At 69.2% G+C, this 52,168-nt stretch carries 48 protein-coding genes, 1 pseudogene and 2 riboswitches; of the genes and pseudogenes, 23 read left to right on the plus strand and 26 right to left on the minus strand.

Features of this window, described 5'->3' with window-relative positions; all coding sequences use genetic code 11:
- The first annotated feature begins 216 nt into the window (after positions 1-216).
- From mpaB to D8Y23_RS08765, 11 genes are all read left to right on the plus strand, one after another.
- Positions 217-1,323, plus strand: coding sequence for a daptide biosynthesis RiPP recognition protein (mpaB, locus tag D8Y23_RS08730; protein ID WP_128217768.1), 1,107 nt, complete (start codon positions 217-219; stop codon positions 1,321-1,323).
- Positions 1,320-2,570 (plus strand): daptide-type RiPP biosynthesis aminotransferase, encoded by a 1,251-nt coding sequence (gene mpaD / locus D8Y23_RS08735; RefSeq protein WP_128217769.1) that lies wholly within the window; start codon positions 1,320-1,322, stop codon positions 2,568-2,570. Before mpaB ends, mpaD begins: the two co-directional genes overlap by 4 nt.
- A complete protein-coding gene (locus tag D8Y23_RS08740; protein ID WP_128217770.1) occupies positions 2,567-3,778 on the plus strand; it encodes an iron-containing alcohol dehydrogenase in 1,212 nt (403 codons plus the stop codon). Before mpaD ends, D8Y23_RS08740 begins: the two co-directional genes overlap by 4 nt.
- Positions 3,775-3,912 carry an MpaA1 family daptide-type RiPP gene (mpaA1, locus tag D8Y23_RS16785; protein ID WP_164878183.1) on the plus strand — a complete coding sequence of 46 codons (138 nt, stop codon included), beginning with the start codon at positions 3,775-3,777 and terminating at the stop codon, positions 3,910-3,912. The genes D8Y23_RS08740 and mpaA1 overlap by 4 nt, the downstream gene beginning before the upstream one ends.
- A 39-nt stretch (positions 3,913-3,951) precedes the next feature.
- A complete protein-coding gene (gene mpaA2 / locus D8Y23_RS17210; RefSeq protein WP_260027083.1) occupies positions 3,952-4,074 on the plus strand; it encodes an MpaA2 family daptide-type RiPP in 123 nt (40 codons plus the stop codon).
- Positions 4,075-4,128: 54 nt separating this feature from the next.
- On the plus strand, positions 4,129-4,251 hold the full coding sequence (gene mpaA3 / locus D8Y23_RS17215) for an MpaA3 family daptide-type RiPP (RefSeq protein WP_275087504.1): 123 nt from the start codon (positions 4,129-4,131) through the stop codon (positions 4,249-4,251).
- A gap of 106 nt (positions 4,252-4,357) precedes the next feature.
- Complete coding sequence (gene mpaM, locus D8Y23_RS08745) at positions 4,358-5,161, plus strand: daptide-type RiPP biosynthesis methyltransferase (protein ID WP_128217771.1); 804 nt, start codon at positions 4,358-4,360, stop codon at positions 5,159-5,161.
- Positions 5,151-6,833, plus strand: a complete 1,683-nt coding sequence (gene mpaP / locus D8Y23_RS08750; protein ID WP_128217772.1) for a daptide biosynthesis intramembrane metalloprotease — start codon at positions 5,151-5,153, stop codon at positions 6,831-6,833. Before mpaM ends, mpaP begins: the two co-directional genes overlap by 11 nt.
- Positions 6,830-7,546, plus strand: a complete 717-nt coding sequence (locus D8Y23_RS08755; protein WP_128217773.1) for an ABC transporter ATP-binding protein — start codon at positions 6,830-6,832, stop codon at positions 7,544-7,546. Before mpaP ends, D8Y23_RS08755 begins: the two co-directional genes overlap by 4 nt.
- Positions 7,543-8,271: an ABC transporter permease gene (locus tag D8Y23_RS08760; protein WP_128217774.1), complete on the plus strand. Its 729-nt coding sequence runs from the start codon at positions 7,543-7,545 to the stop codon at positions 8,269-8,271. The genes D8Y23_RS08755 and D8Y23_RS08760 overlap by 4 nt, the downstream gene beginning before the upstream one ends.
- Entirely contained in the window at positions 8,268-9,029 is a 762-nt protein-coding gene (locus D8Y23_RS08765; protein ID WP_128217775.1) for a hypothetical protein, read from the plus strand. Before D8Y23_RS08760 ends, D8Y23_RS08765 begins: the two co-directional genes overlap by 4 nt.
- 43 nt (positions 9,030-9,072) lie before the next feature.
- Here the strand turns inward: D8Y23_RS08765 and D8Y23_RS08770 are convergent, their stop codons facing one another.
- Entirely contained in the window at positions 9,073-9,525 is a 453-nt protein-coding gene (locus D8Y23_RS08770; protein WP_128217776.1) for a GNAT family N-acetyltransferase, read from the minus strand.
- 239 nt (positions 9,526-9,764) lie between these two features.
- Here D8Y23_RS08770 and D8Y23_RS08775 point away from each other — a divergent pair, with 239 nt between their 5' ends.
- On the plus strand, positions 9,765-11,984 hold the full coding sequence (locus D8Y23_RS08775; protein ID WP_128217777.1) for an NADP-dependent isocitrate dehydrogenase: 2,220 nt from the start codon (positions 9,765-9,767) through the stop codon (positions 11,982-11,984).
- Between the two features lie 371 nt (positions 11,985-12,355).
- Here the strand turns inward: D8Y23_RS08775 and D8Y23_RS08780 are convergent, their stop codons facing one another.
- The 3 genes from D8Y23_RS08780 to D8Y23_RS08790 form a co-directional block, all read right to left on the minus strand.
- Positions 12,356-13,756 (minus strand): L,D-transpeptidase family protein, encoded by a 1,401-nt coding sequence (locus D8Y23_RS08780; RefSeq protein WP_128217778.1) that lies wholly within the window; start codon positions 13,754-13,756, stop codon positions 12,356-12,358.
- Positions 13,757-13,856: 100 nt separating this feature from the next.
- A complete protein-coding gene (locus D8Y23_RS08785; protein WP_128217779.1) occupies positions 13,857-15,221 on the minus strand; it encodes an FAD-binding oxidoreductase in 1,365 nt (454 codons plus the stop codon).
- The gene (locus D8Y23_RS08790) at positions 15,218-15,604 is read right to left on the minus strand and encodes a YrdB family protein (RefSeq protein WP_205796965.1); all 387 of its coding nucleotides are present in this window, start codon (positions 15,602-15,604) and stop codon (positions 15,218-15,220) included. The genes D8Y23_RS08785 and D8Y23_RS08790 overlap by 4 nt, the downstream gene beginning before the upstream one ends.
- Before the next feature lie 93 nt (positions 15,605-15,697).
- Positions 15,698-15,783: riboswitch (ZMP/ZTP riboswitch) on the plus strand.
- 57 nt (positions 15,784-15,840) lie between these two features.
- Here D8Y23_RS08790 and glyA point away from each other — a divergent pair.
- The 3 genes from glyA to D8Y23_RS08805 all read left to right on the plus strand — a co-directional run bounded on the left by glyA (position 15,841) and on the right by D8Y23_RS08805 (position 18,796).
- Entirely contained in the window at positions 15,841-17,115 is a 1,275-nt protein-coding gene (glyA, locus tag D8Y23_RS08795; RefSeq protein ID WP_128217780.1) for a serine hydroxymethyltransferase, read from the plus strand.
- Between the two features lie 202 nt (positions 17,116-17,317).
- The gene (locus D8Y23_RS08800) at positions 17,318-18,202 is read left to right on the plus strand and encodes a bifunctional methylenetetrahydrofolate dehydrogenase/methenyltetrahydrofolate cyclohydrolase (protein ID WP_128217781.1); all 885 of its coding nucleotides are present in this window, start codon (positions 17,318-17,320) and stop codon (positions 18,200-18,202) included.
- Positions 18,203-18,301: 99 nt separating this feature from the next.
- A complete protein-coding gene (locus tag D8Y23_RS08805; protein ID WP_128217782.1) occupies positions 18,302-18,796 on the plus strand; it encodes a cytochrome C5 in 495 nt (164 codons plus the stop codon).
- Between the two features lie 53 nt (positions 18,797-18,849).
- On the opposite strand, the gene D8Y23_RS08810 is transcribed toward D8Y23_RS08805, so the two are convergent.
- The gene (locus tag D8Y23_RS08810) at positions 18,850-20,496 is read right to left on the minus strand and encodes a thiamine pyrophosphate-binding protein (protein WP_128217783.1); all 1,647 of its coding nucleotides are present in this window, start codon (positions 20,494-20,496) and stop codon (positions 18,850-18,852) included.
- 326 nt (positions 20,497-20,822) lie between these two features.
- Here D8Y23_RS08810 and D8Y23_RS08815 point away from each other — a divergent pair, with 326 nt between their 5' ends.
- Positions 20,823-22,295 (plus strand): NAD-dependent succinate-semialdehyde dehydrogenase, encoded by a 1,473-nt coding sequence (locus D8Y23_RS08815; protein ID WP_128217784.1) that lies wholly within the window; start codon positions 20,823-20,825, stop codon positions 22,293-22,295.
- A 64-nt stretch (positions 22,296-22,359) separates the two neighbouring features.
- Here D8Y23_RS08815 and D8Y23_RS08820 read toward each other — a convergent pair whose 3' ends face one another.
- On the minus strand, positions 22,360-23,808 hold the full coding sequence (locus tag D8Y23_RS08820) for an XRE family transcriptional regulator (protein ID WP_128217785.1): 1,449 nt from the start codon (positions 23,806-23,808) through the stop codon (positions 22,360-22,362).
- A 117-nt stretch (positions 23,809-23,925) separates the two neighbouring features.
- Here D8Y23_RS08820 and D8Y23_RS08825 point away from each other — a divergent pair, with 117 nt between their 5' ends.
- On the plus strand, positions 23,926-25,803 hold the full coding sequence (locus tag D8Y23_RS08825) for a phosphoenolpyruvate carboxykinase (GTP) (protein ID WP_128217786.1): 1,878 nt from the start codon (positions 23,926-23,928) through the stop codon (positions 25,801-25,803).
- A gap of 248 nt (positions 25,804-26,051) precedes the next feature.
- Here the strand turns inward: D8Y23_RS08825 and D8Y23_RS08830 are convergent, their stop codons facing one another.
- The 7 genes from D8Y23_RS08830 to ribD all read right to left on the minus strand — a co-directional run bounded on the left by D8Y23_RS08830 (position 26,052) and on the right by ribD (position 33,569).
- The gene (locus tag D8Y23_RS08830; protein WP_128217787.1) at positions 26,052-27,932 is read right to left on the minus strand and encodes an ABC transporter ATP-binding protein; all 1,881 of its coding nucleotides are present in this window, start codon (positions 27,930-27,932) and stop codon (positions 26,052-26,054) included.
- 144 nt (positions 27,933-28,076) lie between these two features.
- Positions 28,077-29,528 carry an MFS transporter gene (locus tag D8Y23_RS08835; RefSeq protein ID WP_128217788.1) on the minus strand — a complete coding sequence of 484 codons (1,452 nt, stop codon included), beginning with the start codon at positions 29,526-29,528 and terminating at the stop codon, positions 28,077-28,079.
- Positions 29,529-29,706: 178 nt separating this feature from the next.
- A complete protein-coding gene (locus D8Y23_RS08840; protein ID WP_128217789.1) occupies positions 29,707-30,060 on the minus strand; it encodes a Fe-S protein in 354 nt (117 codons plus the stop codon).
- A gap of 83 nt (positions 30,061-30,143) precedes the next feature.
- A complete protein-coding gene (gene ribH, locus D8Y23_RS08845) occupies positions 30,144-30,617 on the minus strand; it encodes a 6,7-dimethyl-8-ribityllumazine synthase (RefSeq protein WP_128217790.1) in 474 nt (157 codons plus the stop codon).
- The gene (ribA, locus tag D8Y23_RS08850; protein ID WP_128217791.1) at positions 30,617-31,885 is read right to left on the minus strand and encodes a GTP cyclohydrolase II; all 1,269 of its coding nucleotides are present in this window, start codon (positions 31,883-31,885) and stop codon (positions 30,617-30,619) included. Before ribA ends, ribH begins: the two co-directional genes overlap by 1 nt.
- Complete coding sequence (locus D8Y23_RS08855; protein WP_128217792.1) at positions 31,882-32,538, minus strand: riboflavin synthase; 657 nt, start codon at positions 32,536-32,538, stop codon at positions 31,882-31,884. Before D8Y23_RS08855 ends, ribA begins: the two co-directional genes overlap by 4 nt.
- Positions 32,538-33,569: a bifunctional diaminohydroxyphosphoribosylaminopyrimidine deaminase/5-amino-6-(5-phosphoribosylamino)uracil reductase RibD gene (ribD, locus tag D8Y23_RS08860; protein WP_128217793.1), complete on the minus strand. Its 1,032-nt coding sequence runs from the start codon at positions 33,567-33,569 to the stop codon at positions 32,538-32,540. Before ribD ends, D8Y23_RS08855 begins: the two co-directional genes overlap by 1 nt.
- A 61-nt stretch (positions 33,570-33,630) precedes the next feature.
- Positions 33,631-33,779, minus strand: a riboswitch (FMN riboswitch).
- Between the two features lie 297 nt (positions 33,780-34,076).
- Between ribD and D8Y23_RS17305 the strand changes: the two are divergent.
- From D8Y23_RS17305 to D8Y23_RS08875, 4 genes and pseudogenes are all read left to right on the plus strand, one after another.
- Positions 34,077-34,577, plus strand: a pseudogene (locus tag D8Y23_RS17305) (recombinase family protein); the annotation flags it as partial.
- Between the two features lie 63 nt (positions 34,578-34,640).
- On the plus strand, positions 34,641-35,639 hold the full coding sequence (locus D8Y23_RS17095) for a recombinase family protein (protein ID WP_240663843.1): 999 nt from the start codon (positions 34,641-34,643) through the stop codon (positions 35,637-35,639).
- Between the two features lie 122 nt (positions 35,640-35,761).
- Positions 35,762-36,004 carry a hypothetical protein gene (locus D8Y23_RS08870; RefSeq protein WP_128217795.1) on the plus strand — a complete coding sequence of 81 codons (243 nt, stop codon included), beginning with the start codon at positions 35,762-35,764 and terminating at the stop codon, positions 36,002-36,004.
- 184 nt (positions 36,005-36,188) lie between these two features.
- Complete coding sequence (locus D8Y23_RS08875; protein ID WP_128217796.1) at positions 36,189-37,685, plus strand: hypothetical protein; 1,497 nt, start codon at positions 36,189-36,191, stop codon at positions 37,683-37,685.
- Between the two features lie 120 nt (positions 37,686-37,805).
- On the opposite strand, the gene D8Y23_RS08880 is transcribed toward D8Y23_RS08875, so the two are convergent.
- Entirely contained in the window at positions 37,806-38,474 is a 669-nt protein-coding gene (locus D8Y23_RS08880) for a recombinase family protein (RefSeq protein WP_128217797.1), read from the minus strand.
- Between the two features lie 26 nt (positions 38,475-38,500).
- Between D8Y23_RS08880 and D8Y23_RS08885 the strand changes: the two genes are divergently transcribed.
- On the plus strand, positions 38,501-38,986 hold the full coding sequence (locus D8Y23_RS08885; protein WP_128217798.1) for a hypothetical protein: 486 nt from the start codon (positions 38,501-38,503) through the stop codon (positions 38,984-38,986).
- Between the two features lie 4 nt (positions 38,987-38,990).
- Here the strand turns inward: D8Y23_RS08885 and D8Y23_RS08890 are convergent, their stop codons facing one another.
- The 9 genes from D8Y23_RS08890 to D8Y23_RS08930 all read right to left on the minus strand — a co-directional run bounded on the left by D8Y23_RS08890 (position 38,991) and on the right by D8Y23_RS08930 (position 47,633).
- Entirely contained in the window at positions 38,991-39,293 is a 303-nt protein-coding gene (locus tag D8Y23_RS08890) for a hypothetical protein (RefSeq protein ID WP_128217799.1), read from the minus strand.
- Positions 39,294-39,747: 454 nt separating this feature from the next.
- Positions 39,748-41,175, minus strand: coding sequence for a DNA primase family protein (locus D8Y23_RS08895; RefSeq protein ID WP_164878184.1), 1,428 nt, complete (start codon positions 41,173-41,175; stop codon positions 39,748-39,750).
- Positions 41,172-42,110: a bifunctional DNA primase/polymerase gene (locus tag D8Y23_RS08900; RefSeq protein WP_128217801.1), complete on the minus strand. Its 939-nt coding sequence runs from the start codon at positions 42,108-42,110 to the stop codon at positions 41,172-41,174. The genes D8Y23_RS08895 and D8Y23_RS08900 overlap by 4 nt, the downstream gene beginning before the upstream one ends.
- A gap of 220 nt (positions 42,111-42,330) precedes the next feature.
- Positions 42,331-42,642 (minus strand): helix-turn-helix domain-containing protein, encoded by a 312-nt coding sequence (locus D8Y23_RS08905; protein ID WP_128217802.1) that lies wholly within the window; start codon positions 42,640-42,642, stop codon positions 42,331-42,333.
- Between the two features lie 636 nt (positions 42,643-43,278).
- Positions 43,279-43,920, minus strand: a complete 642-nt coding sequence (locus D8Y23_RS08910) for a hypothetical protein (RefSeq protein WP_164878185.1) — start codon at positions 43,918-43,920, stop codon at positions 43,279-43,281.
- Positions 43,921-44,030: 110 nt separating this feature from the next.
- The gene (locus tag D8Y23_RS08915; protein WP_128217804.1) at positions 44,031-44,507 is read right to left on the minus strand and encodes a hypothetical protein; all 477 of its coding nucleotides are present in this window, start codon (positions 44,505-44,507) and stop codon (positions 44,031-44,033) included.
- A gap of 217 nt (positions 44,508-44,724) precedes the next feature.
- Positions 44,725-45,885, minus strand: a complete 1,161-nt coding sequence (locus D8Y23_RS08920) for a hypothetical protein (RefSeq protein WP_128217805.1) — start codon at positions 45,883-45,885, stop codon at positions 44,725-44,727.
- A 190-nt stretch (positions 45,886-46,075) separates the two neighbouring features.
- The gene (locus D8Y23_RS08925; RefSeq protein WP_128217806.1) at positions 46,076-46,864 is read right to left on the minus strand and encodes an Fpg/Nei family DNA glycosylase; all 789 of its coding nucleotides are present in this window, start codon (positions 46,862-46,864) and stop codon (positions 46,076-46,078) included.
- A 205-nt stretch (positions 46,865-47,069) separates the two neighbouring features.
- Positions 47,070-47,633 (minus strand): GNAT family N-acetyltransferase, encoded by a 564-nt coding sequence (locus D8Y23_RS08930; RefSeq protein WP_128217807.1) that lies wholly within the window; start codon positions 47,631-47,633, stop codon positions 47,070-47,072.
- A gap of 184 nt (positions 47,634-47,817) precedes the next feature.
- Here D8Y23_RS08930 and D8Y23_RS08935 point away from each other — a divergent pair, with 184 nt between their 5' ends.
- Complete coding sequence (locus D8Y23_RS08935; RefSeq protein ID WP_240663844.1) at positions 47,818-48,633, plus strand: DUF559 domain-containing protein; 816 nt, start codon at positions 47,818-47,820, stop codon at positions 48,631-48,633.
- 265 nt (positions 48,634-48,898) lie between these two features.
- Here D8Y23_RS08935 and trpS read toward each other — a convergent pair whose 3' ends face one another.
- Genes trpS through D8Y23_RS08950 form a run of 3 tightly spaced genes read right to left on the minus strand, consistent with a single transcriptional unit; the run spans position 48,899 to position 52,060 of the window.
- Entirely contained in the window at positions 48,899-49,903 is a 1,005-nt protein-coding gene (gene trpS, locus D8Y23_RS08940; RefSeq protein ID WP_128217809.1) for a tryptophan--tRNA ligase, read from the minus strand.
- Positions 49,904-49,958: 55 nt separating this feature from the next.
- Entirely contained in the window at positions 49,959-50,807 is an 849-nt protein-coding gene (locus D8Y23_RS08945; RefSeq protein ID WP_128217810.1) for an exodeoxyribonuclease III, read from the minus strand.
- Positions 50,808-50,860: 53 nt separating this feature from the next.
- Entirely contained in the window at positions 50,861-52,060 is a 1,200-nt protein-coding gene (locus D8Y23_RS08950) for a YihY/virulence factor BrkB family protein (protein ID WP_128217811.1), read from the minus strand.
- Positions 52,061-52,168: the final 108 nt, after the last annotated feature.

Raw genomic sequence — 52,168 nt, forward strand, 5'->3', positions numbered from 1 at the left:
GATGCCACGGCCTCGGGGTCGTGGCATCCCTCCTCTTCTGCTGCCGAAAGTGCCACGGACCGCACGCGGTGGTGATCGCTCGACGGGGACCGGGTGATTCGGGCTCGCGACTCTCGCGACGCCACGTGCGCATGTATACCTTTGCTCTCATCGCTCCGCTTCAGCGGGGGGATTCCGCGCTCCGGAAGTGCGCGGAGCAGTGGCGAGGGGGCATCGGTGACCGAAGGGGCAGTCGACGCGCGCGATGCGCGGACCGTGGTGGAGTGGCTCACGGGGCGACATGTCTCGTTCCGCCGGGCGCTGTTCGGTGCCCGCGGAGCCTCGCTCGACCCGGCCGCGGCGGCGCTGGGAGCCGACGACGTCCTGTTCGCACCGGTGGGCGTCCCGGTCGAGACCGTCGCCCGCGTCATCCGCTACGACGGTGCGTTCGACGACGTCGGCGACGTGCTGCACGTCGCCGGTCACGCCGTCGAGCTGCAGCACTACGCCGCGGCCGCCTACGTCGAACTCCTCGGCCCGACGGCGATGCGGTTCCTCGACGCGGATGGGTGGCGCGGCTTCCTCGCCGACGCCGATCTCGCGCGCGAGTCGGGAGTATTCACCGCTCCGTTGACGGACACCCGCCTCCGGCTCGCCGACGCCGACGTGCTGCGCGCTCCGTTCGACGTGGCCCCGCCCCGGGCACTGCACCTTCACGCCGACGGGCGGGTCACGGCGGGTGCGCAAGGTGCGGCGGTCGGCGGGGCCGCCGACGTCGGGGCCGTGTTCGCGACACCGCGTCCGCGCTGGACGGCGCTGGCCGGCATCGTCGATCCCGACGAGCTGGCACGAGGGCTGGTCACGCGTCCGTGGCTCGGACGCTTCCTCGGGGCAGCCTCGCTCGCGGCCTCGCTCGGGGATGACGCGGGGGAGATCGACGGGTTCGGCTGGACCGCCCCGAGCGCTCCCGAGGGCGATGCGGCGGTACGGGTCGACGACCCGTTCCTCGTGCGGACGACCGGCGGCGTGCTCCTCATCGACCTCGGCACCCGACGGCGACAGCGGCTGGCCGACGCGACCGTGACCGTCGTGTCGACTCTGCAGTCCTCGAGCGATTCGTCTCGTGCCGCGGCGCGCTTGGCACGGGCCCAGCGTCTGTCGCTCGCCGACGCGCGTCGACTGTGCGCGGAGGCGACCGACGTGCTCGGAGTCCGAACGGGCCTTCCCGCGAGTGCGAAGGCGGATGCCGGGAACGTCATCGCCGCGGATGCCCGGACGACGGAGGCCGCGCGGCCGGGTGGCGGGAAGAGGGACGCCGCCGCCGTCGTCGGGGGAGGCGAGTGAGCCCGGTCTGGCCGGCGCTCGCGCCCGTCGACACCCCGTACGGTGCCGACCGGATCGCGGTGTCGGCGCACGGGCACCGCGTGCGGTTCGCCGACGGTTCGGAGCGGCTCTGCGCGACGAGCGGACTCTGGAACGTCCCGCTCGGATACGGCCACCCGGGCGTCGCCGGGGCCGTGGCGGCGGCGCTGCGCGACGCGTCCTACCTCACGCTCTTCCGGGGCGTGCATCGCCCCGCGCAGGAGGCGGCCGCAGCCTTGCTCGACCTGGCCGGTGTCGACTCCTACCGTCGCGTCATCTTCTCGACGTCCGGCGGCGCCGCCACCGACGCCGTGATGAAACTCTCCCGGCAATACGCCGTCGAACGGGGCGAGCCCGCGCGCTCGATCGTCGTCGGCCTCCGTGGCAGCTACCACGGCACGATGTACGGCAGTCACGCCCTGAGCGGCGACGCCCTCGCGCAGGGGTCCTACGCCCTCGACCGTCGCGCGGTGCGACACGTCGACGCCGACGACCCGGCGGAGCTCGTCGCGCTCCTCCGGCGCGAAGGTTCCCGGGTGGCGGCGGTGGTCGTCGAACCCGTGCTCGGAAGTGGGGCGCACCCGGTCTCGTCCGTGTTCGTCGAGGCGCTTCTCGACCTCCGTGACGAGCACGGATTCCTGGTCGTGGCCGACGAGGTGGCCACGGGCTTCGGTCGTACGGGGCCGCTGTTCGCATCGGGGGAGTGGTCGCGCAGCCCCGACGTGCTGGTGCTGTCCAAGGCTCTGACGAACGGCGCACTCGGCGCGGCGGCGATCCTCGTGGGAACCCGCGTCGCGGCGCTCTTCGCCGACCGCGGCACGACCTTCGTGCATGGCGAGACGCAGGCGGGCACCCCGGCGGTGGCCGCGGCGATCCTCGAGGTCGTCGACGCCTTCGAGCGGCACGACGCGCTCGCCGGCGCCGCCCGCGTGGGCACGGGGACGCGCGCGCTCGCCGAGAGACTGGTCCACGACGGACGCGCCGTCGAGGTGCGCGGGCGCGGCGCGTTCCTCGCCGTCGCCCTCACCGATCCGTCGACGGGAGCACGATTGCCCGCTGAGCGCGTCCCCGCGGCCGTCGCCGCGATCGCCGCCGCCGGAGCGATCGTGCATCCGGGGGTGGATGGCATCCAGCTGATCCCCGCCTACGGCTACGGCGACACCGAGATGGTCGAGCTCGACATGGCGATCCGCGCCGGCCTCGCCCGGATGGCGGAGGACGCCTCGTGAGTGCCGTGGTGCGCCGACGGCGCTCGAGCATCGTGGCCGGAACGTCCATCACCCGCGCCGCGTGCGCCCGCCTGACGGCTGGCCGCCGGACGGCGGTCGTGGTCGACGACCGGTTCGCGCCCCTCGCCGAGGGGCTGGGGCATCCGGCCGACGTCGTCCCGATCGATCCCGGATCGATGGATGCCGCGGCCGTCGAGGCCCTCGCGGATCGGCTGCGCGCAGCGCGGACGCGGGTGATCGTGGCGCTGGGCGGGGGAACGGTGCTCGATGCGGTCACCGTCGCCGCGATCGGCGTCGCATCGCCCGCATCGTTGTCGTGGGCGCTCGAGCGTGCACGAAGCGTTCCGGTCGTGACCCTGCCCGCGCCGGTCGCCGCGGCGCCGGAGGTGATCGCGGTCCCGACCACGGTGGGCACGTCCGCGGAAGCGAACGCCGTCGCGGTCGTCCGGACCCCGCACGGGTACCGGCTGTTCGTCGGGGACGCCGTGCGCCCCCGTCACGCCGTCCTCGACGCGGTCCACTACGCGACTCTGGATGCCACCGACGTGCGGTCGGGGTGTCTCGAAGCGCTGCTCCGCCTCGCGGGTGCGAGCACCGCCCCGCGCGCTCACCCCCGCGCGCACGCCCACGCCGTCGCACTCGCCCAGGCCCTTCTCGCCCTCGGCGACGGCGACCTGGATCACGCGGCGCGGCTGCGCATCGCCCGCTGCAGCGCCGCCACGCAGCGCAGCGCCGCACTGCGCGGACGTGCGCCCTTCAGTCCCCGCCACTGGTACCTCGCGAACGAGGTCTCCTTCGTCGCCCGAACGACGAAGATGCGGGCGACGGCTTCGGTCGTCTCCCGTGTGTGGCAGCGCATCGAGGACGGCGATTCCCGCTGGGGCTCGTTCCCGCCGTTGGAGGCGTTCTGGCGCGAGGCGGTCCGCGACGCGCGGCTCCCGCACGCTCCGGCGGCCGGGATCGACGCCCTCGTCGCGCGGTGGGGGCTCCCGCTCGCTCCGCGACCCGACGCGGAGGCCCGGGCGGCCATGGCCGCCCGGGCAGAGCGGTGGTGGGGCGGGCGGGGGCCAGCGCTGGCGGGACTGACGTCGGCGGACATTCGCGGCGTCCTCGCTCAGGCGCGATGGGATTCCGATGCCCGCACCGGAGCGCCGGACCCCCCGCCCCGGGAACACCCGAGACCACGGAGGGGAGGTGACAACACATGACGTCTCTCTCGATCACCCCGCAGCTGCGATTCGAAGAGCTCGACGCCCTCGACACCCCGAGCTGGGAGAGCTTCTACAAGGGCGTGCTCGCCGGACTCGCCGTCGTCGGCATGGGTGTCGCGATCGCGACCTGATCCCCGCGCCTCGAGATCACCGGAGGAGGTGACACACGCATGACTTCCACGCTGGAGTTCGTCGAGCTCGACTCGATGGACGCGCCCGACGACGGATGGGACTGGTTCCGCGGCTTCAGCTACGGGGTGGCCCTCGGATTCCTCGCCCTGTCCGCCACCTGAGCGGATCGCCGGGGTCCCGGCATCCGTCCCCGCCCGTGCCCGAGGAGGTGATTCATGTCCAACGATCTGGCTCTGCGTTTCGACGAGCTCGACGAGCTCGACGCGCCGATGGAGTGGTGGGAGCACGCCAGCTACATCATCGCCATCGCCGCCGCGACGGTCGCCATCGCGACCTGACCGCTGTCGAGGGGGAGGCGTCGCACGCACGCGTCCCCCTCGACACCCATCCGCCCCGCCCGCCCCCGCTCCGCCCCGCCCCCGCCCCCGCCCCGAGAGAGGACGCATGACCGCCCCGCTCACCGACTCCGTGCGCCGTCGCCTGGCCGATGCCGGGTGCGTGGCCGCGCCCTGCGACGTCTACGTCGGCGACGGCGCCCGCTTCTACGACGACCTGGTCGGCCCGGACCGTTCGGAAATACGCGAGGTGCTCGAGGTCGCGCGTCGCCGCGGTCCCGCGGTGCTGGATCTGGCCGCCGGGAGTGGACGCCTCACCCTCCCGCTGCTGCGCGCCGGCAAGGAAGTGACGGCGCTCGACCTCTCGCCCGACATGCTCGCGCGGCTGCGGGCGGCGCTGCCGATCGCTGTATCCTGCGAGCTCGTCATCGGCGACATGTGCGACCTCGATCTCGGCCGATCGTTCGATCTCATCGTGCTGGGCGCGACGTCGATCACGCTCCTCGAGCGGCCCGACCGCCGGCGGCTGTTCACCGCGGTGCGTCGGCACCTCGGCGCCGGCGGGTCCTTCCTCCTGTCGATCGCCGGGACCGCCGCGTCCGTCTCGCTCCGCGCCTCGACCGACCGCGAGATCACGGTCGGTCCGACCGTGTACCTGCAGTCCCAGCAGGTCGAGGCGGCGCACCGGATCGTGAACTGGATGCCACTGCCGTTGCCGCCCGCGCCCGGTCCCGCGCGCGTGCTGACCACGCGCCTGCAGCTCGTCGACGAGGCCACGGTGGCGGACGAGCTGCGAGACGCCGGATTCCTCCCGCCCGACGTCCTCCCCGTCCGGTCGAGCGGGGTCGCCCCGGGCGAGGGCATGGTCCTGCTGCACGCGCGACCCGACACGGAGGCCCGCGATGACGCGTGACCTCCTCACCCCCGTCGACCCCGCGGTGCCCCGCCTCGCCGACACCGTGGGCTTCGAACGGAGCGCCGACGGGGCGTCCTGGCTCGTCAGCGTCGACGGCGTCCCCGTCTCGCGCGCCTCGGACGCGGTCGCGGCGGCACTGCGCGCGATGGACGGCGTCGCGACCCTCGACGACCTGCGACGCCGCTTCGCGCCGGACCAGACGCCCGAGGCGTTCGGCGCGCTGGTCGATAGGTTCCGCCGCGCCGGGCTCCTGCGCGGCGCCGAGCGTCGGACCGCGGGGCGCCTGACGTACCGACCGCCCCTGACGGTGCAGTTCGCGACGCTCCGCGCCCCGGTCCTGTTCGCGCGCCTGCACCGGGTGCTGCGGCCCGTCCTGCGCCGTGCACTCCTCTGGCCCCTGGCGGTCCTCGTGCTCGCCGGTGTCGTCGCCCTCGTTGCGCAAGCGCCGATGGCGGCGGAGGCGTTGACATCGCCGCTGCCCCTGGACGACCTCCTCCTCATCGCCGTCGTGCTCGTGTGCGCGACGGTGGCGCACGAAGCCGCCCACGGCGTCACGCTCACCCACGGGGGCGCGCGGCCGCGGCGTGCCGGGTTCATGCTGCTCTACCTGGGTCCGGCGTTCTTCGTCGACGTGACCGATGCCTGGCGGCTGCCTTCGCGCACGGCCCGCGTCGCGGTCGCTCTGGCCGGGCCCGCGGTGCACGCCGTCCTCGCCGGTGCCGCGGCGCTCGCCGCGCTCGTCGTGACGGACGCCGATCTCCGCCGCACGCTCCTCGTCCTGGCGTGCGCGTGCGCCACGGTCGTCGCGGTGAACCTCGTGCCCTTCGTGCGCTTCGACGGCTACATCGCCCTCATGAGCGCGCTCGACGAACCGAACCTTCGTGCACGGACGATGGCGGACGCCGCGGAGGGCCTCCGCGGCCTTCTCTTCGGCGGCGAGCGGTCGGCGCGGGCGCTCGACCGGTGGTGGAGCGTGCCGTTCGGCATCCTGAGCGTCGTCGTGCCGACCGTGATCGTCTGGCTCGCCGTCGAACGCGCCATCCGCGCGCTGGTCGGAACGGGACCCGTCGGCGCGTTCCTCGTGCTCGCGCTTCAGGCCGTTGTGGTGATCGCGGTCGGCGCGGGAGTGGCGCGGTGGGTGGCGCGCTGCTGGCGCCTGGGGCGCGGACGTCTTCGTTTCCTCGCGCTGAGCGGAGCACTGCTCGGGGCGTCGGTGGCGCTGGCCGCCCTGGTCCCGGTCGACGACGTCCGCACGATGGGCTACGCGACGACGGACGACGGCGTGACCCTCGTCGTGCCCGCGGGCGCGACCGGCGAGGGCGCGGTCGCGATCGCGGGAGGTCGTTCCGTCGACCTCTCCTCCAGCGGGATTCTCGCCGATGCGCACCTCGTCGCGGGCCGCACTCGCGCCACGTCGTTGCGGGAGGCCACCGTGCCGCTGACGGCGTTCTCGCCGGTGGCGCTCGACGACGTCGCGATCGACGCGCTCGTCGTCGGACGAGTCGACGTCCCCGCCGCAACCACGCTGCCGTCCGCGGGGAGAGCCGGCATCCACCTCGGCACCAGATCGCTCCTGGAGGCGGTCTGGGCGACGCACGTCGCGGTACCCGCCTCGCTGCTCGTGGCATCCCTCCTCCCTCCGCCCCCCGACTCGAAAGAAGACCGATGACCGACCACGCCCTCGAGGTGCGTCACCTCACCAAGACCTACGGCTCCCGCACGGTGGTCGACGACGTCTCGTTCGTGGTCCAGCGCGGCCGTGTCGTGGGTCTCCTCGGACCCAACGGGGCGGGCAAGTCCACGACGCTGAAGACGATCGTCGGACTCGCCGCGCCGACCGACGGCGAGGCGCTGATCGACGGGATGCCGTTCGCGCGGCTCTCGCATCCGTCCGCGCACATCGGCGTGCAGATGGACGGTTTCGGCTTCGAGCTCGGCATCAGCGCGCGCCGACATCTCGAGATCGTCCGCCTCGCCGTCGGTGCCCCGCGGGCGCGGATCGACGAGGTCCTCCACGAGGTCGGTCTCGTCGCCGACGCACGGCGGCGGGTCAAGACCTTTTCGACGGGAATGGTGCAGCGGCTCGGACTCGCGACCGCGCTCATCGGCTCGCCCCGCACGCTCGTGCTCGACGAACCCGCGAACGGCCTCGACCCCGATGGCATCCGGTGGCTCCGCCGCTACCTTCGCGCGTTCGCGGATGCCGGTGGCTCCGTGCTCGTCTCGAGCCACCAGCTCGCAGAACTCGAGCACACCGCCGACGACCTCGTCATCCTGAACCGGCGCGTGCTCTACGCCGGGCCGCTCGGCGGGTTGGTGCGCGGCGACGGCGTCTCGCTCGAGGACCGGTACTTCGAACTCGTCGAGGGGAGCCGCGCGTGATCGGCGTGATCCGTGCCGAGGTTCTCCGCGCGCACAGCGGCGCCAACACGCTCGCCGTGCTGCTGCTCGCGGCATTCATCCCCGTGATCGTCCTCACGAGCGACGACACCCTCGGACGGATGACATCCCTTGATGCCGACACCGCGGCGGCGCTGACGTTCGCGCCGTTGGCGTGGTCGTTCGTCGCCGCCGCGTTCGCGGGGTCGTTCGGGGTCACCCGCGAGTTCTACTACGTCTCGGCGGGACGAACGGTCGTGCACAGCGGCTTCCGCCGTGTCTTCGTCGGCAAGCAGATCGCCGCGGTGCTCGTCGGACTCGCCCTCACGGTCGGCGTCGCCGCCGCGTGGTGCGTGGTCGCGGCGATCGTGCTCGGGGTGAACGGGCTGACGCTCGCCGCGACCGCCGACGTCGTCCGGGTCGTGCTCGGGGCTCTCCCCGGAGCGGTGCTCGGTGCCGTCATGGGGGCGTCGATCGGGTGGATCGTCGGCAACTACTACGCCACTGCCGCCATCGTGCTCGCCGGGCCCATCGCCCTCGAGCTCGCGCTGCTCGGAACCGCGCCCGACGTCGCGCGCTTCCTCCCCGGCCTCTCCCTCGCAGCCCTGGCATCGCCGCAGAACCACCCCGGGCTGCTCGAGCCCGGCCCCGCGGTCGCGGTCGCGGTCGCCTGGACGCTTCTCCTCGTGGCGGGCGGCTGGGTCGTCGGTCGGCGACGGTTCGCGTGAGCGCCGTGGTTCCGCTCCTCACCGGCATCCGGCGCGCGCTCGCCGCACAGGCCGTCAGTGCCGTCGGCGACGTTCCCCTCGCGGGGGTGTGCGCCGGAGCGCTCCTGCTGTCGGCGTCCATCGCGGCCAACGTCCCCGCCGACATCGCGGCCGCGCCCGACGACGTGAAGGCGCTCGTCGCGGCGCCTCTTGCGACGGTGCTCGCCGTGTACGCTGCCGTCCTCGCCGCGATCTACGGTTCGTTCCGTTACACCGTCGACCGCCGGGCCGGCGTGGTGGCGCAGCGGTCGACCGCGCAGCCGCGGCCCTGGGCCCTCGTCGCGCGGCTGCCCTTCACCGCTCTCGGCGGGGTGCTCGTGGCCGCGGCGTCGGTCATCGGCGGGCGTCTCGCCCTCGCCCCGACCCTCGGCGGCGTCGGACTGGATGCCGTCACGGTCGCGGCTGCGCTCGCCGTCGGTGCCGTGGCCGCGCTGTGGGGCCTCGGCGTGGGCCTGCTCGTCCAGGCGCACTTGCCGTCGCTCTTCGTGGCCCCGCTGTCGTTGAGTGGAGCGCTTCTCGCGGCGCCACTCTGGCCCGACGTCGTCGGCTGGCTTCCGCTCCCGGCGCTGCTCAGTGCCGCGGGGCTCGACCTGGGAGCGCTCGGCCTCGACGGTGGCGTCGGCCCCGCGGCCGGCATCGCTCCGGCGGTCGCGGGGGCGTGGGTCGTCGCCATCCTGGCCGCGGGTGGGTGGTCGTTCCTCCACCGCGACCTGGGCTGACCGGCATCCAGCCCCCCCGACCGCGGCGGGCGGACGCCGGGCGTCAGACGCGAACGCGGGCGACGGTCTCGCCGTACTCCGTCTCGCCGACGGGTTCGAAGCCCGCGCGGAGGAAGAACGCCTCGGGCCCACCGACACCGGGTTCGTAGATGACGTCGACGTGGTTCATGCCCCGGCGACGTGCTTCCTCCAAGAGCTCACCGAGTGCGAAACGGCCGACGCCGCGGCCCTGGTCGTCGGCGTCGACGTTGATGCGCCACAGCACCGAGCGGAAGTGCTCCTCGTGCGCTTCGGGGTCGAAGTTCGCGCTCACGAAGCCCACGACCTCGTCACCGTCCAGCACGACCCGCTGCCACGACGTCTGCGGATCCATCACCGTGGCGGCGATGCCGTAACTCACCGGGGCGAGGAACTGCTCCTGCCCGGGCTTCAGCGACAGGTTGTTCACCGCCACGATCGTGGAGGCGGAGAGTTCGACGAGACGAAGGTCGGCCATGCGCCCAGGCTATCCGCCCCGCCGATCCGCGCAACATTTCGGATGCCATCGCCCCGGCATCCACCCGCTCCCGTCCCGAGAAACGCAATGCACGGCGAGAAACGCGGTGCCGCGCCGTTTCCCGGCGCGAATCGCTTTTCTCGGGCAGGAGAGCCCCCAACTATCTCGACATCAAGAGACTTTGTGGCCGTGCGATAGGCTGAAGCGCAACCCTGGCCGCCTCTACGGAGAGATTCAACGTGCCCGATTCCACCATCATCTACACGTACACCGACGAGGCGCCGGCGCTTGCTACGGCGTCGTTCCTGCCCATCGTGCAGGCCGTCACGACGCAGGCGGGCATCGATGTCGAGACCCGCGACATCTCGCTCGCCGGCCGCATCCTCGCCGCCTTCCCGCAGCGCCTCACCCCCGAGCAGCACGTCGGCGACGCACTCGCCGAACTGGGCGGTCTCGCCACGCTCCCCGAGGCGAACATCATCAAGCTGCCCAACATCTCCGCATCCATTCCCCAGCTCAAGGCCGCGATCGCCGAGCTGCAGTCGCAGGGATACGACATCCCCGACTACCCCGATGACGCGACGAGCGTCGAAGACAAGGACGTGCGGGCGCGGTACGACCGCATCAAGGGCTCGGCCGTCAACCCGGTGCTCCGCGAGGGCAACAGCGACCGCCGTGCCCCGCTCGCGGTGAAGAACTACGCGAAGAAGCACCCGCACCGTAACAAGCCGTTCGTCGAGGGCTCGAAGACCCGCGTCGCGACGATGGGTCACGACGACTTCAAGAGCAACGAGAAGTCGTGGGTCGCCGCGCACGACGACGTGCTCACCATCCGTCACACGGCGGAAGACGGCACGGTGACCGTCCTGAAAGACAACCTCAAGGTCCTCCCGCGCGAGATCGTGGATGCCACGTTCCTCTCGGCCGCGGCCCTCGACACGTTCCTCGCAGAGACCGTCGCCCAGGCCCAGGCCGACGACGTGCTCTTCTCTGTGCACCTCAAGGCCACGATGATGAAGGTCAGCGACCCGATCATCTTCGGTCACGTCGTGAAGGCGTACTTCGCCGACGTGTTCGCGCAGTACGGCGAGAAGATCGCGGCGGCGGGCCTGAACCCGAACAACGGGCTCGGCGGCATCCTGTCGGGTCTCGGTTCGGTCGACGGCGGCGCCGAGATCGCCGCGGCGTTCGAAAAGGCCGTCGACGACGCCGCGCGCCTGTCGTACGTCAACTCCGACAAGGGCATCACGAACCTCCACGTCCCCTCCGACGTCATCGTGGATGCCTCGATGCCCGCGCTCATCCGCAACGGCGGCAAGCTCTGGGGCGCCGACGGGGGAGAGGCCGACACGCTCGCCGTCATCCCCGACTCGTCGTACGCCGGTGTGTACCAGGCCGTGATCGACGACGTGATTGCCAACGGTCCGCTCAACCCGGCCACGATCGGCACCGTCCCGAACGTGGGCCTCATGGCGCAGGCCGCCGAGGAGTACGGCAGCCACGACAAGACGTTCGAGATCGACGCGGCCGGTCGCGTCGAGGTCGTCGACGGCGACGGCAACGTCGTCATCGAGCACGACGTGCAGCCCGGCGATATCTGGCGCGCGACCCAAACGAAGTACGTCGCGGTCGTCGACTGGGTGAACCTCGCCGTTCGCCGCGCCCGCGCCACGAACGTCCCGGCCGTCTTCTGGCTCGACGTGAACCGCGCCCACGACGCCCAGATCATCGCGAAGGTCTACCAGGCGCTCGCGACGATCGACACCCAGGGCCTCGAGCTCCTGATCCTGCCGCCCGCCGAAGCCACGCGATACACGCTCGCGCGTCTGCGTCACGGCCTCGACACGATCTCGGTCACCGGCAACGTGCTGCGCGACTACCTCACCGACCTCTTCCCCATCCTCGAGGTCGGCACGAGCGCCAAGATGCTCTCGATCGTGCCGCTGCTCGCGGGCGGTGGTCTGTTCGAGACCGGCGCCGGCGGATCGGCTCCGAAGCACGTCCAGCAGCTCGTCGAAGAGAACTACCTGCGCTGGGACTCGCTGGGGGAGTTCTTCGCCCTCGCCGCCTCGCTCGAGCACTACGCCGGCTTCACCGGCAACGCCCGCGCGCAGGTGCTCGCCGACACGCTGGACGCCGCGACCGGCTCGTTCCTCGAGAACGACAAGTCGCCGGGACGTGCACTCGGCACGATCGACAACCGCGGCAGCCACTTCTACCTCGCCCTGTACTGGGCACAGGAGCTGGCGACGCAGACGGCGGATGCCGACCTCGCCGCGGTCTTCGCGCCGGTGGCCGAGGCCCTCGCCTCGAACGAGGACGCGATCGTCGAGGAGCTCCTCGCCGTGCAGGGTCAGCCCGCGGAGATCGGCGGCTACTACCGCCCCGACACCGCGCTGGTCGAGAAGGTCATGCGCCCCTCGGCGACGCTGAACGGGATCATCGACGCCCTGCGCTGATCGACTGACAGAAGAGGGGTGGATGCCAGTGGCATCCACCCCTCTTCTGTTCCTGCCGGGCGGAGGTCGGCAGATTCCGCTCGCCCTGTCGCCGCTCCCTCTCGGCACAACTCCGGCAGATGTCGCGGCCGCGCACGGCCGGCTGCCGCTGCGGTACACAACGCAGGAGTTCTGCGGGGCGGTTGCCGCCGTTCCGGCGGTCGGGGTCTCCGGCGGGCCGATTCTCCTTCGTTGTGTCCTCGGGCGGCTCCTGCCCGGCACAACTCCGGCAGATGTCGCGGCCACGCCCGCGCGGCGGCCACAGCACCCCGACGGCCAAAGAACGACGAAGGGGCCGGATGCCATGGCATCCGACCCCTGTCGACGGTGGCTCAGTAGTGGACCGACACCTCGGTGCCGCGGTAGGCCCAGTCATACAGCAGCTTGGCGTTGGCGATCGTCAGGTTGATGCACCCGTGGCTCATCGGCGTCCCGAAGTTGCTGTGCCAGTACGTGCCGTGGAACCCCTCGTCGCCGTTGAAGTAGGCGACCCAGGGCACGTCCTTGGTGCACCAGTCGTAGCCGGGGACACAGCCCATGTCCTGCATCGCGGTCTTCCAGCCGATGCGGAAGTTGCCGGTGTGGGTCTCCCAGCCGCTCTTGCCCGAGGACATCGACCAGTGCTGGTACACCTGACCGTTCTGGTACAGCGTGACGGTCTGGTTGCTCAGGTTGACGTCGATGTTGCGCTCGGTCTTCGTCGTCTCGAACGGTGCCTCGGTGACCGCCAGCGCGTAGCGGCCGTTGCCCTCGGCCAGCTGCGCGGCGAAGGCGGCGGCGATCCCCGAGGTGTCGCCGAGCGTGCGGCCGGTCTGGCCCTCGGTGATGGTGTGGATGACCGCGCCACCGGTGTCGACGATCACGTCGGCGTTGACCGCCCCGCGATCGACCGCGCCGGCGAGACCATCGACCGCCGTCTGGATGCCGGCCTGGTCGGCCGTGATCGCGAAGGCGCCCTCACCGTCGGACGTGACCGTCAGCCATGACGCGGCGGTCGCGCGGTCGACCGCGACGGTGCGCTCGTCACCGATGTAGAAGCCCGCGGAATCGAGGATGCCGTTCAGGGTGGCGACGGCGGCGTCGGCCTCTTCGGTGCTTACCAACGCGTCGACCGGGACGACACCGGCCTGCGCGGTCGTCTGCGCGGTGCCCGCGTCGAACGCGGATTGGAGAGCGGCGGTGACGGTGGAAACGTCGAGGCCCTCGCCCGGTTCGGCCGGGGTCGCAACGTAGGACTGCGCACCGCTGTCGAACGCGACGGTGGCGTCGACCGGGGCGCGGTAGCTGCCGGGAGCGCGCTCGCGGAGCACAGCGGCGGCCGCAGCGGGGTCGACCTGGATCTCGACCCCGGTGCCGGTGGGGAACCACGACGCCGGCTTCCACATGGGGTTGTCGGCGAAGGCCTTCTCGGCGATCGCGGTGGCGTCGACGCTGGCGCCGAGGTCGGCACCCGTGACGGTCACGTCGCCGGCCGGGCTCTCGACGGTCACCTCCGTGCTCGCGAGGCGAGCCGAGATGGCCTGCGCGGCCGCTCCGGCGGTGAGACCGCCGATCTGCACGCCGGCCACCGAGGCACCGGGGGCGATGAGCACCAGCGAGGCAGCGATGAGGGCGACGGCCGTCGCCCCGGCGGGGATTCCGATCCACAGGCCGGAGCGGTTCTTCCGCTTGGCGGGCTCGCTCGGAGCCCACGCGTACGTCGTTGCGTCGGTGCCGTTCGCGCCGTCGGTCATAGGTGATCCCCCCGATAAGTCAGTCTTTCCATGCTAAGGGGGCACCCTGCGACGCGCCCGTGAGGTTTGTCACGTTCTCATCACGCCGACGCCGGGGTGCTCAGTTCGCGAAGACCTTGCCCGGATTCAGGATGCCGAGCGGGTCGAACGCGCGCGCGATGTCGCGTTGCAGGCGCCACTGGTCGTCGCCGAGCTCGTCCGCGAGCCAGCGGCGTTTGAGCACCCCGACGCCGTGTTCCCCGGTCAGGGTCCCGCCCAGGTCGAGGGCGGCGCGGAACAGATCCTCGGCCGCGGACCAGACGACGGCCGGCACGTCGGGCCCGTCGAACACGAAGTTCGGGTGCAGGTTTCCGTCGCCGGCGTGGGCGACCGTGGGGATCACGAGGCCGTACTCGCGCTCTATCCGCGCGATGGCGTCGAACATCGCGGGGAGAGCGCTGCGCGGCACCGATATGTCCTCGATGAGCGTGGTGCCCAGGGTCTCCATGGCGGGATGGAGCGCGCGGCGGATCGCGAGCAGCGCCTCGCCCTCGACGTCGTCGGCCGCGACGGCGACTCGGCCGCCAACTCCGCGCAGCACCTCGGCGATCCCGCGCGCCTCGTCGGCTGCCGTCGGGCCGTCCGTCTGGATCGTCAGCTGGGCGGCGCCCGCGGGCGGCGGGGCGAGCGACAGCAGGCGATGCACGGCCGCGAGGCTCGTGGCATCCATCAGTTCCATGATCGCGGGCTGGATGCCGGACACCGTGACCGCGGCCGATGCCACCGCCGCCGATCGCACGTCGTCGAAGAGCGCGGTCAGCGTCACGCGTTCGCCCGCAATCAAGCGGCGGAGTTTCAGCGTCGCGCCGACGACGACGCCGAGGATGCCTTCGGAGCCGATGACGAGCGAGGTCAGATCGAGGCCCGTGACGCCCTTGACGCTGCGGTGCCCGAGGTGCAGCAGCCGTCCGTCGGCGAGGACGAGGTCGACGCCGAGGACCGCGTCGCGTACGACGCCGTACTTGGCGCACAGCAGGCCTCCCGCGCCGGTGGCGATGTTGCCGCCCACGGTCGAGATGGCGCGACTCGCGGGGTCCGGCGCCCACCACACCCCGTGCGGTTCGAGCAGGGCGTTCAGATCGGCGTTCAGGATGCCGGGCTCCACCACCGTGAGCAGATCGTCGGGGCGGATCTCAAGGACGCGATCCATGGCGCGCAGAGACAGCGAGATCTCGCCGCCGCCCGTGTTGGCGCCGCCCGCGAGTCCGGTGCCGGCGCCGCGCGGAACCACCGGGGTGCGGGTGGCCGTCGCGGTCCGCATCACGGCCCGGACGTCGGCGACGGAGGCCGCATGGACGACGGCGAGGGGAGTGCCGGACGCGGCGTGCCCGGACTTGTCCGCCCGAGCCGCGGCGAGGGCGGCGGGGGAGACGTCGACGCGATCGCCGAGTTCTGCTCTCAGCAGCGCGACGACGTCGGCGCTCACGCCAGGCGCCGGCGGCCGTTCAGGGCGCCGAAGGTGACGGCGACGATGGCGAAGATCAGTCCGATCCAGGCCTGCCCCATGCTCCACCAGGCGATCGTGGCCGCGGCGTAGACGAACAGCTCGACGATCGCGCGGATGAACGGATGGACCGCGAGGACGGCGCGCGGCGAGACGAACAACGCCCACACGAGGATCGCGAGGACGGGGGCGCCGATCCCGGCGACGATGTTCCAGGGGAAGGGCCAGCCGGTGAAGCCCCAGATCGCGAGGGTCACGAACGCGGCGACACCGCACAGCACGCTGCCGATCTCGACCGCCGTCGGGCGCGGACGCATACCGGGGGCGAGGGGCGCCTGCGCGCGGACGTTCGGGGAATCGGTCACGCCGCCATTTTACGTGGGGTGCGGGCCGTGGCATCCGAGATCCTTCGCACACGAGCGACACGCCCGGGCGCGTGTCAGCGCGACCCGGTAGGGTGAGGGGGTCGCGACTGGCGTTGAGGTGGGGAACCACCGGGGAGCGACCGCTTGACGGTATTCGACCGCACGCCTGGGTCGATGCGGTATCTTCGCGGGCTCGCCGAGCCCGCGGCATCCGGAACCATCGTCAAGGAGATCGCATGACCGATCCGTACTTCACCGCCCCGCTCTCGGAGGTCGACCCCGAGATCGCCCAGGTGCTCGAGCGCGAGCTCGACCGCCAGCGTGGCTATCTCGAGATGATCGCGTCCGAGAACTTCGTCCCCGTCTCGGTGCTGCAGTCGCAGGGGTCCGTTCTGACCAACAAGTACGCCGAGGGCTACCCGGGTCGTCGGTACTACGGCGGATGCGAAGAGGTCGACGTCGCCGAGGAGCTCGCGATCGAGCGCGCGAAGGCGCTGTTCGGCGCGGGTTTCGCGAACGTCCAGCCGCACTCCGGCGCGTCCGCGAACGCCGCCGTCCTGCACGCGATCGCCCGTCCCGGCGACACGCTGCTCGGTCTCGCGCTCGACCAGGGCGGTCACCTGACGCACGGCATGAAAATCAACTTCTCGGGCCGTCTGTACGACATCGTCGCGTACGGGGTCGACCCCGAGACCTCGATCATCGACATGGACGAGGTCCGCCGTCTCGCCGTCGAGCACAAGCCCAAGGTCATCATCGCCGGGTGGTCGGCGTACCCGCGCCAGCTCGACTTCGCCGCGTTCCGTGCGATCGCCGACGAGGTCGGTGCCCTCCTGTGGGTCGACATGGCGCACTTCGCCGGTCTCGTGGCCGCCGGTGTGCACCCGAGCCCCATCCCGCACGCCCACGTCGTCTCGACCACGGTCCACAAGACGATCGGCGGACCCCGCTCGGGCCTCATCCTCACGAACGACCCCGACCTCGCGAAGAAGATCAACACCGCGGTCTTCCCCGGTCAGCAGGGCGGCCCGCTCATGCACGTCATCGCCGCCAAGGCCACGGCGTTCAAGCTCGCGATGACGCCCGAGTTCAAGGAACGTCAGGAGCGCACGCTCCGCGGAGCGGCGATCCTCGCCGACCGTCTCACCCAGGACGACGTGAAGAACGCCGGTATCGCCGTGCGCTCGGGCGGCACCGACGTGCACCTCGTGCTCGTCGACCTCCGCGAGGCCGAGATCGACGGCAAGCAGGCCGAAGACCTGCTGCACGAGATCCACATCACGGTCAACCGCAACGCCGTCCCCAACGACCCGCGCCCGCCGATGGTCACGTCCGGGCTGCGCATCGGAACTCCGGCCCTCGCGACGCGCGGGTTCGGAGACGCGGAGTTCACCGAGGTGGCCGACATCATCGCGCTCGCGCTGATCCCCGGCGCCGACGTCGAGGCGTTGCGCACCCGCGTGGCCGCGCTGACGGCGGCGTTCCCGCTGTACCCCGGCCTGCAGCAGTGACCCCGCCGGGGCCCGGCGCCGCCCGTTCTGCGGCGCCGGGTCCTGGCATCCGGTGTTCCAGGACCGAGCGCCCCGGCGGAGCCAGCGCACTGCTCGCATAAACGCTCCGGCTCAGCGCAAACGCCCGGGCGCGGCGTTTCGGCCGACCCCGAGCGTTTATGGCGCGAGCACCCCCACGCAATCTCAGAGGAAGAGGGATGCCATGACGGCGACGATTCTCGACGGCAAGGCCGCGGCGGCGGCGATCAAGACGGAGCTCGCCGAGCGGATCGCGGCGCTGCGCGAGCGCGGAATCGTGCCAGGCATCGCCACCGTGCTCGTCGGCGCCGACCCGGCGTCGCAGCTGTACGTCGGCATGAAGCACAAGCAGTCCGAGGCGATCGGCATGAATTCGATCCAGGTCGAGCTGCCCGCCGCGTCGACGCAGGAAGAGGTCGAGGCGGTGATCGACGGCCTCAACGCCGACCCGGCCTGTCACGGCTACATCGTGCAGCTGCCGCTGCCGAAGCACCTCGACACCGACGCGATCCTCGAACGCATCGATCCGGCGAAGGATGCCGACGGCCTCCACCCCACGAACCTCGGCCGCCTGGTGCTGAACGTCAACGCCCCCATCACGACGCCGCTGCCGTGCACGCCGCGCGGTGTCATCGAGTTGCTGCTCCGCAACGACTACGACCTGAAGGGCAAGGAGGTCGTCGTCGTGGGCCGCGGCGTCACGATCGGCCGCTCGATCGGGCTGCTGCTGACCCGCCGCGAGATCAACGCGACCGTGACCCTCACGCACACCGGAACGACCGATCTGACGAAGCACCTGCGTGAGGCCGACGTCATCGTGGCGGCCGCGGGCGTGAAGCACATCGTGCGTGCCGAGGACGTCAAGCCCGGTGCCGCGGTGCTCGACGTGGGCGTGACCCGGGAGATCGACCCCGAGACGGGGAAGAACCGCGTCTACGGCGACGTGCACCCCGACGTGGCCGCGGTCGCCGGGTTCCTCTCGCCCAATCCGGGCGGGGTGGGGCCGATGACCGTCGCGCTGCTGATGACCAACGTCGTCGAAGCCGCGGAGCGCGCGACCGGACTCTGACCCGTCGCAGGTGAACCACGCGCGCACGCGCCCTGAACACACGGAGCCCCGACACGCCAGCGGGGTGCGCCGATCCGCGCGACGTGGCATCGTCGTCTCATGACTGAGTCCGTGCTGAACGACCTCCTCCGCCGCGTCACCGAGAGCGGCCTGCTCGACGAGCCGAGCATCGATGACGACACCGTCGTCGGACTGGGCCACCTGGATGCCGCGGGCGTCGAGGTGGAGGTCGATCTCGACCCCGAGATCGACGACGAGGACGAGCCCGACGTCGAGGCGATCATGACGTCGCTGTCGGACATCCTCTCCGTGAGCGAGGACCGCTGGCGTGCGATCGTCGACGAGGTGGTGACCGAGATCGAGGACGCGCTCGAGGACGACGAGGTCGACAGCGAGATCGACCTGCGTACCGACCTCGAGGCCGTGGGCGTCGGCGTGTTCGCCGACGCGATCATCGTGGTGTTCGCCGGAGCAATGTCGTTCCCCGACGCGCTCGTGCACGTGCAGCTCACCCCGGAGCTCGAGGTCGAGGACATCGAGATCGTCGGCGACGACGACGACGATGAGGACGAGGAAGACGACGACGAGGACTGACCCGTGACGAAGGGGGCCGGGCGTGATCGTCCGGCCCCCTGAATGTCTCGGCGTCACTGCGCGGCGATCTCCTCCCAGAACGGCGCCACGACCGCCGCGCTGACGCGGAGATCGAGCAGCAGGAACGGCCGGTCCTCGGGGTCGCGGGCGGCCCAGGATGCCAGGGCGTCGAGGTCGTCGGCATCCCGGACGATCACTCCCTCGGCGCCGAGGCCGCGCGCGACCGCCGCGAAGTCGACCTCGGGAATCAGCATCGGGTCGGGGTGCAGCCCCTTCCTGCCGTAGTTCAGGACCTCCGCGCCGTACTGCGCGTCGTTCCACACCACGGCGAGCCCGCGGCCGCGCGCGACGCGGATCGCGGTCTCGAGGTCGGCGATCGCCATGAGTCCGCCGCCGTCGCCCGTGGTCAGCACGATGGTCGCGTCCGGGCGGGCCACCGCGGCACCCGGCACGCTCGGAAAGCCCAGCCCGATCGACTGGTAGGCGGTGCCGACCATGAGGTTGCGGTCGGGGGAGGCCACGGGCCAGTACATGTTGGACCAGCCGAGGAAGTGTCCGCCGTCCGAGACGACGACGCGATCCGCGGGCAACAGCTCGGCGATGCGGGCCGCCGCGGTGCGCGGGTCGAGGCGGCCGTCGGGTCCGACGCCGGTACCCGGCGCCTGGCGGCGCGCGGCTTCGAGATCGAGTCCACTGCCCCACGTCGAGGGATCGGATCCGCGGACACGCAGGCGCCGCACGATCTCGCCGGCGACCTCGGCCGCGTCGCCGCGGACGTAGCCGCCGACGTGCGGGTGTGTCGCGGTGGGCGCGAGGTCGACCTGGAATACCCGCGTCCCCGGTGCGAACAGCGCCCCGAAACGCATCGTGAACTGGTTGAGGGCGGCGCCGAAGACGACGGCCACGTCGGCCTCGCGCACCAGCGCCATGGCGCCGACTGCGCCGAACCCGCCCGCGACGCCGAGGTCGCGCCCGGCGTCGGGGAACAGCCCGCGGCCGAGCGCCGTGGTGGTGGTGAGAGCACCGGTCAGGGTCGCGAGCTCGCCGAGCACCGCCCCGGCACCCGCGAGCCAGGCTCCGCGTCCGCCGAGCAGCAGCGGACGCTCGGCGGTCGCCAGGGCGTCGACGATCGCGTCGATGACACCGTCGGCGTAGGCCCCGCGCGGCGGGTGCTCCGGTGTGACGTGAGGGGCCGCGGCATCGGGGACCGGGCCCGCCTCCCGCGTCGCGACGTCGTACGGGATGCCGAGGACCACTGGCAGGCGGTACGTGAGGGCGTGCTCGATCGCGATGACGACCGTGGCGGCGGCGTCGCGATGACCCACGGTGTAGGTGCGCGCACCGACGCCGGCCGCGAGCGCGATCTGGTCGACGCCCCAGGGGCGCGGGCCCGAGGTCGGCTCGTCACCGACGATGAGCACGATCGGCGTGCGTGCCTGCACGGCTTCCGCGAGGGCGGTGAGAGTGTTCGTGAATCCGGCACCGTAGGTGGCGGTCGCGGCGGCGAGTCGTCCGGAGGCCCGATAGTGCGCGTCGGCGGCGACGACCCCGGCCGCTTCATGCCGGACGGCGACGAAGCCGGAGGCGGTGTCGCGGCCGAGGGCGTCGAGGAAGTACGCGTTGCCGTTGCCCATGACTCCGAAGACGGTGTCGATGTGGCGGGCGAGGGTGTGCGCGACGTGCGCGGAGACGGTGGGCATGACGAAGGACGCCTTTCGACACGGACGGAATGGATGCCGTATGTGTCTCGCGAATGCCCGCTACGTGCCCTTTTTTCGAGCAGCGACGCACGCCCCGTGCGCCTGACCGGGTCAGTCTAGCTCGCACGAGTCGCCACGATTCGTCGCCTCACCCACCCCGGAGGCGACGGATCTTGCTTCTCACGCTGAGGGATCGGCAGGGCGTCGGGGCGGAGCCTGGCCTTTGCGGCGACGGAGCGCGCCCACTTGTACGCGGCGTATATCGGCAGCGCCTCCCGCGCTGACCAAGAATGAGCGGGGAGACCCGCACCGACCCAGGAGGACCCATGACCGATTCGCGCGAGAGCGAACTGCTGGCATCCGTACCGACCGGCCTGTTGATCAACGGGGAATGGCGCGATGCCGAAGGCGGCAAGACCGTCGAGGTCAGCGACCCCGCGACCGGTGAGGTCATCCGCGAGATCGCCGACGCCTCGGTCGCCGACGGCGTCGCCGCGATGGATGCCGCGGCCGAGGCGTTCCCGTCCTGGGCGGCGACCCCGGCGCGCGAGCGTGCCGAGATCCTCCGTCGCGCGTTCGACCTGCTGCAGGAGCGCAAGGAGGACGTCGCGCTCCTGATGACCCTCGAGATGGGCAAGCCCCTCGCCGAGGCTCGTGGCGAGGTCGGCTACGGCGGCGAGTTCCTGCGCTGGTTCAGCGAGGTCACCGCCCACACGCAGGGCCGCTACGGCGCGAACCCCGAAGGTACCGGTCGCATGATCGTCTCGCAGCACCCCGTGGGTCCCTGCTACCTCATCACCCCGTGGAACTTCCCGCTCGCCATGGCGACGCGCAAGATCGCGCCCGCGCTCGCCGCCGGCTGCACCGTCGTCATCAAGCCCGCGACCCTCACGCCGCTCACGACGCTGTTCTTCGCGCAGATCCTGCAGGATGCCGGTGTGCCGGCGGGCGTCGTCAACGTCGTGACGACCACGAGCACCGGCCCCGTCTCTGAGCGCATCATCTCCGACCCGCGGCTGCGGAAGCTGTCGTTCACCGGGTCGACCCCGGTCGGCGTGAAGCTGCTGCAGCAGGCCGCCCCGGGCGTTCTGCGCACGTCCATGGAGCTCGGCGGCAACGCTCCGTTCGTGGTCTTCGACGACGCCGACCTGGACAAGGCGGTCGAAGGGGCGATGCTCGCGAAGTTCCGCAACATCGGCCAGGCGTGCACCGCGGCGAACCGCTTCATCGTGCAGCGATCGGTCGTGGAGGAGTTCACGCGTCGCGTCACCGAACGTGTCCAGGGCCTGAAGATCGGCCGCGGCACCGACGAGGGCGTGCAGATCGGGCCGCTGATCGATGACCGCGCGGTCGACAAGGCGAAGACGCTCGTGGGGGATGCCGTCGAGCGCGGCGCCGTGGTCACGACCGGCGGCGCGCCCATCGACGGCCCCGGAACGTTCTTCGAACCCACCGTCGTGTCCGACGTCCAGCCGGGCAGCGAGATCCTCCGCGAGGAGATCTTCGGGCCGGTGCTCGCGATCGTCCCCTTCGACACCGAGGACGAGGCCGTGCGCATCGCCAACGACACCGAGTACGGTCTCGTCTCCTACGTCTTCACGGAGTCGCTCGCCCGCGGTCAGCGCATGATCGACAAGCTCGAGACCGGGATGATGGGCCTCAACGTCGGCGTCGTCTCCAACGCTGCGGCGCCCTTCGGCGGCTGGAAGCAGTCCGGCCTCGGCCGCGAGGGCGGCGACGAGGGCATTCACGAGTACCTGCAGACGAAGTACACGCTGACGGCGAACCCCTACGCCTGACACACCGGATGCCACGACCCCGCGCTCTCGTCCGAGCGTCGGTGTCGTGGCATCCGTCTTTCTCTCACGCGTCGGCGGGGGAGGCGTGGCGGTCCAGGAACGCGAACACCTCGGCGTCGTCGACCCCGGGGAACATGCCGCGGGGGAGCGGTGAAAACATGTGCCGGTGCACGCGAGCGCTCGGCCACGCCTTGCCCTGCCAGCGTGCGGCGGCCTCGGTGTCGGGGCGGCGGCAGCACGACTCGTCGGGGCAGCGCGAGACTCCGCGCGTCGTCGTCTCTCGCCCGCGGAACCACCGGGCATCGTCGAACGGAACGCCCACGGTGATCGAGAAGTCGCCGTCCGAGGTCGTGCCCGTCTGGGTCGAGCACCAGAAGGTTCCGGCGGGGGTGTCGGTGTACTGGTAGTGCTCGGTCGTGCGATTGTGCTCGTCGAAGGCGGAGCGGGCCGAGAACTTCTTGCAGATGATCTGTCCTTCCACCGACCCGGTCACGTCGGTCGGCAGCGGAAGGCCGTCGTTCTCGTAGACGCGCGAGATGGCCCCGTCGCCGTCGACCCGCAGGAAGTGCAACCGGATGCCGAGATGCGTCGTCGAGAGGTTCGTCATGCGCATCGCGGCGGCCTCGTGCGTCACGCCGAACGCGTCGCGGAAGTCCTCGACGGCGAGGTTGCGGTCCTTCTTCGCCTGCGCGAGGAACGCGACGGAGTTCGTCTCGGGCATCAGGCAGCACGCGGCGTAGTAATTGATCTCAAGTCGTTGCTGGAGGAAGTCGGCGTAGTCGGTGGGCGGACGGTGTCCGAGGAGGCGGTGCGCCATGGCCTGCAGCGCCATCGACCGCAGCCCGTGCCCGCCGGGAATGGATGCCGGGGGGAGGTAGATGCGTCCGTTCTCGAGGTCGGTCACCGAGCGCGCCGAGTGGGGGAGGTCGGCGACGTAGATGAGCTCGAACCCCAGCTGCTCGGCCATGATGCTCACGGTGCGGTGCGTGAGCGCCCCGGAGGTGTGGCCCGCAGCTTTGAGCTGCTTCTCGGCGAGCCCCTCGATGTCGGGGAGGTGGTTGTCGATCCCGCGCATGCGCAGGCGCAGCTCGGTGTTCGCCCGCCGGGCCTCTTCGGGGCTCGCGATGGTCTCGCGCTCGCGGCGCTGCAGTTCCCGGTGGAGCCCGAGGACCGCCTCGATCGTCTCGTCGCTCGTGCCCTTGCTGACCTTGATCGCAGGGATGCCGAGCTGCCGGAAGAACGGGCTCGATTGCGCGCGCTCGAGCTCGATCTCCAGAGCGGCCCGCCGGTTCGGCGGCTCGGTCGAGAGCAGCTCGGTGACCTCGGTCTCGGTCGCGCGCGCGATCTCTTGCAGCAGCGACAGCTTGGGCTCGCGCTTTCCGTTCTCGATGAGGCTGAGCTGGCTGCCCGCGACTCCGACGAGTGCGCCGAGTTCGTCGAGCGTGTAGCCGCGCGCCACACGGTGATGGCGGATGCGGTGTCCGAGCGTGGTGAGTTCCAACGACGAGGCCATTCCTTGACGATAGCGAAAGATCGAGGATTCTTGCGTGCCAAAGCCGACGAAAGTAGGCGCCGAGAGTTGCACAGTGGAGGAAGACCACCAAATTCGCTCTCAATCGAGGAGACCGACATGGCACTCGCCGACATCTTCACCGGACGCCCCTCCGGTCGCACCGCCTCGCAGTCCCGCCCCGTGCACGGCGTCCGCCCGTCCGTCGAGGGTCCCGGACTCGCCGCCCTCACGGCCTGGGTCGATCAGGTCGCCGCGCTCACGCAGCCCGACCGCATCCACTGGGTCGACGGATCGGCGGCCGAGAACGACGCCCTCCTGCGCGACATGGTGGACGAGGGCAAGCTCGTCAAGCTCAACCCCGAATGGCGGCCGGGGTCGTACCTGGCCCGCTCGCACCCGAGCGATGTCGCCCGGCTGGAGTCGCGCACCTACATCGCGTCGGAGCGGGAAGAGGATGCCGGACCCACCAACAACTGGATCGCCCCGGCCGAGATCCGACAGACGCTGGACGGCGTCTTCGAGGGGTCGATGCGCGGACGCACCATGTACGTCGTACCGTTCTCGATGGGAGCGGTCGGCGGGCCCCTGAGTCACATCGGCGTGCAGATCACCGACAGCGCCTACGCCGTGGCATCCATCGGCATCATGACGCGCGTCGGCACCGCGGTCCTCGAGCAGATCGCTGCGGGCGCGCCGTGGGTGAAGACCGTGCACTCGGTCGGGGCACCGCTCGCTCCGGGCGAGGCGGACGTCGCGTGGCCGTGCAACGACGAGAAGTACATCGTGCAGTTCCCCGACACGCTCGAGGTCTGGTCGTTCGGCTCGGGGTACGGCGGCAACGCGATCCTGGCGAAGAAGTGCTTCGCGCTGCGTATCGCCTCGGTGATCGGCCGCGACGAGGGCTGGCTCGCCGAGCACATGCTGCTCATCCGCGTGATCGACCCGAAGGGCAAGGCCTACCACGTCGCGGCGGCGTTCCCCTCGGCGTGCGGCAAGACCAACCTCGCGATGCTCCGCCCGACAATCCCCGGGTGGCGGGTCGAGACGCTCGGCGACGACATCACCTGGATCCGCCCGGGCGAGGACGGACGCCTGTGGGCCATCAACCCCGAGGCCGGCTTCTTCGGCGTCGCACCCGGCACGGGCGAGTCCACGAACGTCACGGCGGTCGAGACGCTGTGGGGCAACACGATCTTCACGAACGTCGCACTGCGTCCCGATGGCGACGTCTGGTGGGAGGGGCTCACGGACGAGGCCCCGCCGCACCTCATCGACTGGGAGGGCAACGACTGGACCCCCGCGTCGGGTCGCCCCGCCGCGCACCCGAACTCGCGCTTCACCGTCGCGGCCGCTCAGTGCCCGCAGATCGCCGACGACTGGGAGACCCCCGAGGGCGTTCCGCTCGACGTCATCCTGTTCGGCGGCCGCCGCGCCACGAACGTGCCGCTCGTCCTCGAGGCCACGGACTGGTCGCACGGCGTGTTCCTGGGCTCGACGGTGTCGAGCGAGAAGACGGCCGCGCAGGAGGGAACGGTCGGCGAACTCCGGCGCGACCCGTTCGCGATGCTGCCCTTCTGCGGGTACAACATGGGCGACTACTTCGGCCACTGGCTGAAGGTCGGTCAGCAGCTACGCTTCGACCGCGCACCGCGCATCTTCCAGGTCAACTGGTTCCGCAAGGGTGACGACGGACGGTTCCTGTGGCCGGGCTTCGGCGACAACGCGCGGGTGATCGACTGGATCATCCGTCGCGTCGACGGTCAGGTGGAGGCCGTCGACAGCCCCATCGGCCGCCTGCCGCGCGTCGAGGACCTCGACCTCTCGGGTCTCGACCTCCCCGAGGCCGACCTCGCCGAACTGTTCGCCATCGACACGCAGTCGTGGCTGGCCGAGGCCGATCTCACCGAGAAGTTCTACGACACGTTCGGCACCCACCTCCCGGCCGCTCTTCGCGCCGAACTCGCCGCCCTCCGCTACCGCCTCCAGCGCGCGTAGCCCTCGACCCGCTCGCCCCGCCCGCCGTGTCGCGCGCGGGCCGAGCGCGAACTCGACGCCCCTCCCTGCTCTTGGCGCGCGGGAGGGGCGTCGTCCTTCGTACCAGGGAGGGGCCGGTGGACACCGTGGCCGCGGTCGCCTCGTTCCGCGAGACTGCACGCGCCTGACGAAACAGCGGCAGGCTGCAACCGAGATGTCACGCGGATGCAGTCTCGGCACACCGCCGGGCTCGCAGCCGCGACGCACGCTCACACCAGGAGCTGGTGCTTCGCGAGCTCGCGGTAGAGGGGGACGGATGCCACGAGATCGCTGTGCGTGCCCTGGCCGACCACCCGCCCGTTCTCGAGCACGACGATGAGGTCGCTGTCGACGACCGTGGACAGGCGATGCGCGATGACCAGCAGCGTGCGCCCGGTGGCGACGGCGTCGATCGCCTCACGCATGCGCTGTTCGTTGACCCCGTCGAGCGACGACGTGGACTCGTCCAGCAGGAGCACCGGGGGTGCGGCCAGCAGTGCTCGGGCGATCGCGAGCCGCTGACGCTCGCCGCCGGAGAGCATGACGCCGTCTTCGCCGACCGGGGCGTCGACCCCGAGCGGGCTGCGCTCCAGCACGTCGCCGAGGTTGACCGCCCGCAGTACCCGCTCGCAGTCGGCGTCGGATGCCTCGGGCGAGGCCAGACGCAGGTTGTCGGCGATCGTGCCGGCCAGCGTCGGGGCGTCCTGCTCGACGTAGCCGAACCGAGCGCGCAGCGCCTCGCGGGGGAGCTCGCGTGCGTCGATCCCGTCGACGAGGATTGCGCCCCCCGTCGGGTCGTAGAACCGCTCGACCAGCGAGAGCACGGTGCTCTTCCCGGCGCCCGACGGGCCCACGAGCGCGACGCGGGATCCGCGCGGAACGGTGAACGATACGCCGCGCAGGACCTCTCGTTCCGTCTCCTCGACTCCGGTCGTGGTCTCGTCGGCGGCGCGATCGAGGTGCGCCTGCGCGAGTACGGAGCGCGCCTCCTTCGCCGCGGCCTCGCGCGCCTGGACGACGTGATCGGGGTAGCGGAACCGCACGTCGCGGAACTCGATCGCCGCGGCATCCGTCCCCGCTTCGGTGGCCCGGGGCTGGTCGGCATCGTCTTCGAGGGGGAGGTCGAGCACCTCCTGGATGCGCCCGAGCGCACCGAGAGCCTGGTTGACCGACGTGATCGCCCCGATCGCGGACGCGAGCGGCTGGATGAGGAGGAACAGGAAGATCACGAACGTGACGAGAGCGGCGACGTCGATCGCTCCGGATGCCACGCGGAACCCGCCCACGCCGAGCACGACCAGCAGCGACGCCTGCAGGGCGATCCCGGCGACCGGGACGATGAGCGCCGAGACCTTCGCGATCCGAACGCCCGCGTCGTACGCCTCGGTCGCCGCCCCGGTGACCGAGGCGACCTCGCGCTCGGTCGCGCCCGCGGCGCGGATCGTGCGGATCGACCCGACCGCCCGTTCCACTCCGGACGCCAGCTCGCCGACCTTGGCCTGCTGCGCCGCGGAGGCGGCGCGAATGCGCGTGCTGAGGATGCCGACCGTCGCGATGGATACACCGAGCACGACCACGATGAGGCCGAGGAGCAACGGGTCGATGAACGCCATCGCCACGATCGCCCCGACGAGGATGAGCGCGTTGCCGACGGCATCCGCGAGTCCCTGCGTGAGGACCGCATACAGCAACGTGGTGTCGGTGCCGACGCGCGAGACGAGGTCGCCCGTGCGCCGCGCGTCGAACTCGCTGATGGGCAGGCGCAGGATCCGCGAGATGAGCCTCCGGCGGCTGGAGTAGACGACAGCCGTGCCGGTGCGCTGCAGGAGGTAGTGCTGGTAGCCCGAGATGATCGACGACAGGATCACGAAGCCGATCAGCAGCCACACGAGCGCCCCGAGCGGGACCGACTCCTGCACGCGCGCGATGACCTGGCCCACCAGAAGAGGCTGCACCAGTGTGGCGCCGGCGCCGAGGATGCTCAGCACCGCGACGACGACGAGCGCGCGCGTGTGTTCGCGCAGGAACGGCAGCAACTGACGGACGGACGCGCGCGGGCCCTCGGCGTCGCGGCGACCGCGGCGGCCACGGGCGGGAGCGGGAAGAGACATGCTCACCTCAGGAGAAGAACGGGGTTCTTCGACCGTACCCCGCTCGGCCGACGCCGGGGGACGCACCGACCGTCGCACGGCAGGAGAACGACGGATGCCACGAGGCCGGGGCCCCGTGGCATCCATTCGTCCGCCGGTGCGGGTCTACGGAGCGGTCGCTCCTGCGGCGAGGTTGTCGTCGTAGTCGACGTCCTTCGTCTCGGGCGACAGGGTCACCGCGATGAGGGTCAGCACGCCCATGACCGACAGGTACACGCCGACGAGCCACGGGTTGCCGCCGCCGGCGGCCCACAGCGCGACCGCGACGATCGGGGCGAGGGCCGCGCCGAGGATCGACGACACGTTGTACGAGATCGCCGAGCCCGTGTACCGGGTGTTCGTGGGGAACAGCTCGGGCAGCACGGCACCCATCGGGCCGAACGTCGTGCCCATGAGCAGGAATCCGATGATGAGGAACGCCTGCACGTAGACACGCGTGAGGCCGGCGTCCGCCTGCGGCAGCAGGAAGAACGCGAACGTCAGACCGAACAGGATGATCGCGATCGTGACACCGGTGAGTAGACGCTTGCGGCCGAACCGGTCGGCGAGGGGCCCGGACAGCATCGTGAAGATGCCGAAGAACACGACGCCGATGATCTGCATGATGACGAAGTCGGTGTAGCCGAACCCGAGGCCCGGCACGAAGGTGGCCGCGTCGAACTCGGTGCCGGCCTGCTCGGCCGCGGCTGCGGCGCCCTCGAGCGTCGGCTTCGTGCCGTACGACAGCGTGAAGCTCGTCATCAGGTAGAAGAGCACGTAGGTCGCCAGCATGATGAACGTGCCGAGGATCAGCTGCACCCAGTTGCGGCGGATGACCTCCCCGAGGGGGAACTTGCGGATCACGCCGCTCTTCTCGGCCTTCGCGAACGACTCGCTCTCGACGAGCTTCAGGCGGACCCAGAGGCCCACGATGACCATCACGGCCGAGAACAGGAACGGGATGCGCCAGCCCCACTCCAGGAACTCGGCGGAGCGCTGGGCGGTGCCGTCGGGGTGCGGGAGCGCGAAGTTGATGACCAGGAAGACACCGTTGGCGATGATGAAGCCGATGGGCGCCCCCAACTGCGGGAACGTGCCGTACCAGGCGCGCTTGCCCTTGGGGGCGTTCTCGGTCGCCACCAGTGCCGCGCCCGACCACTCGCCGCCGAGGGCGAAGCCCTGCGCGAGACGCATGATCAGCAGCAGGACGGCCGCCCACACGCCGATGTCGTTGTAGGTCGGGAGGCAGCCGATGAGGAACGTCGCAATCCCCATCGTGAGGAGGGATGCCACGAGCGTGGCCTTACGACCGAACCGGTCGCCGAAGTGTCCGAACACGACCGCGCCGAGGGGACGCGCGACCATCGCGGCGCCGAAGACGCTGAACGAGAGCAGGAGAGAGGTGGTCTCGTTGCCGGTCGGGAAGAAGAGGATGGGGAAGACGAGCACCGCCGCGGTGGCGTACGCGTAGAAGTCGTAGAACTCGATCGTCGTGCCGATGAGGCTCGCGGTGATGACACGCGAGCGGGGATTGGCGGGGGCCGACGACGAGCGGACGGTGGGGGAGGAGGAGGTCATGACTGCCTGACGAGAAATCGAGCGATCGCGTCCGTCGTGGGGGCGCAGCGGTGGCGTGATACGGACGCGCGGGTCAGCGCGTCCGGGCGCGCGGCGGGGGGCACCGGGTGGGACCCGGGTGTGGGTCCAGACCTTCCATTCTATGCGCCCGCCGCGGGACCCCGGCGGGCCGGTCGCGTCAGCGCCAGAGGACCGCGAGGGCGGCGTTCAGGAGCGTGAGCGGCCCCACCAGCCAGAACAGGATGGGCGGGACCGCGCCGGTGCGCTTCTGACGGGCCGATCCGATGCCGAGGAGGGCGCCGATGACGACGAGGACGACGAGCTTCACGGCGATCTTCGTGTAGTTCAGGTCGTACTCGATGCCCCACGGGGCGGCCAGGATGAGGCCCGTCACGAGCGAGATCAGCAGGCCGTAGCTCATGAGCCGCGTGACCTGCACGCGACGCGCGACGGCCTCGACGATCCAGGCGCCGAACAGGGTGGCGAACCCGATCAGGTGGATCAGAACGACGAGGTGGCGCAGGATCTCCATGCCCGTCACCCTAGGGATGCCACGCTCGCGGCGCCAGCAAGGCGCACCTCACCGGTGCGGCGAGGCGCGCCGTGCGGGACGGTTCAGCCGCGGAGGTCGCGCAGGACCAGGGCGGTGCGGAGGGCGGCGTCGGCCGCTTCGGCGCCCTTGTCCTCCTTCGAGCCCTCGAGGCCGGCGCGGTCCAGGCCCTGCTGCTCGTCGTCGAGGGTCAGCACGCCGAACCCGACGGGCTTGCCCGCGTCGATCGCGACCCGGGTGAGGCCGTCGGTCGCGGCCGACGAGACGTACTCGAAGTGCGGGGTTCCGCCGCGGATGATCACGCCGAGCGCCACGACGGCGTCGGCCCCGCCCTCGAACGCCGCGACCGCGGCGACGGGCAGCTCGAACGAGCCCGGCACGCGCACGACGCGGTACATCGCGCCCGTGGCATCCAGGACCCGCTTCGCTCCGGCGATCAGTCCATCCGTGATGACCTCGTGCCACGTGCCGGCGACGACGACGACGTTCAGTCCCGTCGCGTCGATGCCGCCGGTCTCGGGTGCTCCGCTTCCCGCCATCAGACGAGTCCTTCCTTCATGTGCGCGAGCGCGTCGCGCAGATCGTCCTCGGCGATGATGTGACCCATCCGGTCGCGCTTCGTCTCGAGGTACTGGTGGTTGTTGGGGCCGACACCCACGAGCAGGGGAACCTGCTCGACGACGTCGAGACCGAAGCCGCGCAGCTGCGCGACCTTGTCGGTGTTGTTGGTCAGCAGACGCACCCGCTCGACTCCCAGGTCGGCCAGAATGCCGGCGGCGGCGGCGTAGTCGCGCGCGTCGGCGGGCAGGCCCAGGGCCAGGTTGGCATCCACCGTGTCCAGGCCTCGCTCCTGCAGACTGTACGCGCGCAGCTTGTTGATGAGGCCGATGCCGCGACCCTCGTGGCCGCGCATGTAGATGACGATGCCACCCTCGCGGTCGATCGTGTCGAGCGCGGCCTCCAACTGGGGACCGCACTCGCACTTGAGCGAGCCGAACGCTTCACCGGTCAGGCACTCCGAGTGCACGCGCACGAGGGGGGCTTCGTCGGTGATCTCGCCGGACACGACCGCGATGTGATCGGTGCCGGTGATCCGGTCCTTGTACGCGAGGAAGCGGAACGTCCCGTGCGAGGTCGGCACGTTGGCCTCGGCGCGCAGGCTCACGCGGCGACGTGGCACCGGGGTCGCGGTGACGGGCTCGGTCTCGTTCAGGTGGGCGATGAGCTGCTCGATCGTCACGACGGGGACGCCGTCGCGCTCGCCGAGCTCCAGGAGGCCGGGCAGGCGCATCATGCTGCCGTCCTCGGCGACGACCTCCGCGATCGCGCCGACCGGCTCGAGGCCCGCGAGGCGCATGAGGTCGACGGCCGCCTCGGTGTGCCCCGCGCGCTCGCGCACGCCGCCATCGACGGCCCGCAGCGGGAGCACGTGTCCGGGGCGGATGAGGCTCGACGGCACCGACTCGGGGTTCGCGAGGACGTTGAGGGTGTGCGCGCGGTCCGCGGCGCTGATACCGGTACCGACGCCCTCCGCCGCGTCGACGCTCACGGTGTATGCCGTGCCGCGGGCGTCCTGGTTGACCTCCACCATGGGGGGCAGATCGAGGCGGTCGGCCCAATCCGCGGGCATGGGGGCGCAGACGTACCCGCTGGACCAGCGCACGGTCCAGGCCAGCCACTCGGGCGTCGCGAGCTGCGCCGAGATGACGACATCGCCCTCGTTCTCGCGGTTCTCGTCGTCCGCGACGAGGATCGGTCGTCCGGCGCGAAGGGCCTCGAGGGCCTCGGGGATGGTGGACAGGCTCATGCGGAGCCCCTCTCGGTCGATGCGGCCGCGGCCGCGGGATTCTCGGTGCTGCGGAAGGCCAGCAGGCGTTGCACGTGCCGGGCCAGGATGTCGGTCTCGAGGTTCACGGGAGAGCCCGCTTCAGCGCGGCCGAGGGTCGTCGCCTCGAGCGTCTCGGGGATGAGCGACACCTCGAGCCACGGCTCGGGGTCGGCGGCGTCGCTCACCGCGCTCACGGTCAGCGAGACGCCGTCGATCGCGATGGAGCCCTTGTCGACCACGAGCGGAGCGAGATGCGGAGGGATGCCGATGCGAACGACGCTCCACTGCGCGCCGGGTCGCACCTCGCGGACGACACCGGTGCCGTCGATGTGGCCCTGCACGATGTGGCCGCCGAGGCGACCGTGTGCGGCGGTCGCGCGCTCGAGATTGACCGCGCGACCGGGGCCGACGCCCGCGAGCGTAGACATGTCCAGGGTCTGCTTCATCACGTCGGCGGTGAACCAGTCCGGTCCCTGGTCGACGACGGTGAGGCACACGCCGCTGACCGAGATCGAGTCGCCGTGGCCGGCATCCGACACGGACAGCGGCGCCGTCACGGTCACGCGCACGCCGTCGCCGGCGGGCTCGACCGCGGTGATCTCGCCGATCTCTTCGACGATTCCGGTGAACATCAGGATTCTCCCTGGGTGTCGTGGACGGGACGGGCGACGACGCGGATGTCGTCGCCGAGGATGTCGATGGATGCCACCCCGAGCCGCCGCGCGGACGCGATATCCGGCACGCCGAGGTCGCCGAGCGCGAGGCGGGAGCCGCCGAGAAGGACGGGCGCGACGTAGACCAGCACCTCGTCCGCCAGCCCTTCGCGCACCAGGGCGCTCTCCAGGGTGGGCCCGCCCTCGACGAACACGGTCTGGATGCCGCGCCCGCCGAGGTCGTCGAGGACTGTGGCGAGGTCGCGGGTCGGGAAGAACAGGGGGGTGTGCGGGTGGCGGTGGACGGCGGCGTCCGCGGGGATCTCGGTCTCGCCGACGATCACGGGGATCGGCTGGTGCTCGAGGAGCGTGCCGTGCACGTCGCGAGCCGTGAGCGCGGGGTCGTCCGCGAGCACCGTGCCGGTTCCGGCGAGGATCGCGTCGGCGGCCGCGCGGCGCGCGTGGACGTCGCGGCGGGCTTCGGGACCGGTGATCCACTGGCTGGAACCGTCGTCCGCGGCGGCGCGCCCGTCGAGGCTCTGCGCCCACTTCACGGTCACGCGGGGGCGGCCGGTGCGGTGCAGGTGCACCCAGTCGCTCACGAGCGCGGTCGCAGCCTCGCGCTCGGGGCCCGCCTCGACGTCCACGCCACCGTTGCGGAGCCGGTCGGCCCCGCCGGAAGCGGCATCCGTCGGGTCGTCGAGGGCGTACACGACGCGCGCGACCCCGGCCTCGAGCAGGGCGACCGCGCAGGGCCCGGTGCGTCCGGTGTGGTTGCAGGGTTCGAGGGTGACCACGGCCGTCGTGCCGCGGGCCTCGCCGGGCGCGAGCTTCGACAGCGCGTCGACCTCCGCGTGGGGCGTGCCGGCGCCGCGGTGGTACCCCTCGGCCAGCACGTCGCCGGAGGGGGAGAGGATCACGGCGCCGACCTGGGGGTTGAGACCGCGGGGGCCGTTCCGCGCGAGACGCAGCGCGCGGCGCATGGCGTCTGTTTCGGCGGCGGATGCCATTTCCCTGTCCTTCCCCTCATGAACGGGGCAGGAGCGCAGGGTGGCGCGGCGCGGCGCGCCGACCGTGCTGCCTCCTATCCGGACTAGAGGAGATCGCTCACCTCATCACCGTCGGTCCCGGAATTCCACCGGCTCGGCCCCACCGCCGGAGCGGAAGGGTTCGCGGACTGTCACCGCCGGTTCGGATTCGCACCGACCCCGGAGCACGTATTGCTTGGTCGAAGTCTAATCAACACCGCCGACACGGATTCATTCCCACCGACGCGGGGCGAAACCGTGCTATTTGAGCAAGCGCGACAGGCGCCGATCAGCGAGGATCTTGCCGCCGGTCTGGCACGTCGGGCAGTACTCGAGCGAGTTGTAATCGAGGCGCATTTGCGCCCTACACTACTTATCGAGACGGGAGCGACGCCGGTCAGCGAGGATCTTGCCATGGGTCTGGCACGTCGGGCAGTACTCGAATGTGCGATATCCCGCATCCTCCGACGCGCGATCGGCAGGTGAGACATGGGACGAATCAGCAGTGCGAACCCGAGGGGTTCCGTCGTTACGTCGCCTGGGCATGCTGCTATCTATACGCGCATCTCCGACGATCCGGAAGGATCGGCCCTGGGGGTTGCGCGACAAGAGCAGGACTGCCGCGACCTCGCCGCAAGATTGGGCGTGCGCGTAGTCGAGGTATTCACCGACAACAACGTGTCGGCCTCCACCAACTCCACGAAGGATCGACCCGCCTACGACGAGTTGCTACGACGTGCGCGTGCGGGGGAGTTCAGTCACGTTCTCGCCTACTCGAACAGTCGTCTCACCCGTAGGCTCCGCGAGACCATCGACCTCATCGACCTCGCCCGGCACAACGGGGTAGTGATCAAGACCGTCGCATCGGGCGAGTTCGACCTCAGCACCGCGGACGGCCGCGCGACTGCGCTGACCCTCGCCACGTGGGATCAGGCGGAGGCGGAACGTGTGGGTGAGCGAGTCAAACGCGCAGCGACCCAGCGTGTCGAGTCCGGGCGTTGGCACGGTGGCGTACCTCCATTCGGGTTCGGCAAAGAGAACAAGACCCTCGTCGTGAACGACCGTGAGGCATCGCTGATAAGCGAGGCGGCATCCCGCGTGCTCGACCAGGACGAGACGCTGTACAGCATCGTGAAGGACTGGAACGCCCGTGGCGACCTGACTCGTAAGGGCTCGTCCTGGAAGCACAGCGTCATCAGGAACGTCCTCAACAACCCGGCATTGGTCGGAACGAATTCGGCGGGCGTGGAGAACTGCTGGACGCCGATCCTGGACCGACAGACTTTCGAGCGTCTGACCGAGCGTCTTGCGCCGGACTCTGCGCGACGCACGAACCTTCTCGGAGTCAAGTCATCGAAGCACGCGCTCGGGGGAGGGTTGGTCGTCTGCGCGCGGTGCGAGAAGCCTCTCTATCCGGTGGCCCGTCAGGGTGTGCGGACCAAACTCGTGTGCCGCGCATTCGCGAACGGCGACCACGAGAGTCACCCGAAGCGTGACAACGGATCGAGCGAAGGACGAGTGAGCATCGACGCCTCCGCGCTGGAGACCTATCTCTTCGAGAGGTGCCTCGCTCACCTGGACGACGATGCGTTCTGGGACGACATCAAGCGCAAGCGCGAGACCGCCGACAGCGACAGGGCGAGGCTTCGTGCCGAAAGAGACGCGCGCCAGGGTGAGCGCGACCGCGCCGCGCGGGCATTCATCGCCGGGATTATGAGCGAGCGTGATGCTCAGAGCGAGGTCGCACGGCTGGATTCGGAGATCACTCGGCTCTCCGAGCAGATCGACCGCGCGCACGGCGGGCCGACTGCCCGCGACGTGTGGCACGAGCGGCGCGAAGTCCTCGACCGTTTCAAAGACTGGACCGCTAGCGAACGTCGGCTGTTCTTCCGAGCGCTCATCGAGCGCGTATCTGTAGGTGACTGGCCGTCAGGCCTTCCGACAACGACCCTGCCTCGGAAGAATGAGGCGCCTCGCGCGTTCGAAGATCGTCGCGCCGCGTTGACGAGCGAGGCTATGCGTCAGCGAGTCAGCATTGAGTGGTCAGACTGACCCGTAGGTGGTACTGTCGTGCAACTGCTAGAGCCGCAGCCCAAAGGCTCCATAAGGACTCAGAGCATTCGCCATGCTCCGGGTCCTTTTTGCGTTCCCGGAGCCCAATTGAGGGAGCCATCGTGGCCAGCAATTACACCGAATTGGATCTGATCGTCGAAGTTCTGGACGAGGGAGACGGTCGATACGGTCTCCGGGTCCAGACGTACTGGGTTGAGGATCTGCACGACGAGGTCTATACAACGGCAGAGACACTAGCTGACGCTGCTGCTGAGGTGGTCCGAACGGCCATTCTCAAGGGTATGGCCGACCGCAGCTCAAGTGTCTGGGTGCGTTATTCAGATGGCAAGGCGTTCGAGGTCTGAGATGACGACGTCCTACGGCTTCGCCAACGTTGCAACGTTTCGCCAGAAGCTCCTAGCGAGCCCAGCCGACCGGCGCGGGGCCTCGCGCCGGTCCCCCGCACGAGTTCCTCTGTGCCCGGGCGGCGATTGTCGGGACCGGCTGCCAATGATGCGCGATGTCGGACGTTCTACATAGGGTCTGAACATGACTAGCGACTCCGAGAACGGATCGGATCTGCTCCCAAAAAACGCCCGGAATGTGGTCCGGTTCCTGCGCCGAGCCAGCGGTCTGGCGGCCCGAGTTCGAAAAGAAAAATTCATGGAGGGTGGCCTCAGCGAGCTCATGGACTTGCAGGAGTCGATCTTCAAGTTGCAGGTAGACGTTCAGGCGGAGATATCCGAAGCAAAACGCGGTCTCTCGAAGGACGCCGCGAGCTTGCACTACGTCAGCGAGCTGCGGAGGCTCCGAAAACTCGCGCGGAAGCTGGGTGATGCCGCCGCGTGGACCGTTCTACTTCTAGATCGCCAAGTGATCCACTCACTTCGTGACAACCAGGCGGTTCCAATCCCTTCTCGGTTCGACAACCACCACCGAGCGATGTTCGATTTCGTCCACTCGATGATAAGCCGCGAATGGGGTATACCAATCGTGCACGACATCACGGACATTCTCCGGGTTGGGGATGTCACATACGTTCGGCCGACTGGGCATCAGGATCCGCTGGCTCAGTACGCGACGATGGAGTTGAAGATTTCACCGGGCGTACCGGTCGAGGGGTCTGACGACAAGCTGCTCGAGTACTCCGTACAAGTCCACTCCATCACGAAAGAGCCGATCGCGCAGCCAGCGCACGTCGTTACAACTGAACCGACTCCGGCTGCGGTGAGGCGGCAAGAGCTGCAAGCGCGACACAACAGTCCACGCATCGCGCGACAGCTCCAACGCATGCGAAACGCAGTGGATGGCCAAGCTGCTGAGTTCTACAAGATGAGCAAAGTCGGGGATGCGCACGTATTTACGGTGAGAACGGAGGGCGACCCGGAACCACATTGGAACCTGCTGCGCCGAGCTATGAGACAAGCGCGAAGTCAGGGAAACGCCTCATTCTCGCTAGGGGGTTTTGTCTCCTACACGGTCGTCTACAACGCTGCGGGACTGACTGAAACCGACTTTCAGCCAGAGTCGATGGTGGCCAGTATCAAGGAGATCATGCCCAGCGCGAGGCGTACAGGAAGAGACAACCTCACCGTGCAGCTCGTGTCCGAGCCGCGTGACGACGACAAGCACTTGCCACACGTTGTCCTTCCGATGTTCCTCTGGGCTGTTCCGCGTCGAGCGATAGACGACATGATCCGTTTCCGGATGGTCGTCACTGCTGCCTGGAACATGGGGGCGCTCGCGGAACTGATCGAAGCCGAGGGCATGGAGGTCCGTCCGAGTCCTACCGGAACTGACCCTCGGAATTATGGAGTCGTCGTGCCACTCAAGTGGGCGGACGGCGCGGGTGAATACCATCTCGGGGTTCCGTGGGACGACGTGATGCTCGCCGTGCGCGAGTTCCGCGGACCTGAGGCGGTACTGGCTCGGCTCCGCGCCGCTCGGGACATGACCGAGCATGTGAGCCTTACCGAGTTCATCGAGCAGTCGGATACGGTCGGGGGCGGTGGGAACACGTCTGAGAACGTCAACGATGCCGGTTGACGATGCAACGAATGACTACGCGACGCACGTCAAGCGCAATGCGCCACGCGCGCTTCTCGCGCTCCACCTCGGACGTCGCGATATCGCCTCGCGTGGTTCCTTCGATGTTGTGAGATGCGCTCAGGATGCCCGCTGTACGGCTCTCTTCGCTGTGTCAGCCGTGTAATAGGCGTGCTGCACTGTGGACTGCGACCACAGCCCGCCTCGGGCGCTCGGAACGCCGTCCTGATTGAGTCGGTCCGCGATGGCTCGGAAAGTCAGTCCCCGCGTGCGAGCGCTCTTGATCCGCGTCACCACAGAACGAGGCACCTTCGACGCCGCGCCGGGAATGATCCCGCGCTCGCGCTTCGCCACGGCCAGCGCCTGCTTGGTGCGGTCGCTGATCGTGTCGCCTTCCCACTCCGCGACGGCGATCAGGATGTGCGCCACGAGCCGGCCTGTCGGCGTGGTCATGTCGATTCCCACATCAAGGGCGACCAATCCCCACGGCTTCACCTTCTTGCCTCGCGGTCGCGTTGCGCGTCGAAGGATGTTCCCGAAGTCCACGACGGACCGAGACAGTCGGTCGAGCTTCGACACGACCAGCGCGTCAGCCTCGCCGCGGTCGAGGCGTGCAAGTGCGTCCGTGAGGCCGGGACGGTTCGCGTTCTTGCCCGTCTCGCCCTGATCGACGATCCACTCGACTTCCCAACCGCGACGTTCGGCCTCGCTCGCGATGGCCCGTCTCTGCACCTCGATGCCGTAGTCCTGGTCGCGCGTCGACACGCGAAGGTACCCGATTACCTTCATGAGCGACGTCCTGGCAATATCACCTCATGCACGCAGATCAACTCGAACAGCTGCAGGAGATTGCAAAGCGCATCAATGCTGAGCTTCCATCCCTTCACGCGGGAACAGTGGTGCATCGAGACGCCCAGGGCGCGAAGGTATTCGGAATCCGCATGGAGATCATTTTCAGTCTCAGCGCGAGGATCGACAGCCAAGACCTCGTCGCCTGGCCCATTCGAAATGCCTGGTCCTGGCAGGTGATAGCCGACACGAGCCGGGGAGACGAGGTGGTCGCCGAGTCGCCTCGCCCGTTCTTGCCGCAGCGAACGGCCGTCGAGGCTTCGGTCGCCGAGCTCCTTGTGCACCAAGCTCTGATTACGGTCGTAACCCAGGCCTCTAGGCTTTCTTCGGAACCGCGCACGCCGTCGACCGATCAGCTCCAGCGAGATCTGAATTCGCGGCACGTCGAAATCTCGAGCGCACTCTATGCCCTGCACGAAGCACGTATGCAAGCGGTGAGTGCGGCGAGATAGCTCCTCAGGCATGATCGCCATCGATTAGGCAGTACAGGTCGCCCTCCACATGCTGAACGACAGCCCCGCTCACCGGGTGCGCAGCGGTCCACAGGTAGTCACCCTCTTCGAAGTCCACGCTCCACCCCGCGCTCATCAGCGCCATCGCGAGCGTGTCGTCCGCTCCGCCAGGGAAGAACGCCTCTCCGCTGCTCGGTGGCTCGAACCGATCGAGGATGGTCTTCAACCCGGCAAAGGTGCTGGGCTTCTCCGCGCGCACCGTCGCCAGGGTGTGGTCGTACAGCTTCCAATAGCCATCGAGGCTCATAGTCTTTCCATCCTTGTGTACAGTCGAAGATATCTTCGATATTCGGATAATCGACCACGTATGCCCCTGCGTCAACTTTCATTCCAACGAATGTGAGTCAAGCCTCGCGACGCGCCACGGAGAAAATCCCCAAACGCGCTCAGAACTTCCCATGGGACAGGACAGCCGATTCTCGTGAGACTTTCTTGTGTGAGCGAGAACAGAAATTTCCCACAGAATCCCGCAGTAACCCCACGGCAGACAGCTGTTCCATGGGTGAGCTGCACCTTGGGTGGCGACAGCCTCAACCGGCCAATGGGTTACTGGGTTACTAGGAGTGACCGTTCATTGAAAGTTTGAAATATCGCCCTTATATCGACTTTGGAAAAAGGTGATAACCCCAGTAACCTAGTAACCCATTGGGCCGCGAAGAGGGCGCAAGCCAAGCCCACGCCCTCCCGCGAAACGTTCTAGGTCACTCATCCTGCGTTTTGAGTCGAATGCCTGTGAAGTAGGAGCGGTTCTTGGCTCCCTTCTTGGTCCCAATGGCGCGGCTGTACTGGCGGACCACTCGCGAGAAGTCGTTCCGTTCGTACTCGGGCGCTTCGTCGCGAGCCTTGTCCAGCCCCAGTCGCCAGGAGTTGTACCGGCTTCGCAGTTCACCTTGGAGCTCGGCGGCACCGTCTTGGAGCACGCAGTGTTCGTCGATGAAGTGGGCGATGTAGTCCACATCGGAGCGCTGGTCCTCGGTGAACAGCAGCACGCTCTGAGGCGGGTCGAGTTGCCACCCGCGCGAGAGGTAGTCGTGCCAGCCCTTGATCGCCCAGAGCAAGATCCCGTTGACCTCTGTGCGCAGCTTTTCCTTCAGGTGCTTGTCGCGGCGCTCGGGCGGAATGTAGGTGTTGAACTCCACGACGTGGATTCGCTCCCAGGCCGCGTGTTCGTCGCCGCTGATCTTTGGCATCCAGTTGGTCACCAGTATCGGCGTGTGCGACGGCTCGAAGGTCACGGGGTTGCCGTGCATCCATCTCGCGGTCACGGGGTCGCCACCGGTGAGGCGCTTCATGGTCGCGGCGTTCATCCGGCGACCTCTCTGGGTCTCGGTGACGACCACCCAGCGCTTGCCGAGCAGCGCCATTTGGCCGACAGGATGCGCTCCCTCCTTGTGCATGAACAACTCAGGGTCAGCCTGACCCGCGTAGTCGCCTTCCAGGTACTGGATCGCCTCATAGAAGGTGCCCTTACCGTTGCGTCCGTCGCCAACGAGGATCGGTAGCGCGTGTTCGCGCACCTGCCCGGACAGGCTCACGCCCACGTAGCGCTGTAGAAACTCCCGGACTTCCGGGTCTGGCAGGACCTCCTCGATGAATGAGTCCCACCGTTCCGAGGTCGCGTCTTCGTGGTACTCGGCGTTCGCAACCTTCGTGATGAGGTCAGCCGGATCGTGCGGCTTCATGGTGAACGACCTCAGATCGTACGTACCGTTCTGAAGGTTGAGCAGCATCCGGTCATTGTCGAGGTCCTTCGCGGAGCGCTTGAATTCAGGCAGCCTCGCGGCCTGGCGAAGCACGCCCTCGGTCCCTGAGGCTGATTGAGCGCTCCGAATGTCCTGCTGTAGGCCGGTGTCGTTGATCGCCTCGGACCACGCGCCTTCGAGCATCTGCCACAGCGAGTTATGGACTTCACCGCCCTCAGCGAGTTCCCAATGCGTTCCGGTCCAGTGCATCCAGCCCTCGTGGCGACCCGCCGCGCTGATGCCGGGTACGTAGATGAACTCGCCCGCGAACTGAGCGGCGAACCGGTAGGCGAGGCGAAGGTGCGACCTCGAGGTCTGGTCCTTGCTTCGCTGAAGATCGGCCAGGCTTGTCGTGGGCTGGTCGTCGGGGTCAGTCTGGTCGCTCACGCGGCACCTCCGTGCAGTCGGATGAATGTGTCTTCTTCGTCCTTCTTGCGACCGATGAACTTGTGAGCCTCAGCGATCTTGCGCTTCGCCTGCGACCAGGGGAAGGTGTCGTGGCCTGCAGTCGCGCGCCAACAGTCAGCGATCGCGGCCTCAACGAACTCTGGGTCGCCCCAGTGGAGTCGCCAAAGCGAGCAGGCGAGGTGGTAGCACTCGATGTCGCGGCTTCCGGGGGTGAACCCGTCCCGGAGGTATCGAGGGAGGTCAGTGCTCGGAGACGTGACGGTCCTTGTTCGACCTGTTGGGCCTGACGATCCTCGGCTAATGAGGTCGAGCAGTGGGCGCGTCGGGACGGCCGGCCGAATGTCGGTGTGCACTGCGTATTGGCGACCGCTCACGTGGTTTGACCCCGGCAGCAGCACGTATCCACCCGTGCCGCGAACGTCAACGCCGGGCAGTACACCCCCTCGGTTCCTGATGTTGCCTTCCACGAGGAAGTACAGGTGCCATCCGTCGCCGCCTGTGTAGACGGTCAGCGTGCGCGGAATGTCAACGCCACGTTCAGCGCGCCATGCGTTGATGCTCGCGACACCGTCCGAGTCGTGTTGGTCGATGTCCAGCACCCAGACACCCGACGCTTCGCCGGTCGCGAGACCCCAGTTGCAGCCGGGGTACGAGTGGAACCACTCGAAGATCTGGCGAGGGTCTGCGGTCGCGCGCTTCTCCCACTCGCGGATCATCGGGTGCTTGCCGGGACTGTCGCAGGCTCGGCCCTTGCGGCATACGCATTGACCGTTGGCGATCTTGAAGACGGGGAAAATCCTCCATCCGCGCTCAACGTACGGTGTGAGGTTGTCGAGGGTAATCACCGCACCATCACCGCCGCCCACGCGATTACGACGCTCTGGCCTGCGAGGATCGCCGCGAGAGGCATCCATCGACGGATTGAAAAGACCCGATCAGGTGTATTATTGCTGTGCTGGTCCTTGTGCAGCTTGGGGTCGCTCTTGTAGGGGGCGGCCCCTCTTGCATGTTCAGGAAGCATCGTCAGCCTCCGATCCCGAGAGTGTGCCGTCAGCGAGCATCCGATCCCGGATGCGGTCGAGGATCGACACCACGCGGGTGGCTGTCTCGCCGGAGTTCGTGTCGCGTGCCACGTCACTCACCCGCCTCGGCAGCAACCTGCGCGTGCAGTCGGTCGAGGTCCGCGCGCAACGCAGCGCCGCCGCGAGGCGCGGGCCAGGGGCCGTTGCGATAGGCGAGCATCTCAGGCTCGAAGAGAACCTCGACGGGCAGGCCGAACAACTTTTCCAGCGCGACAATTTCGTCCGGGCTGGGGTACGCGCCACCTCGACAGAGGTTCTTGATGCGGGTCGAATCTGTGCCCAGCGCCTTGGCGACGAGAGCGGGCGTCAGATCGTGAAACGGAATGAACTTGGCGAGCTGCTGTCGCCGGTGTGGGAGTGCCACGAGAACCGTCCAGGGATAGTTACCTATCCGCGGTGCTTCGGTCCCCGGCGTGCTTGCATCCCGGGCAGTTGAACCTCGCGCTGCTCTGAGTCAGCCGTCCAATGCGGGTCGAGGCGCGATGCGCTGTATCGACAAGTCAATTGTAACACCTGAGGATTTGAACTTAGAACACTTCTTCGAATGCGATCTAGGGCTTGCTGGGGGTGGGTGATATCGCACCTCGACCGCGCATCGAAAGCGCCTCAGATCGACTCAGGACACTTTGGGCGAGCTGTTTTCGGCGTCGAGGGCAATGTTCGCGTCGCGAACGTGCAGCCGCGCTCCGAAGGCAGTCTCGAACCAGACGCAGTTGCATTCGGTGTCGCGCCCGTGATAGGCCGTGGGGCAGCCAGGCGCTATCGCGATGTAAGCCGTAGATCGCCCACCGAAAGATCCGTACACGTTGAGGAAGAATCGCCAGCGCGTCTGATCGTCGCTAGGCATGACCGTCGCTCTCGCGCTCGCTCCGGCCCTTGACGACATGTACCCACTTCTGAGAAGCCGGTCCGGTCAGGTCGCCGGGTTCGGGGTTCCTCTTAGGGGGCGTCGTGAACTCGCTTTCTTGTGGCTCGCGTGTACGTCCTGGCTGTTCCATCGTCACTCCAAGGGGTCTTCGATCCGTCTACGCGGCGGCTCGGCCGAGCCAATCCGGTGCGCTTCCCGGCGCTCGCCGATCTGCGGCAGAGCTGCGCGCGCCCGGTCCCGCGCCTGTTCCTCGAACGCAACGCGGCGACGCTCCGTCTCTTCGCGTTCATACCGCGCTAGAGCTTCCGCTTCGTCCTCAACAACTTCGGCATCCACGTAGGACTGTTCGAGGGCGCGGCGATGGGCGGGGTCGAGCGTGTCCGCGATCTCATCCGGCAGGCCGCGAGCAATCTGAACATTCGTGGGGTCTGCGAAGACGTGCTGCATGGTGACTTCCCAAGGCTTGAGCGAGACCTCGAGCTTGCGCTCCTTCGGCAGACTGCGGTCAAGCACCATTGAGATAGCGCGCAGCCGGTCGCTCTCGGACGTCGCCGGATCGAGGGCAATCGCTCGGAGTTCCCACAGCACCGGCTCGACCATGCGGTCGAGCAACTGCTGCGCCTTTTCCGCCGACGCCTCGTTGGCACCGTGGTAGCGGCAGGTGCGCTGCGCCAAGAGAGGCGGGTTCTTGCACTGGGTTCCATCTCCGTGACGACCGATGCAGCGTCGCTCCATCGCGTCGAGATTGCGCGGGCCAGCGCCGCCGTCAGGCATGAAGTGTCTGTTGCAGAAGTCGCTGCCAGGGCGCGCCCACAGTTTGCAAGGCTGTCCCTCGCGTCCGCGCTTGTCATTCGTGATGGTGCCCTGGCACCTGCGCTTCTCGCTCACCTGACCCACCATTCCGGCACGAGGTCCTTGGCGACTGAGGCGATCCGCACCATGCAGTCGGCGCAGAAGGCGAACTCGACTACGAATCGGCCACGGGGGATGTAGAACGTTGCCTGGGCACGCTTGCGCTCGAACGGCTCGAAGCCTGTGCACCGGTGGCAGGAGGACATCGGCAGGTGGTCCTCTGAGTCGAGGCCCGCGACGGGCGCGCCGTTGAGGTCCGAGACGTATCGCCACGGGCGTCGGACGATGAGAGAGCCGTCAACATCGGCGGTGCTGATGCTATTGCTTTCGACGGCGATTGCGCGAGAGGGATCGGGAGCGGGCTTGAAGCCCTCGTCTGTCGTAGCCGAGATCATCGCCTGGGCGATCCAGGGATCGAGGTCGGCGAGCCAGCGGTTGTCCGCGCCTCGGCAGAATGCAACTGCCTCGCACATCGCGGTGTTCTCAGCGTCGATGGTGGCGATGTTCATGATGGGTTCCTCTTTCCGTCCTCTTTCGGGTGCAGCCGGGGCATCGCGGAAAGAGGAAGAAACGCGATGCCCCGGTGGGTGAGACGAGCCGGGGAAACCCGGTGAAGAAGTCGTCTCATCCGTCTCGGGAGCTACCCGAGACGGGGTTGAAGAGCGCCGCCGTCCACGCGAGCGGGCGGGTCGATTGCCATCCCGTGGTTCGGCGGCGCTCGGTCTGTTAGGGCCAAGTGGGGTTGTCGTACGACCCCGAGGCCTTGATCTGCATGACGGCGGCTGCTGAGCGGTATCGGACACCGAGTCCGTAGCCGTGCTCGTAGGTCGCCTCCACAAGCGGGTAACGCTCGTACTGCGGGAGCAGGCGAAGACCACGGCTCGAAGCGGTCGGGTGTTCGCGGAGCCACAGCGGGTTGCGGAGGGAATTCGCCCCGCCCGTCGCCACGGCGATCACGTATCCGGCAGGGACGAAGTAGCTCTTGGTGATCCAGGCGTCACCGTAGGAACCTTCGAGCGGGAGGCCGTTGAAGGCTGCGGGAGCGCGGTCACCGATGATCGTGAGGTCGGTGAGGTAGGCGGGAGCCGACGACGCGGGGATGAAGTCGTACTTCGCGACAGCACCGTTGGCGTTCGCCTCGGCCTTGCGCCACGTGGCGATCGGGTCCATCTGCGCGGGGTTCACCATGATGATGAGCTGTTCGCCCGACTCGCGCAGGCCGTGGCCGTGCTCCTGAATCGTGGTGATCAGCGCCTCGATGTCGCCCGAGTCGATGAGGGTCGCGCCGGACACGAGGTAGTGATCGTGGGTCGAAGAGAACGAGCGACCGGCGTAGGAGGGAGGGGTCTCGCCTGCGGAACCGTCCCAGAGGTCGAAGACCTCGACACCGTTCTCGTTCGACGTGCGGGTGCCCTTCTGGGCCTTCGTGGTGAGCGCCGTCATGGTGTCGCGGAACGTCGCCCGGTTGTCGGCTTCCAGAACGGCCTGGTGCTGCGCGCGAACCTGGTCGGCGGTGGCGTCGCGAAGGAACTTGCGCGTGTAACGCAGTCCAGCGTCGGACCATTCGAGGGGGAAGCCCATGCGGGTGTAGTCCGGCTTCACCCGGCTCGACTGGGGGACACCGAACTCCGACTGCTTCTCGAACTCGATGTTGCTCGATCCGACCGGGAGCTGAGCGAACGATTCGGTAGTGCTGCGGGTGAACAGGGCGGAGATTGCGTCTCGCGTCTTGTTCCACTCCGCGAGCGCGGTCGAGAACTCACGCCACAGGTTGTTGAGAGGAACGCCGTCTGCGGTGTTCGTGAGGATGTCGGCGGCGACATTGAAGCCGCGGTCTGCGCCGACGATGTCGCAGCCGAGGACCGCGATCTTGAGGCGGCTTTCCATGCCAGCCCTCCTGTCGTCAGAGGTGAGTGATGATTCCCGGCCTCTGACCGACAGATACGTAGCGAGCGAGTCAACGACTCAAGCTCTAGCGCCTTACGCTGGCGGTCGATTTACCCTCTGGGTTGTATCGACAGATTGATAGTATCACCTGGGATTTATTGATGCACCATAGGGCGCAAATGTGTTCTAATTACTTGTCGGCGAAGAAGACGCTGCGCACCTCGTCGCCGCACACCGGGCACGTCTCTCCGCGCCGTCCGTGCACGCGCATGCCCCGCCGCTTGGCATCCTTCAGGTCTGCCGGAGGCTTGCCGCGCGCGGTGTCGATCGCCTCGGTCAGGGTGCTGATCATCGCGGCGTACAGCGTGTCGATCTCGGCATCCGCGAGGTTCGCCGCGAGAGCGTACGGCGACATCTTCGCGGCGTGCAGGATCTCGTCGGAGTACGCGTTGCCGACACCGGCGATGATCGATTGGTCACGCAGAACCCCCTTGATCTGCGTGCGGCGCCCGGCGAGCAGGGCGGCGAACGCCTCCCGGTCGAGGGCGTCGTCGAGGGGATCCGGGCCGAGCCGCGCGATCCCCGGCACGTCGGCGGGGGAGCGGACGGCGTACACGGCGAGCGACTTCTTGGTCCCCGCTTCGGTGAGATCGAACCCCGACCCGTCGTCGAACCCCACGCGCAGCGCGATCGGAGTCTTGCCGGGCTTGATGATCGTCGAGGGAAGCGCGTCGTACCAGCGCAGCCAGCCCGCCTTCGCCAGGTGGAACACGAGATGGATGCCACCGTCGGTCGCCAGGTCGACGAACTTGCCGTGGCGCTCGACCTCCGTCACGACCGAGCCGACGAGCGCGTCGATCGGTGGGTCGTAGGTCTTGAGCGCGCTGATGGCCGACACGCTCGCCTTGGTGAACGTCAGCCCCGTCACACGGCCGCGCAGGAACTCGACGAGTCCTTCGACCTCGGGCATTTCGGGCATGCCGCCATCGTGGCATCCCGTCCCGACATCCGACAGGCCCTTGCCGCGCCCGGCACAACTCCTGCGGGTGTGGCCTGGCGGGGGAGGGATGCCGGGCGGCGGCCGGTTCTGCCGGAGGTGTGCGTGCGTCGGCGCAACTCCTGCGGAGGCGGCGGCGGGGGAGGGATGCCGGGTGGCGGCCGGTTCTGCCGGAGTTGTGCGGCGCTCAGCCCAGGTCGAGCGGCCAGTCCCGCGGTGTCCGCTCGTCGTGCCGGAGCAGGCCACCGATCCACAGGTCGGCGCGGCCGAGGCTGTTGAGGTGCGCCTGTCGCAGCAGCCCCTCGTACCGGAACCCCAGGTGCCGGGCGATCCGGGCGGACCCGATGTTGCCGACCACGGCGCGCCACTCGATGCGCTCGACCGCGGGTCTGTCCGCGGCGAAGGCCCAGTCGATCACCGCGCTCGCCGCCTCCACGGCGACGTTCTGACGTCGCGCGTCGCGGGCGACCCAGTATCCGATCTCGGGTGCGCCGGTGTCGAGCTTCGCGAGCCCGATCATGCCGGCAAGGCGCCCCTCGCGGCGGATCGCCCAGGTCGGCTCCGTGCCGTCCGCCCACCACCCGGCGGTCAGCGCGACGAAGCGCTCGGCGTCCTCGAGGAGGTACGGCGACGGCACCGTGGTGTAACGCTGCAGGTCGGCATCCTGACATGCCGCGTGGATCGCCGCGATGTCGGCCGTCGTCGGGGCCGAGAGCTCCAGTCGGGGCGTCTGCAGGTGGTCCGGTTCCATCCGCCCACGCTACCGGCCGGGCACAACTCCGGCGATTCCTCGCGGGGCGGTCGGGGGATGCCGTGGCGCCCGTGTCCCGCCGGAGTCATGGCCCCTCCTCCCCAGGCGAGGGATCTCGGCATCCCTCCCCGAATGCGACCTCGGGGCCGCTCGAACGCCCATGACGGCGTGCACGGTGAGAGACATGACGACCCCCGAGTTCCGCACGCACCGTCAGCTGCGCGAGGACGGATGGACGCGCCATCGCGTGGAGACCGCCGTGGCGAGCGGGGCCTTGATCCGTGTCCGGCGCGGGAGGTATGTCTCCGCCTCGGTCGACTCAACCGTCCAGGATGCCGCCTGTCTGGGTGGGCGGCTGGATTGCGTGTCCCTGCTCTCTCTTCTCGGCGTCTTCGCTCTGGATCCTGGGCGACTCCACGTCCAGTTCGACCGGGACGCGAGCAGGCTGCCGGAGCGGCCGAGCGGCGTCGTCGCCCACTGGCGCTCGACCGTGGCTCCCCGGGGCGCCCTGCGTGCGGATCTCCTCGAAGCCCTGGCGCAAGCGGTGATGTGTCAGGGGCCGCGCGCGGGAATCGCGTCGGTGGACAGTGCGCTGCACCTCGGACTGGTCACCGGCGCAGAGGTCGATGCGATCTTCGACAAGCTGCCGCGACGTTACCGTCGGCTGCAGAACCTCGTGGACGGCTCGGCCGAGTCGGGGCCGGAGACGTTCGTTCGTCTCATTCTCCGCGCCCTCGGCGAGAGGTACGAAACCCAGGTGCGTATCCGCGGGGTCGGTCGAGTCGACTTCCTCGTCGAGGGGTGGCTCATCATCGAGTGCGACAGTCGCGCCCACCACTCGTCCATCGAGGCACAGCTTCGTGACCGACGTCGGGATCGGGTGGCCGCGTCAGCCGGGTACCTCACCCTGCGTGTTGTCGCCGAGGAGATCCTCTACCGCCCCGAGCTGGTGCGGGAAGCGCTGGCCGGTGTGGTGAGGAGTCGACGGCGGAGTCGTTGAGCTCCGGCCGCTCACCCACGGGCACAGCTCCTGAGCGATCAGTTCCAAACCCGCTCCGCCCCGGCTGGGGGCGTCGAGTGCCGGAGTTGTGCAGCCAACCGCGTGCCGCATCCCTTCGGCGGGCGTGTTGCCACCGCGCGCCGCCGTCTGTTCCACCGAGCGCACAACTCCTGCAACACCCCCGGAGCCGATGGTCGGGGCCGCGGGTAGCTCGCATCTGCAGGAGTTGTGCCCGCACGCGCGGCCGTGGGCGCCCCGCGCGGCGTCAGCCGCGGCGGAGCAGGCCCACGCGGTCGTACACGTCGGCGAGGGTCTTCTCGGCGACGGATGCCGCCCGCTCCGCGTTCGACGCGAGGACGCGGTCGAGCTCGGCGGGGTCGGCGAGCAGCTCGAGCGCGCGCTCGCGCACCGGCTCGAACTCGGAGACGACCACCTCGGCGAGACCCTTCTTGAAGTCGCCGTAGCCGCGACCGGCGTACTCGTCCTCGATCGAGGAGACCTCGCGGCCGGTGAGAGCGGAGTAGATCACGAGCAGGTTCGAGACGCCCGGCTTCTCGTCGCGGTCGAAGCGCACGGCGCCCTCGGAGTCGGTGACGGCGCGCATGATCTTCTTCGCGCTGACCTTCGGCTCGTCGAGCATCCACAGCACGCCGGCGTCGGACTCGGCCGACTTCGACATCTTCGACGTGGGGTTCTGCAGGTCATAGATGCGAGCCGTCTCGCGCTGGATCATCGGCTTCGGCATCGTGAACGTCTCGCCGAAGTTCTTGTTGAAGCGCTCGGCGAGGTCGCGGGTGAGCTCGATGTGCTGTTTCTGGTCGTCGCCGACGGGAACGACGTCGGTCTGGTACAGCAGGATGTCGGCGGCCATCAGCACCGGGTAGGTGAAGAGACCGACGTTGGTGGCATCCGCTCCGTAACGGGCCGACTTGTCTTTGAACTGGGTCATGCGTCCGGCCTCGCCGAACCCGGTGAGCGTAGACAGGACCCACTGGAGTTCGGCGTGCGCGGGCACGTGCGACTGCACGTAAAGGGTCGAGCGCGACGGCTCGATCCCGGCGGCGATGTACTGCGCCGCGGTGCGCCGCGTCTTCTCACGACGCTCGGCCGGGTCGCCGGGCTGCGTCAGGGCGTGCAGGTCGACGACCGAGAAGAACGCGTCGTACTCGTCCTGCAGCTCGCGCCACTGCAGAAGCGCCCCGATGTAGTTGCCGATCTGGAGGCTGTCGGCGGAGGGCTGCATTCCGGAGTAGAGGCGCTGCTGGGTCACCGTACGATCCTAGGCCGCCCGGGACGACGGCCTCGCGCCCACCGACCGGCCCCGCTCACAGCCCCAGCGTGTAGTCCGCGATGACGGGGGAGTGGTCGCTCCATCGCGTGTCGTACGACGGTGCGCGGTCGACGCGGTAATCGGTGACGCGCTCGGCCAGCGCCGGGGTGACGACGTGGTAGTCGATCCGCCAGCCGGAGTCGTTGTCGAACGCCTTCCCGCGCATCGACCACCACGTGTACGGACCCTCGACCTCGCCCGCGTGGCGCCGGCCCACGTCGACCCAGCCGAGGCCCGGGCCGGTCGACCCGTCAGCACCCTCGACCTGCTCGCCGGCGGGTCCGAAGAACCGGTCGAAGTAGGCCCGTTCGCGCGGTAGGAAGCCGGCGTTCTTGCGGTTGCCCCGCCAGTTCTTGATGTCCAGCTCGCGGTGCCCCACATTGAGGTCGCCCATGACGATGGCCAGCGGCTGCGCGGACCCGAGTTCGGCGAGGCGCCGCTCCATGGCATCCAGGAAGAGCCATTTCGCCTCTTGCTTGGGCGTGTCGACCTCGCCGCTGTGCACATAGGCGCTCACGACGGTCAGGGTCTCGCCGTCGATGTCGAAGTCGGTCTCGATCCACCGACCCGACGCGTCGAGCGGCTCGGGACCGAGGTGGGTGCGCGTCTCGACGCCGGGGAGGCGGCTGACGATCGCCACGCCCGCGCGGCCCTTCTGCAGCGCCTCGTCGTTGACGATCTGCCACCCGGGCAGGGCGTCGGCGAGCTGCTCGGCGGTGGCCCGCACTTCCTGCAGGGCGAGGATGTCGGCGCCCGACGCGTCGAGCCACTCGGTCATGCCCTTGCGGACGGCGGCACGGATGCCATTGACGTTGACGGAGACGATGCGTACGGAGCGAGCCACCCCACGAGCGTAACCGGGGCCTCCGACACGGGTCGCTCGCGCAGGCGGGACGCTCAGTCCAGGAGAAGCGTCGAACGTCGCGGCGTGGGGAGTTCGGCCTCGACCCGCGCGAGGGTCGCTCGCGCGGTGCGCAGACGCCGGCGGGCGATCCACCGCCGCGGCCAGCGAGCCAGGGCAGCCGCCTCCTCGGCGTGGCGCACGGCGACCTGGGCGGCGATGACGAGCGCCGTCTGCTCCATCGCCCGGCGGTCCTCAGGGGAGCGCAGCGGTGCGTCACGGTCGTCTGCGGCCACGGCGATCCACGCCGCGGCGACGAGAATGACGATCCCCACCAGCCGGAACCACAGCAGGAATCCGATCAGCACCGTGAAGGTCGCGAGCAGAGGATTCGAGGGGGTGTAGACGAACAGGAAGCCCGCTCCCACCTGCAGCAGAACGAGCCCCGCCGACCCCACGAGCGCGCCGGGCCAGATCCGGCGCCAGGGCAGGACGGTTCCGGTGAGGAATCGGAAGAGGGAGCCCAGGGCGAGGGCGTTCACTCCGAACGCGACGACCAGCGAGACGCCCCGCGCCCCGATCGACCACCACGCCGTCTCGCGCGTCCAGCCCACCCACTCGAAGACGAGGTCGACGGCGCCCGTCGTGACCGAGCCGAGCAGAGCGCCGACCAGCAGAGCCACCCCGAACAGCAGGGATGCCACGAAGTCCCGCGCCTTCAGAAGCACGTAGTTGCGCAGGTCGAAGGGCAGCCCGAAAGTGTCGCGCACCGCACGCCGAGTGAAGGTGACGAACCCGATCGTCGTCCAGATGACGACGACGCCGGCGACACCACCGGTCACCCCCAGCAGCCGCCCGCTCTCCTGCGCGACGGCCTCCACCTGGTCGGGCTTGACCAGACCGTTGTCGCTGATGATCCCCGGGATGTATCCGTTGACGATACGGATCAGTCCGTCGATCGCGGTCCTGCTGCCCCCGAGCCAGATGCCGACCCCCGCGAACGCCAGATACAACGCCGAGAACATCGCGAACAGGCCCTGGTAGCTCATACCTGCCGCGAGCAGGAACCCGTTGTGCCTCAGGAAGTGCCGCCACACCCGCACCGGGAACAGCTCGGCGAGCTTCGCCGCCCGGGCGATCGGTTGGTCCAGGCGCTCCCGCACGGCGCTCTGCGCGGCCTCGAGCCGGTCACGCAGCGACGTCTCCTCGGTCGCTGCGCCCGGCAGCGGTCGGGAGTCGCGGCGGCTGTCGGTCACCCGTCGAGCCTAATGAATGGATGCCACGCCCCTCCGGCATCCCTCCGCCCGAGGCTCCGCGCGAGTTCTGCTCGGTAACGCCGAACGGCGGGGCGCCGAAGCGCACCC

Source organism: Microbacterium enclense, from assembly GCF_004022425.1.
GTDB lineage: Bacteria > Actinomycetota > Actinomycetes > Actinomycetales > Microbacteriaceae > Microbacterium > Microbacterium enclense_A.

Bases quoted from the DNA above. Each gene is read 5' to 3' on its own strand.
- mpaA1 (WP_164878183.1), top strand. From the start codon at position 3,775: ATGACGTCTCTCTCGATCACCCCGCAGCTGCGATTCGAAGAGCTCGAC.
- mpaA2 (WP_260027083.1), top strand. From the start codon at position 3,952: ATGACTTCCACGCTGGAGTTCGTCGAGCTCGACTCGATGGACGCGCCC.
- mpaA3 (WP_275087504.1), top strand. From the start codon at position 4,129: ATGTCCAACGATCTGGCTCTGCGTTTCGACGAGCTCGACGAGCTCGAC.
- mpaM (WP_128217771.1), top strand. From the start codon at position 4,358: ATGACCGCCCCGCTCACCGACTCCGTGCGCCGTCGCCTGGCCGATGCC.
- mpaP (WP_128217772.1), top strand. From the start codon at position 5,151: ATGACGCGTGACCTCCTCACCCCCGTCGACCCCGCGGTGCCCCGCCTC.
- D8Y23_RS08755 (WP_128217773.1), top strand. From the start codon at position 6,830: ATGACCGACCACGCCCTCGAGGTGCGTCACCTCACCAAGACCTACGGC.
- D8Y23_RS08770 (WP_128217776.1), bottom strand. From the start codon at position 9,525: ATGGCCGACCTTCGTCTCGTCGAACTCTCCGCCTCCACGATCGTGGCG.
- D8Y23_RS08780 (WP_128217778.1), bottom strand. From the start codon at position 13,756: ATGACCGACGGCGCGAACGGCACCGACGCAACGACGTACGCGTGGGCT.
- glyA (WP_128217780.1), top strand. From the start codon at position 15,841: ATGACCGATCCGTACTTCACCGCCCCGCTCTCGGAGGTCGACCCCGAG.
- D8Y23_RS08800 (WP_128217781.1), top strand. From the start codon at position 17,318: ATGACGGCGACGATTCTCGACGGCAAGGCCGCGGCGGCGGCGATCAAG.
- D8Y23_RS08805 (WP_128217782.1), top strand. From the start codon at position 18,302: ATGACTGAGTCCGTGCTGAACGACCTCCTCCGCCGCGTCACCGAGAGC.
- D8Y23_RS08810 (WP_128217783.1), bottom strand. From the start codon at position 20,496: ATGCCCACCGTCTCCGCGCACGTCGCGCACACCCTCGCCCGCCACATC.
- D8Y23_RS08815 (WP_128217784.1), top strand. From the start codon at position 20,823: ATGACCGATTCGCGCGAGAGCGAACTGCTGGCATCCGTACCGACCGGC.
- D8Y23_RS08820 (WP_128217785.1), bottom strand. From the start codon at position 23,808: ATGGCCTCGTCGTTGGAACTCACCACGCTCGGACACCGCATCCGCCAT.
- D8Y23_RS08825 (WP_128217786.1), top strand. From the start codon at position 23,926: ATGGCACTCGCCGACATCTTCACCGGACGCCCCTCCGGTCGCACCGCC.
- D8Y23_RS08830 (WP_128217787.1), bottom strand. From the start codon at position 27,932: ATGTCTCTTCCCGCTCCCGCCCGTGGCCGCCGCGGTCGCCGCGACGCC.
- D8Y23_RS08835 (WP_128217788.1), bottom strand. From the start codon at position 29,528: ATGACCTCCTCCTCCCCCACCGTCCGCTCGTCGTCGGCCCCCGCCAAT.
- D8Y23_RS08840 (WP_128217789.1), bottom strand. From the start codon at position 30,060: ATGGAGATCCTGCGCCACCTCGTCGTTCTGATCCACCTGATCGGGTTC.
- ribH (WP_128217790.1), bottom strand. From the start codon at position 30,617: ATGGCGGGAAGCGGAGCACCCGAGACCGGCGGCATCGACGCGACGGGA.
- ribA (WP_128217791.1), bottom strand. From the start codon at position 31,885: ATGAGCCTGTCCACCATCCCCGAGGCCCTCGAGGCCCTTCGCGCCGGA.
- D8Y23_RS08855 (WP_128217792.1), bottom strand. From the start codon at position 32,538: ATGTTCACCGGAATCGTCGAAGAGATCGGCGAGATCACCGCGGTCGAG.
- ribD (WP_128217793.1), bottom strand. From the start codon at position 33,569: ATGGCATCCGCCGCCGAAACAGACGCCATGCGCCGCGCGCTGCGTCTC.
- D8Y23_RS08875 (WP_128217796.1), top strand. From the start codon at position 36,189: ATGACTAGCGACTCCGAGAACGGATCGGATCTGCTCCCAAAAAACGCC.
- D8Y23_RS08880 (WP_128217797.1), bottom strand. From the start codon at position 38,474: ATGAAGGTAATCGGGTACCTTCGCGTGTCGACGCGCGACCAGGACTAC.
- D8Y23_RS08885 (WP_128217798.1), top strand. From the start codon at position 38,501: ATGCACGCAGATCAACTCGAACAGCTGCAGGAGATTGCAAAGCGCATC.
- D8Y23_RS08890 (WP_128217799.1), bottom strand. From the start codon at position 39,293: ATGAGCCTCGATGGCTATTGGAAGCTGTACGACCACACCCTGGCGACG.
- D8Y23_RS08900 (WP_128217801.1), bottom strand. From the start codon at position 42,110: ATGGATGCCTCTCGCGGCGATCCTCGCAGGCCAGAGCGTCGTAATCGC.
- D8Y23_RS08910 (WP_164878185.1), bottom strand. From the start codon at position 43,920: ATGCCTGACGGCGGCGCTGGCCCGCGCAATCTCGACGCGATGGAGCGA.
- D8Y23_RS08915 (WP_128217804.1), bottom strand. From the start codon at position 44,507: ATGAACATCGCCACCATCGACGCTGAGAACACCGCGATGTGCGAGGCA.
- D8Y23_RS08920 (WP_128217805.1), bottom strand. From the start codon at position 45,885: ATGGAAAGCCGCCTCAAGATCGCGGTCCTCGGCTGCGACATCGTCGGC.
- D8Y23_RS08925 (WP_128217806.1), bottom strand. From the start codon at position 46,864: ATGCCCGAAATGCCCGAGGTCGAAGGACTCGTCGAGTTCCTGCGCGGC.
- D8Y23_RS08930 (WP_128217807.1), bottom strand. From the start codon at position 47,633: ATGGAACCGGACCACCTGCAGACGCCCCGACTGGAGCTCTCGGCCCCG.
- D8Y23_RS08935 (WP_240663844.1), top strand. From the start codon at position 47,818: ATGACGACCCCCGAGTTCCGCACGCACCGTCAGCTGCGCGAGGACGGA.